The sequence below is a fragment of the Streptomyces sp. NPDC102402 genome, assembly GCF_044765765.1.
Taxonomy (GTDB): Bacteria; Actinomycetota; Actinomycetes; order Streptomycetales; family Streptomycetaceae; genus Streptomyces.
This window is the reverse complement of sequence record NZ_JBIWKR010000020.1, coordinates 1-55372: the sequence shown is the minus strand read 5'-3', so window position 1 is coordinate 55372 and position 55372 is coordinate 1. Positions and strand designations below refer to the sequence as shown.

The 55372-nt window shown below is 71.6% G+C and carries 53 protein-coding genes and 1 pseudogene (1 of these 54 cut by a window edge); 31 read left to right on the top strand and 23 right to left on the bottom strand.

Annotated features, from left to right (window positions below; genetic code table 11):
* From ACIRJR_RS33765 to ACIRJR_RS33730, 8 genes are all read left to right on the top strand, one after another.
* On the top strand, window positions 1-611 hold the 3' portion of the coding sequence (locus ACIRJR_RS33765) for a PIG-L deacetylase family protein (RefSeq protein ID WP_403787974.1). It extends 121 nt beyond the left edge of the window; only the last 611 of its 732 coding nucleotides appear in the window; its start codon lies off the left edge, out of view; it ends in the stop codon at window positions 609-611.
* A gap of 97 nt (window positions 612-708) precedes the next feature.
* A complete protein-coding gene (locus ACIRJR_RS33760; RefSeq protein WP_403787972.1) occupies window positions 709-1305 on the top strand; it encodes a helix-turn-helix domain-containing protein in 597 nt (198 codons plus the stop codon).
* 103 nt (window positions 1306-1408) lie between these two features.
* Window positions 1409-2377, top strand: coding sequence for an NADPH:quinone oxidoreductase family protein (locus tag ACIRJR_RS33755; RefSeq protein WP_403787970.1), 969 nt, complete (start codon window positions 1409-1411; stop codon window positions 2375-2377).
* A complete protein-coding gene (locus ACIRJR_RS33750; protein ID WP_403787968.1) occupies window positions 2374-3564 on the top strand; it encodes an acyl-CoA dehydrogenase family protein in 1191 nt (396 codons plus the stop codon). The genes ACIRJR_RS33755 and ACIRJR_RS33750 overlap by 4 nt, the downstream gene beginning before the upstream one ends.
* Window positions 3561-4682 carry an acyl-CoA dehydrogenase family protein gene (locus tag ACIRJR_RS33745; protein ID WP_403787966.1) on the top strand — a complete coding sequence of 374 codons (1122 nt, stop codon included), beginning with the start codon at window positions 3561-3563 and terminating at the stop codon, window positions 4680-4682. The genes ACIRJR_RS33750 and ACIRJR_RS33745 overlap by 4 nt, the downstream gene beginning before the upstream one ends.
* Before the next feature lie 229 nt (window positions 4683-4911).
* Window positions 4912-5802, top strand: a complete 891-nt coding sequence (locus tag ACIRJR_RS33740; RefSeq protein WP_403787964.1) for a phosphatidylinositol-specific phospholipase C/glycerophosphodiester phosphodiesterase family protein — start codon at window positions 4912-4914, stop codon at window positions 5800-5802.
* A gap of 155 nt (window positions 5803-5957) precedes the next feature.
* Window positions 5958-6152: a hypothetical protein gene (locus ACIRJR_RS33735; protein ID WP_403787962.1), complete on the top strand. Its 195-nt coding sequence runs from the start codon at window positions 5958-5960 to the stop codon at window positions 6150-6152.
* 161 nt (window positions 6153-6313) lie between these two features.
* The gene (locus ACIRJR_RS33730) at window positions 6314-7063 is read left to right on the top strand and encodes a hypothetical protein (RefSeq protein WP_403787960.1); all 750 of its coding nucleotides are present in this window, start codon (window positions 6314-6316) and stop codon (window positions 7061-7063) included.
* A gap of 6 nt (window positions 7064-7069) precedes the next feature.
* Here ACIRJR_RS33730 and ACIRJR_RS33725 read toward each other — a convergent pair whose 3' ends face one another.
* Together ACIRJR_RS33725 and ACIRJR_RS33720 are read right to left on the bottom strand one after the other, a co-directional pair.
* On the bottom strand, window positions 7070-7684 hold the full coding sequence (locus ACIRJR_RS33725; RefSeq protein ID WP_403787958.1) for an endonuclease: 615 nt from the start codon (window positions 7682-7684) through the stop codon (window positions 7070-7072).
* Entirely contained in the window at window positions 7681-7863 is a 183-nt protein-coding gene (locus ACIRJR_RS33720) for a DUF6480 family protein (protein WP_403787956.1), read from the bottom strand. Before ACIRJR_RS33720 ends, ACIRJR_RS33725 begins: the two co-directional genes overlap by 4 nt.
* 127 nt (window positions 7864-7990) lie before the next feature.
* On the opposite strand from ACIRJR_RS33720, the gene ACIRJR_RS33715 reads away from it, so the two are divergent.
* Window positions 7991-9229: an aromatic acid exporter family protein gene (locus ACIRJR_RS33715; RefSeq protein ID WP_403787954.1), complete on the top strand. Its 1239-nt coding sequence runs from the start codon at window positions 7991-7993 to the stop codon at window positions 9227-9229.
* A 6-nt stretch (window positions 9230-9235) separates the two neighbouring features.
* Here ACIRJR_RS33715 and ACIRJR_RS33710 read toward each other — a convergent pair whose 3' ends face one another.
* From ACIRJR_RS33710 to ACIRJR_RS33690, 5 genes are all read right to left on the bottom strand, one after another.
* Window positions 9236-9436 carry a CDGSH iron-sulfur domain-containing protein gene (locus ACIRJR_RS33710; protein ID WP_403787952.1) on the bottom strand — a complete coding sequence of 67 codons (201 nt, stop codon included), beginning with the start codon at window positions 9434-9436 and terminating at the stop codon, window positions 9236-9238.
* A complete protein-coding gene (locus ACIRJR_RS33705) occupies window positions 9420-10103 on the bottom strand; it encodes a HemK2/MTQ2 family protein methyltransferase (RefSeq protein WP_403787950.1) in 684 nt (227 codons plus the stop codon). The genes ACIRJR_RS33710 and ACIRJR_RS33705 overlap by 17 nt, the downstream gene beginning before the upstream one ends.
* A gap of 44 nt (window positions 10104-10147) precedes the next feature.
* On the bottom strand, window positions 10148-11110 hold the full coding sequence (locus tag ACIRJR_RS33700) for an iron-containing redox enzyme family protein (RefSeq protein WP_403787948.1): 963 nt from the start codon (window positions 11108-11110) through the stop codon (window positions 10148-10150).
* A 110-nt stretch (window positions 11111-11220) separates the two neighbouring features.
* Window positions 11221-12240, bottom strand: a complete 1020-nt coding sequence (locus ACIRJR_RS33695; RefSeq protein ID WP_403787946.1) for a PHP domain-containing protein — start codon at window positions 12238-12240, stop codon at window positions 11221-11223.
* A gap of 2 nt (window positions 12241-12242) precedes the next feature.
* The gene (locus ACIRJR_RS33690) at window positions 12243-12686 is read right to left on the bottom strand and encodes a hypothetical protein (RefSeq protein WP_403787944.1); all 444 of its coding nucleotides are present in this window, start codon (window positions 12684-12686) and stop codon (window positions 12243-12245) included.
* Window positions 12687-12931: 245 nt separating this feature from the next.
* Between ACIRJR_RS33690 and ACIRJR_RS33685 the strand changes: the two genes are divergently transcribed.
* Together ACIRJR_RS33685 and ACIRJR_RS33680 are read left to right on the top strand one after the other, a co-directional pair.
* Entirely contained in the window at window positions 12932-13606 is a 675-nt protein-coding gene (locus ACIRJR_RS33685; protein ID WP_403787942.1) for a lytic polysaccharide monooxygenase, read from the top strand.
* A 183-nt stretch (window positions 13607-13789) separates the two neighbouring features.
* Window positions 13790-15454, top strand: coding sequence for an MFS transporter (locus ACIRJR_RS33680; protein ID WP_403787940.1), 1665 nt, complete (start codon window positions 13790-13792; stop codon window positions 15452-15454).
* A 47-nt stretch (window positions 15455-15501) separates the two neighbouring features.
* Here the strand turns inward: ACIRJR_RS33680 and ACIRJR_RS33675 are convergent, their stop codons facing one another.
* The 3 genes from ACIRJR_RS33675 to ACIRJR_RS33665 form a co-directional block, all read right to left on the bottom strand.
* Window positions 15502-16083, bottom strand: coding sequence for an N-acetylmuramoyl-L-alanine amidase (locus tag ACIRJR_RS33675; protein ID WP_403787938.1), 582 nt, complete (start codon window positions 16081-16083; stop codon window positions 15502-15504).
* 106 nt (window positions 16084-16189) lie between these two features.
* Window positions 16190-17482 (bottom strand): SWF or SNF family helicase, encoded by a 1293-nt coding sequence (locus ACIRJR_RS33670; protein ID WP_403787936.1) that lies wholly within the window; start codon window positions 17480-17482, stop codon window positions 16190-16192.
* Complete coding sequence (locus tag ACIRJR_RS33665) at window positions 17482-20352, bottom strand: DEAD/DEAH box helicase (RefSeq protein WP_403787934.1); 2871 nt, start codon at window positions 20350-20352, stop codon at window positions 17482-17484. The genes ACIRJR_RS33670 and ACIRJR_RS33665 overlap by 1 nt, the downstream gene beginning before the upstream one ends.
* 258 nt (window positions 20353-20610) lie before the next feature.
* On the opposite strand from ACIRJR_RS33665, the gene ACIRJR_RS33660 reads away from it, so the two are divergent.
* The 3 genes from ACIRJR_RS33660 (at window position 20611) to ACIRJR_RS33650 (ending at window position 22581) form a co-directional block, all read left to right on the top strand.
* Window positions 20611-21675, top strand: coding sequence for a fatty acid desaturase family protein (locus ACIRJR_RS33660; RefSeq protein ID WP_403787932.1), 1065 nt, complete (start codon window positions 20611-20613; stop codon window positions 21673-21675).
* A gap of 184 nt (window positions 21676-21859) precedes the next feature.
* Entirely contained in the window at window positions 21860-22042 is a 183-nt protein-coding gene (locus tag ACIRJR_RS33655) for a hypothetical protein (protein WP_028442276.1), read from the top strand.
* The gene (locus ACIRJR_RS33650) at window positions 22039-22581 is read left to right on the top strand and encodes an MOSC domain-containing protein (protein ID WP_403788050.1); all 543 of its coding nucleotides are present in this window, start codon (window positions 22039-22041) and stop codon (window positions 22579-22581) included. The genes ACIRJR_RS33655 and ACIRJR_RS33650 overlap by 4 nt, the downstream gene beginning before the upstream one ends.
* A 49-nt stretch (window positions 22582-22630) precedes the next feature.
* Here the strand turns inward: ACIRJR_RS33650 and ACIRJR_RS33645 are convergent, their stop codons facing one another.
* Window positions 22631-23506: a hypothetical protein gene (locus tag ACIRJR_RS33645; RefSeq protein WP_403787930.1), complete on the bottom strand. Its 876-nt coding sequence runs from the start codon at window positions 23504-23506 to the stop codon at window positions 22631-22633.
* A 205-nt stretch (window positions 23507-23711) separates the two neighbouring features.
* Between ACIRJR_RS33645 and ACIRJR_RS33640 the strand changes: the two are divergent.
* Window positions 23712-24619, top strand: a pseudogene (locus ACIRJR_RS33640) (oxygenase MpaB family protein).
* A gap of 34 nt (window positions 24620-24653) precedes the next feature.
* On the opposite strand, the gene ACIRJR_RS33635 reads toward ACIRJR_RS33640, so the two are convergent.
* Window positions 24654-25253, bottom strand: a complete 600-nt coding sequence (locus ACIRJR_RS33635) for a class I SAM-dependent methyltransferase (RefSeq protein WP_403787928.1) — start codon at window positions 25251-25253, stop codon at window positions 24654-24656.
* 161 nt (window positions 25254-25414) lie between these two features.
* Between ACIRJR_RS33635 and ACIRJR_RS33630 the strand changes: the two genes are divergently transcribed.
* From ACIRJR_RS33630 to ACIRJR_RS33590, 9 genes are all read left to right on the top strand, one after another.
* Window positions 25415-26212, top strand: coding sequence for an MHYT domain-containing protein (locus tag ACIRJR_RS33630; RefSeq protein ID WP_403787926.1), 798 nt, complete (start codon window positions 25415-25417; stop codon window positions 26210-26212).
* A 269-nt stretch (window positions 26213-26481) separates the two neighbouring features.
* Window positions 26482-28866 (top strand): nitrate- and nitrite sensing domain-containing protein, encoded by a 2385-nt coding sequence (locus ACIRJR_RS33625; RefSeq protein ID WP_403787924.1) that lies wholly within the window; start codon window positions 26482-26484, stop codon window positions 28864-28866.
* Window positions 28863-29300: a roadblock/LC7 domain-containing protein gene (locus tag ACIRJR_RS33620; protein ID WP_403787922.1), complete on the top strand. Its 438-nt coding sequence runs from the start codon at window positions 28863-28865 to the stop codon at window positions 29298-29300. Before ACIRJR_RS33625 ends, ACIRJR_RS33620 begins: the two co-directional genes overlap by 4 nt.
* A gap of 16 nt (window positions 29301-29316) precedes the next feature.
* Window positions 29317-29808 (top strand): DUF742 domain-containing protein, encoded by a 492-nt coding sequence (locus ACIRJR_RS33615; RefSeq protein WP_403787920.1) that lies wholly within the window; start codon window positions 29317-29319, stop codon window positions 29806-29808.
* Window positions 29809-30000: 192 nt separating this feature from the next.
* Window positions 30001-30636, top strand: coding sequence for a GTP-binding protein (locus tag ACIRJR_RS33610; protein ID WP_403787918.1), 636 nt, complete (start codon window positions 30001-30003; stop codon window positions 30634-30636).
* A gap of 178 nt (window positions 30637-30814) precedes the next feature.
* On the top strand, window positions 30815-31216 hold the full coding sequence (locus ACIRJR_RS33605) for a roadblock/LC7 domain-containing protein (protein ID WP_403787916.1): 402 nt from the start codon (window positions 30815-30817) through the stop codon (window positions 31214-31216).
* 106 nt (window positions 31217-31322) lie between these two features.
* On the top strand, window positions 31323-32303 hold the full coding sequence (locus ACIRJR_RS33600; protein ID WP_403787914.1) for a DUF6397 family protein: 981 nt from the start codon (window positions 31323-31325) through the stop codon (window positions 32301-32303).
* Between the two features lie 40 nt (window positions 32304-32343).
* Window positions 32344-32832 carry a GNAT family N-acetyltransferase gene (locus ACIRJR_RS33595; protein WP_403787912.1) on the top strand — a complete coding sequence of 163 codons (489 nt, stop codon included), beginning with the start codon at window positions 32344-32346 and terminating at the stop codon, window positions 32830-32832.
* A gap of 202 nt (window positions 32833-33034) precedes the next feature.
* Complete coding sequence (locus ACIRJR_RS33590; protein ID WP_403787910.1) at window positions 33035-33676, top strand: LAETG motif-containing sortase-dependent surface protein; 642 nt, start codon at window positions 33035-33037, stop codon at window positions 33674-33676.
* Window positions 33677-33910: 234 nt separating this feature from the next.
* Here the strand turns inward: ACIRJR_RS33590 and ACIRJR_RS33585 are convergent, their stop codons facing one another.
* Window positions 33911-36004, bottom strand: a complete 2094-nt coding sequence (locus ACIRJR_RS33585) for a SpoIIE family protein phosphatase (protein ID WP_403787908.1) — start codon at window positions 36002-36004, stop codon at window positions 33911-33913.
* Between the two features lie 178 nt (window positions 36005-36182).
* On the opposite strand from ACIRJR_RS33585, the gene ACIRJR_RS33580 reads away from it, so the two are divergent.
* Window positions 36183-37241: an enoyl-CoA hydratase/isomerase family protein gene (locus tag ACIRJR_RS33580; protein ID WP_403787906.1), complete on the top strand. Its 1059-nt coding sequence runs from the start codon at window positions 36183-36185 to the stop codon at window positions 37239-37241.
* Window positions 37242-37344: 103 nt separating this feature from the next.
* Here ACIRJR_RS33580 and ACIRJR_RS33575 read toward each other — a convergent pair whose 3' ends face one another.
* The 3 genes from ACIRJR_RS33575 to rhaI form a co-directional block, all read right to left on the bottom strand.
* Window positions 37345-38826, bottom strand: coding sequence for a rhamnulokinase family protein (locus tag ACIRJR_RS33575; RefSeq protein WP_403787904.1), 1482 nt, complete (start codon window positions 38824-38826; stop codon window positions 37345-37347).
* Window positions 38827-38906: 80 nt separating this feature from the next.
* Window positions 38907-40952, bottom strand: coding sequence for a bifunctional aldolase/short-chain dehydrogenase (locus ACIRJR_RS33570; protein ID WP_403787902.1), 2046 nt, complete (start codon window positions 40950-40952; stop codon window positions 38907-38909).
* 65 nt (window positions 40953-41017) lie between these two features.
* The gene (rhaI, locus tag ACIRJR_RS33565) at window positions 41018-42184 is read right to left on the bottom strand and encodes an L-rhamnose isomerase (protein WP_403787900.1); all 1167 of its coding nucleotides are present in this window, start codon (window positions 42182-42184) and stop codon (window positions 41018-41020) included.
* Window positions 42185-42395: 211 nt separating this feature from the next.
* On the opposite strand from rhaI, the gene ACIRJR_RS33560 reads away from it, so the two are divergent.
* The gene (locus ACIRJR_RS33560; RefSeq protein WP_403787898.1) at window positions 42396-43154 is read left to right on the top strand and encodes an ArsR/SmtB family transcription factor; all 759 of its coding nucleotides are present in this window, start codon (window positions 42396-42398) and stop codon (window positions 43152-43154) included.
* A 110-nt stretch (window positions 43155-43264) separates the two neighbouring features.
* Here ACIRJR_RS33560 and ACIRJR_RS33555 read toward each other — a convergent pair whose 3' ends face one another.
* Both ACIRJR_RS33555 and ACIRJR_RS33550 read right to left on the bottom strand, forming a co-directional pair.
* A complete protein-coding gene (locus ACIRJR_RS33555; RefSeq protein WP_403787896.1) occupies window positions 43265-43492 on the bottom strand; it encodes a hypothetical protein in 228 nt (75 codons plus the stop codon).
* Between the two features lie 85 nt (window positions 43493-43577).
* Complete coding sequence (locus ACIRJR_RS33550; RefSeq protein ID WP_403787894.1) at window positions 43578-44057, bottom strand: hypothetical protein; 480 nt, start codon at window positions 44055-44057, stop codon at window positions 43578-43580.
* A gap of 131 nt (window positions 44058-44188) precedes the next feature.
* Here ACIRJR_RS33550 and ACIRJR_RS33545 point away from each other — a divergent pair, with 131 nt between their 5' ends.
* The gene (locus tag ACIRJR_RS33545; RefSeq protein WP_403787892.1) at window positions 44189-45037 is read left to right on the top strand and encodes a pentapeptide repeat-containing protein; all 849 of its coding nucleotides are present in this window, start codon (window positions 44189-44191) and stop codon (window positions 45035-45037) included.
* 205 nt (window positions 45038-45242) lie between these two features.
* Here the strand turns inward: ACIRJR_RS33545 and ACIRJR_RS33540 are convergent, their stop codons facing one another.
* Window positions 45243-45773: an SRPBCC family protein gene (locus ACIRJR_RS33540; protein ID WP_403787890.1), complete on the bottom strand. Its 531-nt coding sequence runs from the start codon at window positions 45771-45773 to the stop codon at window positions 45243-45245.
* 146 nt (window positions 45774-45919) lie between these two features.
* On the opposite strand from ACIRJR_RS33540, the gene ACIRJR_RS33535 reads away from it, so the two are divergent.
* Window positions 45920-47272: a radical SAM protein gene (locus ACIRJR_RS33535; protein WP_403787888.1), complete on the top strand. Its 1353-nt coding sequence runs from the start codon at window positions 45920-45922 to the stop codon at window positions 47270-47272.
* Between the two features lie 23 nt (window positions 47273-47295).
* Here ACIRJR_RS33535 and ACIRJR_RS33530 read toward each other — a convergent pair whose 3' ends face one another.
* Entirely contained in the window at window positions 47296-47955 is a 660-nt protein-coding gene (locus tag ACIRJR_RS33530) for an NADPH-dependent F420 reductase (protein WP_403787886.1), read from the bottom strand.
* A 202-nt stretch (window positions 47956-48157) separates the two neighbouring features.
* Between ACIRJR_RS33530 and ACIRJR_RS33525 the strand changes: the two genes are divergently transcribed.
* The 3 genes from ACIRJR_RS33525 to ACIRJR_RS33515 all read left to right on the top strand — a co-directional run bounded on the left by ACIRJR_RS33525 (window position 48158) and on the right by ACIRJR_RS33515 (window position 51040).
* Window positions 48158-48709 (top strand): glycoside hydrolase family 25 protein, encoded by a 552-nt coding sequence (locus ACIRJR_RS33525; protein ID WP_403788048.1) that lies wholly within the window; start codon window positions 48158-48160, stop codon window positions 48707-48709.
* Window positions 48710-48892: 183 nt separating this feature from the next.
* Complete coding sequence (ctaD, locus tag ACIRJR_RS33520; RefSeq protein ID WP_403787884.1) at window positions 48893-50623, top strand: cytochrome c oxidase subunit I; 1731 nt, start codon at window positions 48893-48895, stop codon at window positions 50621-50623.
* Between the two features lie 75 nt (window positions 50624-50698).
* Window positions 50699-51040 (top strand): hypothetical protein, encoded by a 342-nt coding sequence (locus ACIRJR_RS33515; RefSeq protein WP_403787882.1) that lies wholly within the window; start codon window positions 50699-50701, stop codon window positions 51038-51040.
* Window positions 51041-51084: 44 nt separating this feature from the next.
* Here the strand turns inward: ACIRJR_RS33515 and ACIRJR_RS33510 are convergent, their stop codons facing one another.
* From ACIRJR_RS33510 to ACIRJR_RS33500, 3 genes are all read right to left on the bottom strand, one after another.
* On the bottom strand, window positions 51085-51462 hold the full coding sequence (locus ACIRJR_RS33510) for a VOC family protein (RefSeq protein WP_403787880.1): 378 nt from the start codon (window positions 51460-51462) through the stop codon (window positions 51085-51087).
* Between the two features lie 23 nt (window positions 51463-51485).
* Complete coding sequence (locus ACIRJR_RS33505) at window positions 51486-53318, bottom strand: FUSC family protein (protein WP_403787877.1); 1833 nt, start codon at window positions 53316-53318, stop codon at window positions 51486-51488.
* Window positions 53319-53457: 139 nt separating this feature from the next.
* Complete coding sequence (locus ACIRJR_RS33500) at window positions 53458-55056, bottom strand: sigma-70 family RNA polymerase sigma factor (protein WP_403787874.1); 1599 nt, start codon at window positions 55054-55056, stop codon at window positions 53458-53460.
* Window positions 55057-55372 lie beyond the last annotated feature (316 nt).

Sequence of the window (55372 nt, the reverse complement as noted above, 5' to 3'; positions counted from 1 at the left end):
GGGAGGTCACCTACCTCCTGGCGAGCCGGGGCGAGGCCGGGATCGACACGATCGACCCGGGCGAGTGCGCCCCGCTGCGCGAGCGGGAGCAGCGGGCGAGCGCCGCCGCCGTCGGCGTCGCGGCCGTCGAGTTCCTCGACCACCGCGACGGCGTCATCGAGTACGGCACGGCGCTGCGTCGCGACATCGCCGCCGCCGTCCGCCGCCACCGGCCCGAACTGCTCATCACCCTCAATCACCGCGACACCTGGGGCGGCGTCGCCTGGAACACCCCCGACCACCGCGCCGTCGGCCGGGCCACGCTGGACGCGGCCGGCGACGCGGGGAACCGCTGGATCTTCCCCGAGCTGGGCGAGCAGGGCCTCGAACCCTGGGACGGGGTGCGCTGGGTCGCGGTCGCGGGCACCGACAGGCCCACCCACGCGGTCGACGCGACACCGGGGTTCGAGCGCTCCGTCCAGTCGCTGCTGGCCCACCGTACGTACATCCAGGTGCTGACGGACGAGGACCCGGAGGCATACTGCCGCACGTTCCTCAGGGGTGCCACCGAGGCGGCCGCGGAGCGCTTCGGCGGCCGCCCGGCGGTCACCTTCGAGGTCTTCCCCCGCTGAGCGGCCCTCCGTTCCGCCGGCCCGCCCCTCCCGGCGGCAGCTGTCGCGCCGTGACACCTCATTGACAAACGGCATTGCTGATTCTGCAATGGGTGCCATGGAACAGAACCAGGGCGACCCCGAGCTGGACGCCGTACTCACCGGGGTCGGCCCACGGCTGCGCCGACTGCGCAAGGACCGCGGTGTGACACTCGCCGGGCTGTCCGAGGCCACCGGAATCTCCGTCTCCACCCTCTCCCGCCTCGAATCCGGAGGCCGCCGCCCCAGCCTGGAGCTCCTGCTCCCCATCGCCCGGGCGCACGAGGTGCCGCTCGACGACCTCGTCGGTGCGCCACCGGTCGGTGACCCGCGGGTCAAGGCGAAGCCGATCGTGCACGGACCGAAGACCTCTCTGCCGCTCACCGCCCGCCCCGGAGGCCTCCAGGCGTACAAGGTCGTGCAGACGGCGTCCTGCACCGAGCCGCCCGAGCAGCGCACGCACGAGGGATACGAGTGGCTGTACGTGCTCAACGGCAGGCTCCGGCTCAAGCTCGCCGAGCACGACCTCGTCCTGGCGCCCGGTGAGGCCGCCGAGTTCGACACCAGGCTGCCGCACTGGTTCGGCCCCGCGGGCGACGAGCCGGTCGAGTTCCTCAGCCTCTTCGGCCCGCAGGGAGAGCGCATGCATGTGAGGGCCAAGCCGAAGAGGTCGTGAACGGGTTCCGGACCGGCCGGTGCCGGGTGTTCCCAGACCGGCAAGCGACCGCTTAGTATGCGCCGGAGCAGTGGTAATGCCGACAGTGTTGTGGAGGCCCCTCATGCAGGCATGGCGAGTGCACCGGAACGGCGAGCCGAGCGAGGTGATGGAGCTCGAGGAGACGGACCGGCCGGTCCCCGGGGACGGGCAGGTGCTGCTCAAGGTACGCGCGGCGAACATCAACTTCCCCGACGCGCTGCTCTGCCGCGGCCAGTACCAGGTGAGGCCCCCGCTGCCGTTCACCCCCGGTGTCGAGATCTGTGGCGAGACGGAGGACGGCCGCCGGGTTCTCGCCACTCCCTCGCTTCCTCAGGGCGGGTTCGCCGAGTACGTGGTCGCCGACGAGGCGGCCCTGCTGCCGGCCCCCGACGCCCTGGACGACGCCGAGGCCGCCGCGCTGCACATCGGCTACCAGACCGGCTGGTTCGGCCTGCACCGGCGCGCGCGTCTGCAGGCCGGTGAGGCGCTGCTGGTGCACGCGGCCGCGGGCGGCGTCGGCAGTGCCGCCGTTCAGCTCGGCAAGGCCGCCGGGGCCACGGTCATCGGCGTCGTCGGTGGTCCGGAGAAGGCCGCCATCGCCCGCGAGCTGGGCTGCGACCTGGTCATCGACCGGCGGAGCGAGGACATCGTCGCGGTGGTGAAGGAGGCCACGGCCGGACGCGGTGCGGACGTGGTCTACGACCCGGTCGGAGGCGACGCCTTCGCCAAGTCCGTCAAGTGCATCGCCTTCGAGGGCCGCGTGGTCGTCGTCGGCTTCGCGAGCGGAACCATCCCCACGCCGGGCCTCAACCACGCCCTGGTGAAGAACTACTCGATCGTCGGGCTCCACTGGGGCCTGTACAACACCAAGGACCCCGCGGCCGTCCGCGCCTGCCACGACGAGCTCGCCAAGCTCGCCGCCCAGGGCGTCGTCAAGCCGCTGATCAGCGAGCGTGCCCCGATGGCCGACGCCGCGCGAGCTGTCCAGCGCGTCGCCGACGGCACCAGCACCGGCCGCATCGTCGTCCTGCCGTCAGGAGGCACCCGATGAGCACCGCGATCGACGCGGCACAGATCCGCCGCCTCACCCAGGAGCTGCTGGCGGCCCACCCGCCGGCCACCACCGGCCGCGCGGAATTCCTCGCGGCGCGCTTCGACGCCGGCCTCGCCTGGGTGCACTACCCCGTCGGGCTCGGCGGACTCGACGCGTCCCGCAGCCTGCAGCCCGTCGTCGATGCCGGACTGGCCGCCGCCGGGGCACCGGACAACGATCCGCGCCGCATCGGCATCGGCCTCGGGATGGCCGCCCCGACGATCCTCGGCTACGGGACCGACGAGCAGAAGCAGCGCTTCCTGCGCCCGCTGTGGATCGGAGAGGAGGTGTGGTGCCAGCTCTTCAGCGAGCCCGGTGCCGGATCCGACCTCGCCGCACTGGGCACGCGCGCGGTGAGGGACGGCGACGACTGGGTGGTCGACGGGCAGAAGGTGTGGACGTCCAGCGCTCATGTCGCCCGCTGGGCGATCCTGATCGCCCGCACCGACCCGGACGTCCCCAAGCACCGCGGCATCAGCTACTTCATCTGCGACATGACCGACCCCGGCGTCGAGGTGCGGCCACTGCGCCAGATCACCGGTGAGGCCGAGTTCAACGAGGTCTTCCTCACCGGCGTGCGCATCCCGGACAACAGGCGTCTGGGGCCCGTGGGCGACGGCTGGAAGGTCGCCCAGACCACCCTGATGAACGAGCGCGTCTCGATCGGCGGAGCCCGCACCCCCCGTGAGGGAGGCATGATCGGCACCGTCGCGAGGACCTGGCGCGAGCAGCCCGCGCTGCGTACCCACGACCTGCACCAGCGCCTGCTCACCCTGTGGGTCGAGGCCGAGGTCGCCCGGCTCACCGGCGAGCGGCTTCGCCAGCAGCTCGTCGCCGGGCAGCCCGGGCCCGAAGGCTCCGGCATGAAGCTCGCGTTCGCGCGCCTCAATCAGGAGATCAGCGGGCTCGAGGTCGAACTCCTCGGTGACGAAGGCCTGTTGTACAGCGACTGGACCATGCGCCGCCCGGAGCTCGTCGACTTCACCGGGCGCGACGCCGGTTACCGCTACCTGCGGTCCAAGGGAAATTCCATCGAGGGCGGTACGAGCGAGGTGCTGCTCAACATCGTCGCCGAGCGCGTCCTCGGCCTGCCCGTCGAGCCGCGTAACGACAAGGACGTCGCCTGGAAGGATCTTGCCCGATGACCGTACAGACCGAACCCGCCCAGGCGCCCGACCTGCTGTACTCGGAGGCCGAGGACGATCTGCGCTCCGCCGTGCGGTCACTGCTCGCCGACCGCGCCGACGCGCCGACCGTGATCGCCGGGACCGAGTCCGACACGCCGTACGACCAGCGGCTGTGGGAATCGCTCGCCGCAGGGATCGGCGCGGCCGGACTGCTCGTTCCGGAGAAGCTCGGCGGCCAGGGCGCCACGCATCGCGAAGCCGCCGTGGTCCTCGAGGAGCTCGGCCGCAGCGTCGCCCCGGCGCCGTACCTGACGAGCGCCGTCGTCGCGACCGAGGTCCTCCTCGCGCTCGGTGCGCAGGACGGGCCGGTCGCCGAGCTCCTCGGCGACCTCGCGGCCGGCCGCAAGGTCGCCGTGCTCGCCCTGCCGTTCGCCACGGCCCCCGCGGACGCGGCGGGTGCGATGGCCGGCGACCTGGAGCGGACCGTGTCCGGCGTCGCGGAGGCGGTCGCCGCCGACGTGCTGCTGGTCCCCACCGCCGACGGCCTGTACGCGGTGGAGACCGGCGGGGAAGGTGTCACCGTCCAGCCGCTCGTCCCGCTCGATCTGACCCGCCCGCTCGCCACGGTCACCCTGGCCGGGGCCACCGGAACGCTGCTGGCAGAGGCCGGCCCCGCGGCCGAGGCCATCGGCAGGGGGCTGCTCTCCGGTGCCGGACTGCTCGCCTCGGAGCAGCTGGGGCTGGCGGAGTGGTGCCTGACCGAGACCGTCCGGCACACCCGCGAACGCCATCAGTTCAACCGGCCGGTGGGATCGTTCCAGTCACTCAAGCACCGGATGGCGCAGCTCTGGCTGGAAGTCGTCTCCGCGCGCGCCGCCGCCCGCAACGCCGCGGACGCACTGGCGACCGGCAGCCCCGACGCCCCGCTCGCGGTGGCCGTGGCCCAGGCCTACTGCTCCGGGGTCGCGGTGCACGCGGCGGAGGAGTGCGTACAACTGCACGGCGGGATCGGAATGACCTGGGAACACCCCGCGCACCTGTACCTGAAGCGGGCCAAGGCCGACTCGATCGCGTACGGAACCGCGGGACGCCACCGCGAGTCCGTCGCCGGGCTGGTGGAGCTTCCCGCTCCGTAGGGCGGCCCGGAGGCGGGGGTACACGCGGTCGGCGTGTGCCCCCGCCCGGTCATGTCCCGCGCGGGACATGACCGGGACATGCGGGCGGGCAGCGGAACAGCGGGCGGGGCGCAGTCGACGCGCGGACGACGACGACTCCAACTCTTGGCAGGTACCTGCCTTTTGTTGCGTACGCGCCCCCATACTCGTCGCGTCCCCCCCGCCCGCCCCACCGTTCCAGGGAGACCCCGTGGCACACCTGACCCGCCGCAGAGTCGTCACCACCGCGCTCGCCACCGCCGCCGCAGGCGTGTTCGTCCCCGCCCGGACGGCCGCCGCCGCGCCCACCAAGCCCGGCCGCCCCCATGGCCCCCACCCGCTGTCCCGGGCCCACGCGCACAACGACTACCTGCACGCCCGCCCCCTCCACGACGCGCTCGCGCACGGCTTCACCAGTGTCGAGGCGGACATCTTCCTCGTGGACGGCGAGCTGCTCGTCGCCCACGAGGCCGAGAGCCTCGACCCCGCGCGCACCCTCGTCTCGCTCTATCTCGACCCCCTGCTGGACCGGGTCCGCGCCCACCACGGTTCCGTCCACGCCGGGTACCCCGACCCGCTGCAGCTGCTCATCGACATCAAGACCGACGGCGCCGCCACCTACCTCGCGCTCGACCGCGTGCTCCGCCGCTACCGCCCCGTCCTCAGCCGCTCCGTCCACGGACGGGTCCGCACCGGCGCGGTCACACCGGTCATCTCGGGAGACCGCGCCGCCCGGGCCCCGATGGAGGCACAGACCACCCGGTACGCCTTCTACGACGGCCGGCTGGAGGACTTGGGCACCGGGGCCCCGGCATCCTTCATGCCTCTCGTCAGCGGCAACTGGAGCACGAGCTTCGGCTGGCGGGGCACCGGCCCCTTCCCCGCGGCCGAGCGGGACCGGCTGCGCACGCTCGTCGCGGCCGCCCACGCCGGCGGACAGCGGATCCGCTTCTGGGGCACGCCCGACCTCGCCGGACCGGAACGGGACGCCGTGTGGACCGAGCTGGTCGCCGCGGGCGTCGACCACCTCAACACCGACGACCTGGCAGGGCTGGAGACGTTCCTCCGCCGCCGTGAGCCGGCCGGCCGCCGGAACCGCTGACCGGCGTCGAAGCGGGCGGTCCGGACCGGACGTCACATCCGGTCACCGTGCGTCAACACTCGTTCGGCGGACACGCCAGTGCGCCGGACGGTCCCTCCGCTGCGCCAGACTGGCGGCCGAATGCCGCAATTCCGGCGCGGCGGAGGAGGTTGGCCATGGCCGTTTCGATCTCAGTGGTGCTGCTCCTGCTGGTTCTCGCAGCGATCTTCCTGCGCAACGGCGGACTCAAGATCTCCCACGCGATCGTCTGTGGCCTGCTGGGATTCCTTCTGGCGGGCACGAGCATGGCTCCCACCATCCACGAGGGGATCACCGCGACCGCGAACGTCGTCAGCGGCCTGAGGCCCTGACCCCGCGCACCGTCCGGATGCGGGAGAATGTGGACCGACAGCGGCTCAGCGCCGCACGGGACCAGGCCGGGGCGATACCGTCGTGCGAGGGCCCCTGCGCGCGCTTCGTCGACATGGCTTGGACCTGACTGTTCCACGCCACGCACCTGGAGAACGCAGCGATGTCATTCCCGCCCCCCGGCCGGCAGTCGGGCGCCGCGCACCACGAGTACTGCAACAACGCCCTGTGCTGCCGTTGCCAGCAGCGCCAGTGGACGACGAAGTCCGGCGACGAGCGCCTCTGCGGTCCGTGCGCCGCTTGCTGCCGGGACTGCGGCCGGGCACCCGCACCCCACGTGGACGGACTCGACGACGGACTCTGCGCGGAATGCCGGGGCCGGTGCGGCCGATGCCAGCGGATACTCCCCGCGGAAGGTCCCTGCACCTGCCGCGAGTGGCGCCAGCGTGCGGCGGGCGACCCGGTCGGATACATCCTTCAGGCGCTTCCGCAACCGCTGGTCCAGGCGCTCGGCCACCGCCACCCGCGGACCGTGCACGACCTGATCCATCAGGAACTCGGCCGGCGCACTCCCGACCAGCTCCTGGAGCGGCTCGAACGCCGGTGGAACGTCCGCTGGTCCCACGCCCTGCACGAGAAGGACGAGGACGGCCGGCGCCGCTGGGCACCACAGGAGATCGCCGAGGCGCTCGTGGGCCCCGGCCGCTGCGCGAACCCCCAGTGCGAGGACGGCTACCTGATCACCTCCGACACGCCGTGCGACCAGTGTCTGCGTCCCACCCACCGCTTCGTCACCTCGGTCGCGGACCGCACGGCCACCACGGACCACGCCCGCGCGACCGCGTCCCGGATCCGGCGCGCGCTCGTGGAGGGCCGCTCCACCAAACCGGGCAAACGGCGCCCGACGGGCTGATCCGGCTCAGCCCCCGACCAGCGCGCTGCGCACCAGTGCGGCGGCGAGCACAGCGGCATCCTCGCCCTTCGCCAGCCGGACCAGCCTGTCCGGCTCCGTGGGCAGCCCCAGCCGTTCCGCTCCCTGAAGGGCCTTGGCGTCGAGGTGGGGAGCCGTCTCCGGCCACACCCTCTGCACCTCGCGGAGGAAGATGTCGGCGCCGGCAGGCCCTATTCCGGGGAAGCGCCGCAACCCTGCCCGCAGCGCGGCCTTGTCGCCGTCGGCCCCCCGGCGCAGGCGGCGCAGATCACCTCCGTACGCGTCGAGCAGAAGAAGAGCCCCGTCCCCGAGCTGCGTGGCCGTCCGCTCGTCGTACCGGCGGTAGCCGCCCTCGCCCAGCGCGTCGACGCGCTCCTGCCACGTGGCGTCGGCCATACGCCGCGGCGTCCACAGCCGGTGCGAGAAGAGCGCCCGCGCCGACGCCACCGCGATCTCCGCACGGATCCGCGCGCTCAGCAGGTGGCTCAGCACGAGCAACTGGTACAAGGGGCGAGGAGTGTCCCGCAGCCGGATCCCCGCCTCGTCCGCGTAGGTGGTGCCGTGCCGCTCCAACAGGTCGTCCATGGTCCGGCGCGCGCTCACGTGAACCCGAAGACGCGGGCGATGAAGTACCCGGCGACGACGAGTGAGCCCAGCATCACCAGGGCTGCCCAGAACACGGGGTGCTCCCACATCCCTCCGTCGGCACGCTCGACGTGTGCTTCGCTTATGCAGCCCTCTGCGGGAGGTGTCTCCCCGGGCGGCGTGAGTGAGATAGCCATACGTCCACCATCCTCCCGAACGACCGAGGCCGCGAGGCCGGTGCCGATGGCCGCACGCGTACGTCCGTACGGAGTCCGACCGGTCCCCGAAGCGCTGCGGAACCATGGATCGGGGCACCGTCAAGGAATGCCTGCAGTCTCCACACCCGAGCCCGTCGTCAAACTCGTCCAGCGCACCACCGAGCCGGCCGCGGTCCAGACCCTCCGGTCGACCGCGGCGGCCGTCATCGCCTTCGTGGTGGCCCAGTGGGCCCTGCCCGACCCGCACCCCTCACCTCTGACCGCGCCCCTCACCGCCCTCCTCGTGGTCCAGGTGACGCTCTACGCCACTCTCACCACCGGTATCCGACGAGTGAACGCCGTGGTGGTCGGGGTGCTGATCTCGGGCGGATTCAGCGCCCTGGTGGGTCTGAGCTGGTGGACCCTCGGACTGACGATCTTCACATCCCTGCTGATCGGCCGCCTGGTCCGGGTCAACGAGTTCGTACCCGAGGTCGCCATCAGCGCGATGCTCGTCCTCGGCGTCTCCCAGGTCGCGGCCAGCGCCTGGCTGCGCGTGCTGGAGACACTGATCGGTGCCGGTGTCGGGCTGCTCTTCAACCTCCTGCTGGCACCGCCCGTCTGGGTCGAGTCGGCGGGCGTCTCGATCGGTGGACTCGGCGGCAGGATGGGGACGATGTTCCGGGCCCTGGGGGAGGAGATCGGCGGTAATCACCCGGTGCGGGAAGCCGCCGCGCGCCTGCACGAGGCGCGCCGCCTGGACCACGACATCGTGGAGGTCGACGCGTCCCTGCGGCAGGCCGAGGAGAGCCTGATGCTCAACCCCCGTGTCAAGCAGGGGCTGCTCTCCCGCGTCGTCCTGCGCACCGGCCTCGACACGCTGGAGATCTGCGCCGTTGTGCTGCGCGTCCTGACCCGCACCCTGACCGACCTCGCCAAGGCCCGGACCGACGAGAGGCTCTTCCCCGAGGACGTGGCCAGTGGCCTCAGGGAGTTGTTCGGGCACATGTCCGACGCGATCGAGGGGTTCGCAGTCATGATCACCACGCCGATGGCCGAGAGCGGCGAGGAGGCCGAGGAAGCTCTCGCCGACGCGCTCGCCCGCAGCCGAGCCACACGCGACCGCGTCGCGGATCTGCTGCTCGAGGACGTTCAGGAACACCCCAGGCAGTGGCAGTTGCACGGCGCGCTGCTCGCGGAGGTGGACCGGATCCTCGACGAACTGGACATCGACAAGCGCACGGAGCGTCTGGCCGAGGAACTGGACCGGCGCTCGGCCGAGGCGCACCAACGCCACCCGCGTCTGCGGGCCGTGTCGCGCCGGCTGCGCGGCGTGGCGCCGGCACGTCTGCGGCTCGGGGAGTGAGCGACGTCAGTCCTGTGAACGGCGTCGGTGGCTCGTGTCGCACCACGGGTACATCCGGCTGCGCCGGCACATGCATATGGCGACGACGAACCGGTCGGAGACAGCCACGCTGCCGTCAGCACAGGTGACTTCCACCGGTCCCTCGACCAGGAGCGGCCCTTCGTCGCCGAGAGTGACCCGGCAGGGGCGTTCAGGCGTGTTCGGCACGGATGACCACCAGTTCCTCCGCCGTCTCCCCCTCGGTCACCAGCCCCGTCTCCCGGAGCCACCGCAGTCTCGAACGCAGCACGGGCCCGAGCGGCACCAGGGCACGGTCACTCACCCGGGCGCGCAGCCCCGCGTCGGAGAGCCGCCGCAGGGTGACGTCGCTGTCGCAGAGGCCGGAGTGCACGAGCAGGAGGCGGCCGCCGGGGCGCAGCGCAGCCGGGGCGGTCTCACAGACCCGGTCGAGGATGGCCCGGCCGTCGGAACCCGCTTCCCAGGCGCGCGCCGCACCGTGTCCGGGAAGCCGGCCCACCGGCGACGGCACATACGGCGGATTACAGATGACCAGGTCGTAGGACCGGCCCGGCAGAGCCGAGAACAGATCACTGCGCCGGACGCTGATGCGCCGCCGGTGCAGCAGGGCGTTGAGCCGCGCCGTCACCACGGCCCGCCGGGCGATGTCCACGGCAGTCACCCGCGCACCCACGCGCGCCGCGTGCAGAGCGAGCGCGCCGCTCCCGGTGCCGACGTCCAGGACCTCGGTGCCCGGGCCGATGGCCTCCCGGCTCAGGGCGGCCATGAGCAGGCGGGTGTCGTGCTGGGGGGCGTACACCCCCGGGAGGGTCATCAACCGGGTGGGACGGGTGCCCTGTGCCAGGTCTGCGGACATATGCGTTTCCCTTCGGTGCCGCGCCGGCGGGTGCGGTCGGCGGTTCAGGACCGCCAGTCCGCCAGCAGCCGGTCTCCGAGCCGGTCCTCGAGGTACGAGGTGGCGCCGATGCCGAACGCGATGTCGGCCGCCAGAGCGGGTTCGTCGTCCAGCAGGCCACCGATGACGTCGCGGCGCACCACCTGCTCGTGGACCGCGTCCGCCTCGACGTGCTCGGTGTAGAAGAACTCCGCGGCCGGGCCGGCCCCGGTGCGCTTCATCGCGCGGGCCAGGCGGCGTGACGCGGGGGAGGAGGTGATCTCGACAGCGGCGAAGTGGCCCACCAGCGCACCGCGCAGCCTGCGGTGGAGCCCGAACATGGACATCAGGTTCACGAGCGCCAGCATGGGAGCGCGGCCCTCGTCCAGGTAGCCGCCGTAGGCGTTGTCGAGGCCCAGATCCGTCATGAGGCCGGCGAACAGCCGCGCGTGCACGCGGTCCGCGCGCCCGGCACCGAACTCGTCGTACTCGATCGCGGCCATGCCCGCCTTGGCGCGCCCACTGAGCCGGGGAAGCACCCAGGCATGGGGGTCCGCCTCCTTGAGGTGGTACAGGGAGCGCTGCATCGCGTAGTCGCGCAGATGGTGCAACTCGCCCTGGTCCTGCAGGAACCAGGAGACACCGGATCCGTGGACGGGTTCGACCAGGAGACCGTCCAGGATCTCGTCGAGGCCCGGGGCCACCGGGGTGTCGTGCCGCAGGGCGCCCAGGAAGCGGTCCTCCAGTGCCGCGCGGACCGCGAGGAGCGGCGGGTCCCACTCCAGCTCGGGACGTACCCCGGCGAATCCGCGGTAGTGCAGCTCGTAGCAGACGTAGAGGGCGAGCTGCAGATCATCGCCGTAGGGTTCGGCGGTCCGCGGCGCTCCCGGATCCGGCAGGGAGCCGTCGCCACGCAGGTAGCCGGTCACTCCGGCGGAGAGCTCTCCGCGCGCTCGCGGAAGGGCAGGGTCGGTGCGCTGACCTGACATGGCTTTCCTCCTGCCCCGGCAAGCTCCCGAGTCACACGGACAACCGTGATCGACTCTACGCCGGGCGGCCGTGACCGGCTCGTCCACGTCGGCGCACCCGCGAAAGAGGCCTACGGTCCCGCCTTCTCCCGCGTCCAGTCCAGGAGCCGGTCCACGGGCCATGCGTTGACGACGCGTTCCACGGGCACTGCGCACTCCTCCGCCCGCGTGCAGCCGTAGACCTGCCAGTCGAGCTGACCCGGCGCGTGGGCATCCGTGTCGATCGAGAACAGAGCCCCCGAGTCGACCGCCTGCCTGAGCAGGTCGCGCGGCGGATCGAGCCGCTCCGGGCGGCAGTTGATCTCCACCGCCGTCCCCGCCTCGGCACACGCGGCGAAGACCCGCTCGGCGTCGAACTCCGACCGGGGCCGGGGCTTCCTGCCGAGGAGCCGGCCCGTGCAGTGCCCCAGGACGTCGGCGTGCGGACTGCGAACGGCCGCGAGCATCCGCTCCGTCATCGCCGACCTGTCCATGCGGAGCTTCGAGTGCACCGAGACGACCACCACGTCGAGGCGCTCCAGCACGTCGGGGTCCTGGTCGAGCGAGCCGTCGGCCAGGATGTCGCACTCGATCCCGGTGAGCAGGCGAAAGGGCGCCCACTGCTCGTTGAGTTCGGCCACGACGGCCAGCTGATCGAGCAGGCGCCCGGTCGAAAGCCCGTTGGCCACGGTCAGCCTGGGGGAGTGGTCCGTGAGTACCGCCCACTCGTGACCCAGCTCGATCGCCGTCCGGCCCATCTCGGCGATCGGGCTGCCTCCGTCGGACCAGTCCGAGTGCATGTGGCAGTCGCCCCGGAGCGCGGCGAGGAGCGTGTCACCGCCGGAGGCCAGCGGCGCCGCCGCCTCCTCCTCCAGCGACGCGAGATAGCCGGGGGTCGCACCCCCCGCGGCCTCGCGGATCACCGTGGCCGTCCTGGGTCCGATGCCGCGTACCGTCTCCAGCGAACCGCGGGCCAGTCGCTCGGCGACCTCCCCCGCGTCCATGGAACTGATGGCGGCGGCCGCCGTGCGGAAGGCCTTCACCCGGTAGGTGGTCGCCCGGGACCGTTCCAGGAGGAACGCGATCCGCCGCAGGGCGTCTTCCGGTTCCATCCTCAGGGCCGCGCGGTGTGCTGAGGGTGCCCGTGCGTCCGGCGGGCTTCCTTCATCTCCGCTTCGAAGAGATGACGACGCCCTCCCACGAGCTCCTGGCGGACCCGTGCCTCGACCTCGACGAACGGCCGGTAGTACGTGTCGTCGTACGCCTCGACGAGCTGGAAGGTCCAGCAGCCGGGTACGACGTCGCGGCCCACGATCTCCCGCTGCAGGAGATCGGCCTGCTCCGCGTGGCCGCCCATCCTGAGCAGCTCGACCGCGCGGTCCAGCGTGAGGTCGGCACCGCCCGTCAGCTGGTGGAAGCCGTACAGCTGCCCCCGGGCACGCTCCACCTTCTCCAGCGCCTCCGTCAGCGCCCCGAGCGCCTCCACGGTCGTGTCGCCGGCCCCGGGCGGCCGTACGTGCTCGTCATCGGGCCCGTCGGGACCACGGCTCTCACTCATGCCTACGACTCTGCACACGTCACGGGCGCCGCGTCCCGCCGGAACGCCGAAAGGGTGAGTGCTGCCGCCCGGGCCACCGTCGCCGAGTCGCGGCAGGAGATGCCGCCGGGGCCGCCGTTCCTTCCGGCGGCGTCTCCTGCCGCGACTCGATGTTTGAGGCGGGAGCGGGAGGGCAAAGCCCAAGAGGCGCGGGAGCGCTCCCACGCCGGTGGATCCCCCACCTCCCCGAAACGGAGACCACACCCATGAATTGTCATGATCGCGTCAATCCAAGCTTAGGCGGCTGGGCGCTGCGCCTCTGCGGCGTCTTCGTCGCCGCCCTCCTCTGTCTCCTCCCGTGGACAGGAACCGCGAGCGCCCACGGTTCCGTCGTCGACCCGGCCTCCCGCAACTACGGCTGCTGGCTGCGCTGGGGCGACGACTTCCAGAATCCCGCCATGGAGCAGGAAGACCCCATGTGCTGGCAGGCATGGCAGGCCGATCCCAACGCCATGTGGAACTGGAACGGGCTGTACCGCAACGGCTCCGGCGGTGATTTCCCCGCCGCCGTTCCCGACGGCCAGCTCTGCAGCGGCGGCCGGACGGAGAGCGGCCGGTACAACTCCCTCGACACGGTCGGTGCGTGGAAGACCACGGACGTCACCGGCGACTTCACCGTGAAGCTGTACGACCAGGCCGGCCACGGCGCGGACTACTTCCAGGTCTACGTCAGCCGGGAGGGCTTCGACCCCGCGACCGAGGCGCTGACCTGGAGCGACCTTCAGCTGGTCGCCGAGACCGGCAGCTATGCGCCCGGCCAGGACTACGAGATCCCGGTGAGCACCTCCGGCCTCAGCGGACGTCACGTCGTCTACACGATCTGGCAGGCGTCGCACATGGACCAGACGTACTTCCTCTGCAGCGACGTGAACTTCACCTGATCCAGCTTTTCCGGCCGTGCCCCGTCCCGCCGGTCACCTCATGTCCGGCGGGACACCGGGCGATTGGCCCGGAGCCCCGTCCCCGCCGCCGGCCGGTGATCGATTGGCGGCGCCGCCAGGTCCGCCATAACGTCGACGGGTGAACGTTTTCCCTCTTCACGCTCACGTCCGGGACACGGAGTCATGACGGATCCCCGGGCGAAGTCCACGCCGGTTGCCGGAACCCCGAAGCGGGGCCACGGCAAGGGGATCGCCCTGCTCGTCATCGCCTCGTGCCAGCTGATGGTGGTTCTCGACATCACCATCGTCAACATCGCCCTGCCGCACATCCAGAACTCCCTCGGCTTCTCGACCGAGAGCCTGTCCTGGGTGATCAACGCGTACACCCTGACCTTCGGCGGGCTGCTGCTGCTCGGCGGGCGCCTGGGCGACATTCTCGGGCGCCGGCGGGTCTTCGTCTTCGGCGTTCTGCTCTTCGTCCTGGCCTCGTTGCTGGGGGGACTCTCGCAGGAGTCCTGGCAACTGCTGGCAGCGCGTGCCCTGCAGGGCGTGGGTGGCGCGATCGCCTCGCCGACCGCCCTCTCCCTCATCACGACGACCTTCGACGAAGGCCCCGAGCGCAACCGGGCGTTCGGCGTGTTCGCGGCCGTCTCGGCGGGCGGAAGCGCGATCGGGCTGCTCGCCGGCGGCGTGCTCGTGGAGTGGCTCGACTGGCGCTGGGTGTTCTTCGTCAACGTGCCCATCGGCCTGCTGATCGCCTTCGCGACGCCCCGCTACATCAAGGAATCCGAACGGCATCCCGGTCACTTCGACGTCCTGGGTGCCCTCACCTCCACCCTGGGCATGGTGCTGCTCGTCTACGGCTTCATCCGGGCGTCCGAGGACGGCTGGAGCGACGGCCTGACCATCGGTGCCTTCGCCGCCGCCGTTGCGTTCCTCGCCGCCTTCCTGGCGGTCGAGCGCGGGTCGAAGCAGCCCATCACACCGCTGCGCATGTTCCGGGACCGCAATCGTTCCGGCGCCTACGGCATGATGCTGAGCCTCGCCGCGGCCATGTTCGGGATGTTCTTCTTCCTGACCCTCTTCGTGCAGAACATTCTCGACTTCAGCCCGCTGCGGGCCGGTCTCGCCTTCCTGCCGGTGAGCGCGATCATCGCCGTCAGCGCGGGACTGGCCTCCCAGCTGCTGCCCAGATGGGGGCCCAAGCCCTTCATGGTGGCGGGTGCGGTGTTCGCCGCGGCAGGGCTCGGCTGGCTCACCCGGACGGACGTCGACAGCACCTACCTCGGCAGCATCTTCGGGCCTCTGCTGGTCTTCGGCTTCGGTATGGGCATGCAGTTCGTCTCGCTGACGCTGATGGCCGTCTCGGGTGTGGCGCCGAGAGAGGCGGGCGCCGCGTCCGGAGTCCTCAACGCCACCCAGCAGGTGGGTGGTTCGCTGGGACTTTCCATTCTGGTCACCGTGTTCGGCACGGCCAGCCGCAACGAGGCGACGGACCAGGTGCCCCGCTTCCTGTCCGAGGCGACCCCCGCCCAGCAGCTCCAGTTCCGCAGGACGGGAGAGCTCCCCGCCCCATGGGGTGACCAGGTGCTCGCCTCGGGCGTCTCCAGCGCCTTCGTGGCCGCCGCCGCCTTCTCCGTCGTGGCCGCGCTGATCGCACTCCTGGTCATCCAGGTCCGCTCCTCCGACCTGGAACGCCTGCGAGGCGGTGGGGCCATGGCGACGCCGATGGGGGACGAGGAGCCGGCGGACGGCGCAACCGGGGACGGACGTCCGGACGAGGCGCGGGGCACCGGGGCCCCGGTACGCGGACGGGAGGAAGACGAAGGCCCCCCTCCGCACGGGTAGGGCGAGGCGCCGCGGTCCGCGCCACCGCCCGCCCCGGGCGAGCCGCCTCAGGCCAGGTTGACCAGGCGGATGTAGCGCACCCAGTCCCAGTGGACCCCCGGGTCGGTGTGGTCGCTGCCCGGCACCTCGTGGTGGCCGATGATGTGCGCGCGGTCCTTGGGCAGGCCGTGCCGGTCACAGATGTCCGCCGTGAGCCGGGCCGAGCGCTCGTACATCGTGGGGGTGAAGTAGGAGGGCTGGTCGACCCAGCCCTCGTGTTCGATGCCGATGCTGCGGGTGTTGTGCTCCCAGTTCCCCGCATGCCAGGCGATGTCACGTTCCCGCACGCACTGCGCCACGAAACCGTCGCCCGAACGCACCACGTAGTGTGCGGACACCTGCTTGGCCGGATTCCGGAAGATGCCGATCGTCTGCGAGAACGTCTGCTGGGCCACGTGGATGACCACCAGATCGACCGGATGAGCCGAAGGGCGGCTCGAAGGCGTGTGGTTGGACGCCGATGCCGGGTGCCACTGCGCGCCGGGGTGGTCCGTCTCCGCCGTGGGAGCGGCCACAGCCCGGACGGACGCGGGAAGGAGCGCCGCGGCGGCGGTGACCGCGGCGCCCTGGAGAATCCGCCTGCGCTGCATCAGCACTCCTGTGCGTGGGACGTGGTCCGGTCTACGGCACAACACGCGCCGCCCCACACGTACGGTTCCGCGCGGACGCGGACCGTACGTGACGAGCGCCTGGCCCTCACCGGCCGGACAGCACCCCGGCCAGCGCCGCCGCGGGGTCCTCCTCCGCCGGGCCGGCGGGCACCCACCGGCTGCCCTCCTTGGCGTACGGCCACCACCTCCCGTCGCGCCCGTACCTCAACTGGGCACCGGAACCGACCACGGTCCAGCGGTTGCCGACGGCACGGAGGCGGGGTCCCTCCCCCTCCTCCCACGCCGCGCCGAGCTGTGCGTGCGCCCGGGCGAGCTGGTCCGGGCCGGGTTCCCACTCCTCGTCGCACACCGCGAGAGCGGTCGTCCCGCCGTGGCGCCAGGCCCGTACCGCGACGTCGAGGCCGGCCGGCCCGCGTCCGGAGCCCGCGGCGAGCCGTGAAGTGACGCGGGCGCACGGCCGGCCGTCGGCCGCCATGCGCACCGCGTCCTGCTCAGGTGTCAACTCCGCTGCCGGGGCGCGCTGTCCGTGACCGGGTGCGAGTGCCTCCGCAAGCATCGCGAACGCCCGCAGGGCGCTGTCCGCGGCCAGGAACTCCAGTGCGCCGGGATCGATCCCGGCCTCCGGACCCGTCTCCGTGTCCAGCGACGGCGACATGCCCGGCTCCGTGGGCAGAGGCGGAGGAGGCGGCAGCGGCGGCAGGACGTCCCGGGCGGCGAACACCTCGTCCGCACGCACCCCGCGCGGCGGCGCCTCCTCGGCAGGGCGCCCCGCTGCCCGTGCCCCACCCGGGTCGCGGACTGCGCGAGCGGCACTGCGTGCCTGAAGCTCGTCGAGCAGCCACCGTTCGTCCCGGCCCCGCAACAGCAGCAGCACGAAGGGATCCTGGTCGAGCAGCCGCGCCACCTGGTAGCACAGGGCGCCCGTGTGCGGACAGTGGTCCCAGGCCTCGCAGCGGCACTCCGGCTCGAGGTCGCCGATCCCGGGCAGCAGGTCGAGCCCGGCGGCAGCCGCGTCCTCCACCAGGTGCGGCGGCATCTCACGGTCGAGCAGGGCCGCGATGTGCCCGGACCTCTCGGACGCCATGTCCAGGAAGCGGTCCCAGTCCTCCTCGCTCAGCTCCTGGAGCAGCACGTCGCTGCGGTGCGCCGTCGAGTCGTTGTCCTGCACGACCGCGGTGAGCCGGCCGGGCCGGACGGACACCGCGCCGACCCTGCCCTCGCGGGCCAGCTTCCGCCCCTTCTTGAGCTGCTGACCGTCGAGCGCCGTGTCCTCCAGGGCTTTCAGCCACGCCCTGCCCCACCAGGACGACGCGAACGCGCGTCCCTGCGCGGGCGGGAGTGCGGCGAACGTACGCTCCGGCTCATATCCTTCGCTCATCACGCGCCCCCTCGCAGCTCGACCAGTTCGGCCAGTTCGGCATCGCTCAGTTCACTCAGCGCGGCCTCGCCGCTGCCGAGCACCGCGTCCGCGAGCCCTTGCTTCCGCGCCAGCATGGCGGCGATCCGGTCCTCGACGGTGCCCTCGGCGATCAGCCGGTGGACCTGTACCGGCTGGGTCTGCCCGATCCTGTACGCACGGTCGGTGGCCTGTGCCTCCACGGCAGGGTTCCACCAGCGGTCGAAGTGCACGACGTGGCCGGCCCGGGTGAGGTTGAGCCCGGTGCCCGCGGCCTTGAGCGACAGCAGGAACACCGGTGCCTCACCCGCCTGGAAGCGGTTCACCATCGCCTCCCGTTCGGCGACCGGGGTGCCACCGTGCAGGAACTGGGTGCTGATCCCGCGAGCCGCCAGGTGCTGCTCCAGCAGGCGCGCCATCTGGACGTACTGGGTGAACACCAGCACGCTCGCGCCCTCCGAGAGGATCGTGTCGAGCAGCTCGTCCAGCAGCTCCACCTTCCCCGAACGGTCCACGATCCGTGGCCGCTCCTCCTTGAGGTACTGCGCCGGGTGGTTGCAGATCTGCTTGAGCGCCGTCAGCAGTTTCATGACGAGCCCGCGCCGCGCGAAACCGTCCGCGCCCGAGATCTCGTCGAGGGTCTCGCGCACCACCGCCTCGTACAGACCGGTCTGCTCCGCCGTGAGGGAGACCGCGCGGTCGGTCTCCGTCTTCGGCGGAAGTTCCGGCGCGATACCCGGGTCGGACTTGTGGCGCCTCAGCAGGAACGGACGGACCAGCGAGGCGAGCCGTTCGGCCGCCGCGGGGTCGTTGCCGCCCTCCACCGCGCTCGCGTAACGGGTGCGGAACGTGCCGAGCCGCCCGAGAAGTCCGGGCGTCGTCCAGTCGAGGATCGCCCACAGCTCGGAGAGGCTGTTCTCGACCGGAGTCCCGGTGAGGGCGACGCGGGCCCGTGCTCCGATGGTGCGCAGCTGCCGGGCCGTCGCCGAATGCGGGTTCTTGACGTGCTGTGCCTCGTCGGCGACGACCATGCCCCATGACGCCTGCGCCAGCCGCCCCGCGTCGAGGCGCATCGTGCCGTACGTGGTGAGGACGAACTCGCCGTCGGCCAGCCCCTCCAGCGAACGCGACGGGCCGTGGAACCGGCGTACGGGTGTGCCGGGCGCGAACTTCTCGATCTCCCGCTGCCAGTTCCCCATCAGCGAGGTCGGGCACACCACCAGGGTGGGACCCGCGGCCGGTTCGACGCCCTGCCGGTGCAGATGGAGGGCGATGAGGGTGATGGTCTTGCCGAGTCCCATGTCGTCGGCGAGGCAGCAGCCCAGGCCGAGCGACGTCATGGTGTGCAGCCAGTTCAGACCGCGCAGTTGGTAGTCGCGCAGGCTCGCGTCGAGCGCCTCCGGCTGCCCGACCGTCGGCGGGCCTCCGGCCTGCGGATCGGCGATCCGTGCCCGCAACTGTTCGAGCCAGCCCGTCGCGGCCACCTCGATCCGGCGTCCGCCGATGTCGGTGGTGCCGGTCAGTACGGCGCCCAGTGCGTCGATGGGCGTGACCTTGCGGTCCCTGGTCTCGCGGGCGCGCTCGGCGTCCTCGGGATCGATGAGGACCCACTGGTCGCGCAGCCTGACCAGCGGCCGGCCCGCCTCCGCCAGTCGGTCGAGTTCCTCCCGGCTCAGCTGCCGGTCACCGAGCGCGAACCCCCAGTCGAACGCGAGCAGGGAGTCGGCCGACAGGAGGGACGGCGTGTCCGAACCGGCCCGCCCCACTGTCGTCGCTCCGTCGTCCCGAGGGCCGATCACCGCTCTCGCGGTGAGCTTCCCCGACAGTTCCCTGGGCCAGTGCACCTGGACACCCGTGGTGGCGAGCGCCTTCGCGGCGGGGCCCAGCAGCTCCGCGATCTCTTCGTCGGCCGGCTCGACCGCGTCCGGAACGGCCGCCGACAGGAGCGGGGCCAGCGGGGGCCAGGCCCGCGCGGCGCGCCGCAGCGCGAGCAGGGCGTCCATCCGGGCACGCGGACCGAACAGCGACGCGGCGGGGGACCGGTCGGCCCACACATCCGCCGCGTCGGCGACCAGGGCGGGATCCCGGACGCTGTGGATCTGGAGGACCGCGCGGAAGGAGGGTGCGCGGCCGGACCCGTCCGCACTCTCCGCTTCGGTGAGTCCCGTGACCTCGACGCGCAGGGACAGCCTCACGCCGGCGTCGTGACCGGCCGCCACATCGGCTGCCCAGGACCGCAGTCCGGGATGGTGCTGTGGGGCGGGCGCGGCGAACGCCGCCGAGCCGGTGACGAATTCGGCCGCCGGTGTGCGGGGCAGCCCGTCCACCACGGCGTCGATGAACGATCGCAGCAACGGCTCGGGACCGGGCAGCATCACCGGGCCGTCCGTCCCGTCGAGCGGTACCGCGTGGGCCTCGGGAGGCATGGACGCGGCCAGGGCCTGGATCCGCTCGAGATCGTCCGCGGTCAGCGGGCCGGCCCGCCAGGCGTCGCGGTCACTGGGGCTCAGCCCCGGCAGGAGCAGCCCGCGCGCGGCGAGTTGGAGCGCGAGCACTCCCGCGGCGCCCCAGAAAGCCGCGGACGGGGAAGCGTGCGCGCCCGTGCGCGCCCGCGTCAGGACCGGCAGCGCGTCGCGCACCGGCACCAGCGACGCCGGGACCTTGCGAGTGCGGGTGTCGGTTCCGGCGACCGCCAGCTCCGCCGGACTCCCCGCATCGCGGGGAGGGGTGCTACCGTCCGCATTCCAGAACGCGATCCGGCCCGTACGGGGCGGATCCGCGGGGAGGAAGACTGCGGAGCAGCGGGACATTTCAGAGATCTCGTCGAGCGTTTCCGCAGGGAGCCTGTGCACAGCGATGTCAGATTCCTCAAATTTGACTAGTGAGCCCGGGGTCGCCGAGGGTACTCCATCCACGGCCCGTCCCGGGAGAAATGCCCAGTGATCCACCTCACTCGTTTCTGCCTTCTGAAGCCTGGGGTACAGCCCCCACCACCACCGGACACGGGGGATTTCCCCCGCACGGCCGGGGTGATGGCGCCATGGCTCCCGCAGGCCCGCCCTCCGTACGTTTGACGAGGTCAGCGCAGATGCCCAGAAACCGGAGACGTCATGCCCCAGGCGGTAGCAGCCCCCGTTGCGCAGAACACCCGCGACGGATCGGAGGGGCCGGCGGAACCCCCGGCCCCCGGAAGTGACTTCGCGCCGCTCCTGAAGACCGTCAAGGGGCAGGGACTCCTCGATCGGCGCACCGGCTGGTACGCGGCGGGGATCGCCGCCAACCTGACCGCCCTCGGAGCCGTGGTCACCGGCATGGTGCTCCTCGGAGACACCTGGTGGAACCTGTTCCTCGCCCTGCCTCTGGCGATCCTGTGGACCCGCACGGCCTTCTTCGGGCACGACGCGGGACACGCCCAGATAACCGGCGACCGCAGAGCCGGCCGGGCCGTCGGCCTCGTGCACGCCAATCTGCTCCTCGGCATGAACGAGGCATGGTGGAACGACAAGCACGTACGCCACCACGCCAACCCGAACCACATAGACAAGGACCCGGACGTCGGGGTCGGCGCCCTGGTGTGGACACAGAAGCAGGCGGCTCAGCGCGAGGGATTCGCCCGCTGGCTCACCCGTAACCAGGCACGCCTCTTCTTCCCGATGCTGCTCCTCGAGGGCATCGCGCTCAAGATCTACGGCTTCCAGTTCCTGCGCCGCCAGCCCGTCCGCGAACGCGCGCTCTCCGGCCTCCTGCTGGCCGGGCACCTCGCGCTGTACGCCACGCTGCTGCTGACCGTCATGTCCCCGGGCAAGGCAGTCGTCTTCGCCCTCGTGCACCACGCGCTGTTCGGTCTCCACCTCGGGATGGCCTTCGCCCCGAACCACAAGGGCATGGAGATGCCCGACCCGGACGGCGACCGCTGGGGACACCTGCAGCGTCAGGTCCTCACCTCGCGCAACGTGCGCGGCGCGGTGCTCACCGACTGGTTCCTCGGCGGGCTGAACTACCAGATCGAGCACCATCTCTTCCCGAGCATGCCGCGTCCCCACCTGCGGCTGGCGCAGCCGCTGGTCAAGGCGCACTGCGCGTCGATCGGGATGCCGTACGCGGAGACGGGGATCATCGAGTCCTACCGGCAGGCGCTCCAGCACATGCACGAGGTCGGCGAACCGCTCCGCTAGGACCTTCCGGCCCGGACCGGGCTCGCGGGCCGTGCGTCCGGGCCCTGTGTCAGGGCCCTGCGTCCGGCCGGTCCGGCCTGATCCGGAGGCACGGCCGCAGGATGCCGGCGGAGAGCTGGAACCGACAGAGGCGCGCAGGCGTTCTCTCACCAGGAGCGGCTCCGGCCGCGGAGGAGGATGGATCATGTCGAACGGCGCAAAGATCGCCATCGGAGGAGTCGTCGCGGCAGTCGTCCTGATTCCGTTCATCGGATTCTGGTGGTCACTGCTGGTCCTCATCGGCGTACCCACGGTGGGATACCTCATGCTCGACCCCTCGCAGAGGCGCAGGCTCCGCAGGATCAGCCGCAAGGAGATCGGGCGCTGAACAGCATCGTCACAGCGGTGAGCAGTAACGGCGAGTACGCCTTCACCAAGCCGAACAGGGGCAGCGTGACGCTCCTGGAGGGGCTCGGCGTGGAGGGCGACGTCCACGCAGGTGTCACGGTCCGGCACCGCTCACGGGTCGCCCAGGACCCGACGCAGCCCAATCTGCGTCAGGTCCACCTCATCCATGAGGAGCTGTTCGCCGAGCTGAGGCGGGCCGGATTCGAGGTCGGCCCGGGTGATCTCGGGGAGAACGTCACCACGAGCGGGATCGATCTCCTCGGCCTCCCGTCGGGGACGCTGCTCCGCCTCGGGGACGACGCCGTCGTCGAGGTGACCGGCCTGCGGAACCCGTGTCTGCAGATCGACCTCTTCCGTGAGGGCCTGCTCAAGCACCTCGTCGGCCGCGCGGACGACGGCACCGTCGTCCGCAGGGCCGGGATCATGGGAGTCGTCAGGGCGGGCGGAGCCGTACGGCCCGGTGACCCGGTCAGGGCCGAGCTGCCCGCCGGACCGCACCGTCCACTGGAGCGCGTGTAGCACGTACGGGCGGTCCGGCCGATCCCTGCGGCCCGAACGCGGCGCCGGGTCAGGAAGGCCGGACGGCCAGTTCGTCGAGCGACTTCAGCAACCCCGGCAGCTCCGGACCGCGGCCGACGGTCATGACCTCGCCCGGCTCCTCGTCCAGGAGGACGAAGGCGATGTCGTCGGTCCTGGCCACGAGGGACCAGCCCGGTCCGTCCGCGCGCAGCGTACGAGCCCCGCCAGGTGCGAAGGCCGAACGGATCCGGCCCGGCGGGGGCGGAGAGGCGACGTAGGCCCGGGCCGCCTCGAGCGCCCTGCGCACGCCGGGGTGCCGGCCGGATCCGTCGGACTTCGCGGCACTCCCGCCGTCGACATCCGGCCCGGTCTCGCCGGCCCGCGAACCACCGTCGGGCGCCCGGTCCCCGGAGGTCCCGAACGCCGTCTCGTCGTCGATCTGCCCGCGCCACGCCGTCCACTGGAGCGCGATCTCGTCCGCGCCGAGCCGCCGCTGCGGAGCTCCCCAGACCTCGGTGTCCGGCGGCGTCAGCGGCGCCGGGCCCTCGCCCTCCGGATCCGGCGACGGGTCGTGGGGCTCGGGCACGCCGGGTGCGCGGACCGCCAGCGCGAGCGGCCATCCCGGCAGCGCGCACACCACCGAGCGGTCGTCGGGGGAGAGGTCGTACTCCATCCCGCAGTCCCACGAGGCGATGGCGACAGCCACGAGCGAGACGTCCTCGACGACGACCGTCCAGCGGGCGCCCCCGCTGTCCTGGCCGAGGACGAGGCCGTACCCCTCCGCGTACGGCTCGAGGCCGAGCGCGGCACACGCTGCCACGTAGTCGTCGCCGAGCACGCTGGGGAACTGCGCGGGGGTCAGCAGCACCGCGGTCAGCACAAACAGCGAGTCGTCGTCCGCGACCGTGTCGTCCGTCCCAGCCACAGCACCCATCCTCATCCCAGATCGCTTGGTCCGTCGGCGCACCTTAACTACTCGGTAACCCTGTCGTCGAGGGTCTGACGAGCGGTAACGGCCACGTGACCCGGGACGCGACCGGCCGGCCGGGGGCGCCGCGGCGGCCCTCGCGCGGTGGTGCCGGCCTCACGGGCGCACGTAAGGTCGTGAGGCCGGCCGACGAGGGGACTGCATGGTGAAGCGGTACGAACGGCTCAGGGAGATCCAGCACCTGGACCCCGAGCGGGACTTCCTGGAGATCTACCGGCTCACCGTGACGTACGAATTCCCCTGGGACGTCACCCGCGCTCTCGAACTCGCCCTGTACCGCACGTACGCCGTGCCCGGCATCGGCCGTCTTCTCGCGACCACCGGGGAACTGACGGAACGTCCGCAGAAGAGGTACGACGACACCGCACTTCTCCTCGACGCCGTCGTCGAGCACGGCTTCGACAGCGAGGAAGGCCGTACCGCCGTCCGCCGGATCAACCGGATGCACCGCAGCTACGACATCAGCAACGACGACATGCGGTACGTGCTGTGCACGTTCGTCGTCACCCCCAAGCGCTGGCTCGACACGTACGGCTGGCGCAAGCTGTCCGGACACGAGCTGCGCGCCTTCGCCGCGTACTACCGCACGCTCGGTGCCCGCATGGGCATCCAGGGCCTGCCGCGGACGTACGAGGAGTTCGAGCGCGTCCTGGACTCCTACGAGGACGAGCACTTCGGCTGGGACGAGGGCGCGCGCTCCGTCTCCGACGCCACGCTCGCCCTGATGGGCTCTCCTGGTATCCGCGCGTGCTCGCCCCCGCCGTACGCCAGGCCACGCTCGCCCTGCTCGACGATCCGCTGCTGCGGGCGTTCCGGTACGAGCGGCCCGGCCCCGTCGTCCGCGGGCTCACCCGCGGCGCGCTGCGCCTGAGGGCCCGCGCCGTGCGGCTCCTGCCCCCGCGCTCCACCGCCCGCTACGCGCGGCAGAACCCCGAGATCAAGGGCTACCCGGACGGTTACGAGGTGGGCCGCCTCGGCACGCACCCCACCCCGGGCGTGCGTGGCTGCCCCGTGCCCCACGACCGGCACCCGGACGCGTCGGCGGACTGAGCCCTGAGACGTCCGCCGAGGAGACGGCGGCCGCTCAGCCGGTGCGCACGGCCAGGGCCAGGTACCGGCTGTCCTCGTCGGTGTAGGCAACGAGCCGCCACCCCGTGTCCGCCAGCAGCGGTGCGAGACGGGGCTCGGCCCGGAGATCGTCGTCCGAGAGGGCCCGGCCGTGCCGTGCTGCCAGAGCGGCCCGTCCGATGGGGTGGAACAGGGCGAGCCTGCCACCCGGGCGCACCACGCGCGCCAGCTCCGAGAGACCCCGTGCCGGGTGCGGGAGATGTGAGACCAGACCGGCGGCGAAGACGGCGTCCAGGGCTCCGTCGCGCAGCGGCAGCCGCGCGACGTCCGCCAGCAACAGCGAGCCGCTCGCCCCCCTTTCCGCTCGCAGCGCCGCGTCCAGCATGGCCGGGGTCAGGTCGGCCCCCAGCACCGTGCCCCCGGGTCCGACCGCCGCGCGAAGGGCCGGAAGGGCCCGCCCGGTACCGCAGCCCGCGTCGAGCACGGCGCCCCCGGGACGCAGACCGAGCTCGCGGGCCGCCGCGGCATAGGCGGGGCCGTCATCGGGGAAGCGGCTGTCCCAGTCGGCCGCCCGCGGGGTGAAGAAGTCCTGGACGTGCGTGTGGTCGTCGGCCATGAGGACATGATCGCGCAGTCCGCACCCGAGCGAAACGATGCGGAGCTGTGCACACGTTCGAACTCTGCCCGATCGTTCGGGAACATCTCTCTGTCATATCCCAGCACCTTTCGAAATGCGCCCCTGGTGTGCGTCCAGGAGCGGGCTAGCGTCCCGGACCCATGGGACACCTGGACCACGCCACCTTCGGCTGGCTGACACCCGTGCTGTCGTACGCGATGGCGTCGATCGGCGCCGCACTCGGACTGCGCTGCACCGTGCGCGCACTCGCAACCCGCGGGCGTTCACGCCGGAACTGGCTCCTCACGGCCGCATCCGCTCTCGGCACGGGAATCTGGACGATGCACTTCGTCGCCATGCTCGGATTCGGTGTCACCGGCACGGACATCCGTTACGACGTGCCGCTCACCCTGCTCAGCCTGCTCGTCGCCATGCTGGTGGTGGGGGCGGGGGTCTTCACCGTCGGCTACGGCCGTGAGCGGTCGAGAGCCCTGCTCATCGGCGGCCTGACCACCGGGCTCGGCGTCGCCAGCATGCACTACCTGGGCATGGCCGCACTGCGCCTCCACGGCACCGTCTCCTACGATCCGCTGCGTGTGGCGATCTCGGTCGGCATCGCCGTCGTCGCCGCCACAGCGGCACTCTGGGCCGCACTCAACATCAGGTCACCCGGGGCCGTGGCCCTCGCGTCGCTCGTCATGGGCGCCGCGGTGAGCAGCATGCACTACAGCGGCATGCTGGCGGTCGGGGTCCGGGTCGCGCCATCGGGATCCGCACTTCCCGGCGCGACGGTGATGCAGTTCATCTTTCCCCTCGCCGTCGGCCTCGGTTCGTACCTCTTCCTCACCTCGGCGTTCGTCGCCCTCTCGCCGGCCGCCCGGGAACACACGGCCGGAGCTCCCTCCGCGGCCCTCGACGACTCCCCTGCCGAGCGGACCGCGAGAGCGGCCGCCCCCTGACCGCCGCCGGACCCGCGGTCCCTGCCGCACAGCACTCGGGGCACAGAGCTCCCCACCCGGAACGAGGAGGCCATGCGCACACCCGCACCACGACCCCGGCACACCCCGGCGGGCCGGTGACACCGCCGCGCGGACGACGCGCTCACGCCGGACCGCCCGCGGACGAACGGCCCCGCCGCTCGGCAGGGCCGCCGTCGCCCGGAGGGCCCCCTCAGGGACGCGGGTCCCTGCGCCCCCGGACCGTACGGGCGAAGATCATCTCGCTGCTGATGGTGCCGGTCGTCTCCCTTCTCGCCCTCTGGGGATTCGCCACCGTCACCACGGCCCAGGACATGGCACTCCTGCGCGAGGTCCAGCGCGTGGACGGCATGGTGCGTGCCCCGGTCGCCTCGGCCACCGGCGCCCTGCAGAACGAACGGACGGCGGCGCTCCGCCAGCTGGCCGCCCCCGGCGCCGACCACGCCGCCGCGCTGAAGGAGCGGGCCGCGCGGACGGACGCCGCGCTGGAAGCCCTGAGCCTGGGCGACGAGCACACTGTGGCCGACGCGGGCGTGCTTCCCACGGGACCTGCCGCACGGCTCGCCGCGTTCCTGGGCCGCACGGAGCAGTTGCCCACCCTGCGGGCTCGCCTCCTGGACACGTCGGGGAAGGCCTCCGGCGGTTCCCCGGCCACGGAGACCGAGACGCGCACCGCCTATGCGCGGTACACCGAGACCATCACCGCGGCCTTCGCGGTCTCCGGGGCCCTGACCGGTACGCAGGACGCCGAGACCGGCTCCGGGACGCGTGTCCTGCTCGAACTCGCCCGGAGCGGGGAGATGCTGGCCCGTGAGGAGGCACTGCTGGCGTCGGCCGCGCTCGCCGGGAGACTCGACGGGGAACAACTGCGCCTGTTCACCGGAGCCGTGGCGACCCGCCGGACCCTGGCCGAGGCGGCCGGGGCCGATCTGCCCGCCGCCGGGCGGCCGGCATGGCGGTCCCTGGAGAGGAGCGGTGCCCTGCGAAGGCTCACGGCGGCCGAGGACGCGGTGCTGGCCGGCCCGCCCGGCCGCCGTGCGGCGAAGGCGGTGCCCGACGGCTGGGGGAGGGACGTGACCGCGGTGCGCACCGGACTGCGCGCCGTCGGGACGGCGGCCGGCGAGCGGGCCACCGACGGGCCCGGCCCCTTCGCGCACGCCTTGTACAGCCCGGCCGGGGCGGCCGTCCTCCTCGGGTTCCTCGCTGTCGTCGCCTCCTTGATGATCTCCGTACGGATCGGCCGCGCGCTCGTCGTCGAACTCGTCGGACTGCGCGACAGCGCGCTGGACGTCGCGTGGCGCAAACTGCCTCACGCCATGCAGCGGCTGCGTGCCGGCGAGGAGATCGACGTGCGGGACGAAGCCCCGGCCGGGCGCACGTCACCCGACGAGATCGGACAGGTCGCCGAAGCCCTGGACACCGTGCACCGCGCGGCCCTCGACGCCGCGGTCGAGCGCGCCGAACTCGCCAGCGGCATCTCCGGGGTCTTCGTCAACCTCGCCCGCCGCAGCCAGGTCCTCGTCCACCGCCAGCTCGCGCTCCTCGACGGCATGGAGCGCCGGACCGACGACCCGGGCGAACTCGGTGACCTGTTCCGCCTCGACCACCTCACCACCCGCATGCGCCGGCACGCCGAGAGCCTGATCATCCTCTCCGGTGCCGCTCCCGGCCGCGCCTGGCGGAGGCCCGTACCCCTGACCGACGTCGTGCGCGCGGCGGTCTCGGAGATCGAGGACTACGCGCGCGTGGAGGTACGGGCGCTGCCGGACGCCGGAGTGAAGGGCACCGGGGTGGCCGACCTCACGCATCTGCTGGCCGAACTCGTCGAGAACGCGGCCCAGTTCTCGCCACCCCACACCAAGGTCCGGATCAGCGGCGAGCTCGTGGGCAACGGGTACGCCCTGGAGATCGAGGACCGTGGGCTCGGCATGGGCAAGGAACTGCTCGACGAGGCCAACCGGCGCATCGAGCAGTCCGAGACCCTCGACCTCTTCGACAGCGACCGGCTCGGCCTCTTCGTCGTCAGCAGGCTCTCCGCCCGTCACCACATCAAGGTGCAGCTGCGCACCTCCGCGTACGGAGGGACGACCGCGGTGGTGCTGCTGCCCACCGCACTGCTCCAGAGCGGGCACCCGGCGGGCTCACCGGCCCGTCCGGCGGACGCCGAGGACAGGCCGACCACCGTCGCCGGCAACGGCGCGCACCGGGGGACCGGTGCCGCGCCCCGGCCCACGCAACCGCGCCCCGACGCATTCCCCGCGCCGGTCGCCGTACCAGCACTCGAACCGAGCGCGGAGTCCGCCGGGCGTACGGAACCACGCCCCGGCGCCGCACCGGTGACCACCCTCCACCGGCGCTCCCGTTCCGCCGGCGACGACGGAGAACTGCCGCGCCGCGTCCGGCAGGCCAGCCTCGTCCCCCAACTGCGCACGCGACCAGCGCCGGAGGAGCCGTACACCGACGGGCCGGCACCCGCGGTCGGACGTACCCCGGAGCAAGCACGCGACCGGATGACCGCCTACCGGGACGGATGGGTCCGCGGCGGCGGGGACGGCCCGGGGAAAGACCCCCGGGCCCGTTCCGCTCCCGGATCCGCGTCCCCGTTCCGCCGGCACACCGAAGGAGACCAGACATGATCGTGAACGAGAGGCCCGGAAGGGCGTCCCGGCGCTCCGGCGAGCTCGACTGGCTGCTGGACGACCTGGCCGCCCGGATCGCCGGCATCCGCCACGCCGTCGTCCTGAGCAACGACGGTCTCGCCGTCGGAGCGTCGCATGCGCTGACCCGCGAGGACGCGGAACACCTCGCGGCCGTCGCATCGGGCTTCAACAGCCTCGCGAAGGGCACGGGACGGCACTTCGGGGCCGGGGCCGTGCGGCAGACGATGGTCGAGATGGACGACGGCTTCCTGTTCGTCGTGGCCGCGGGGGACGGTTCCTGCCTCACCGTGCTGAGCAACGCGTTCGCGGACGTCGGCCTTGTGGCCTACGAGATGGCGCGCCTGGTGAAGCGGGTCGGCGAGCACCTCGACACCCCGGTGAGGCTCGCCGGACCACCGGCGACGGGCTGAGGACGGACACGTGCGGATGAGCGAGAGCGGAGTGCCGCCGGGGCGCACGGACGGTGCATCGCCGGCCGCCGGACACGTCGGACCGCCGGGCGGCGACGGCCCGTCCCCGGCCGAGCACGGGGTCCCACCCGGCAGCCAGTGGTACGACGCCGAGGCGGGCCCCCTGGTCCGCCCCTACGCGGTCACCGGGGGCCGGACACAGCCGGGTCCCAGCGGGGTGCGGTTCGACCTGATAGCCCTCGTGGCGGCCGACGACGGCGCTGAGGCACGTGAGGGCGGAGCGCTGCTGGGCCCCGAGCACCGTGCCCTGCTCGTCCTGTGCCGTGACGAGATCCAGTCGGTCGCGGAACTGTCCGCGGACGCCGACCTGCCGGTCGGAGTGGTGCGGGTGCTTCTCGGTGACCTGCTCGAAGCCGGCTGCGTCCGGGTCAGCCGGCCCGTCCCGCCCGCGTGCCTGCCCGACGAGCGCATCCTGCGCGAGGTGATCGACGGACTCCGGGCGCTCTGAGAGCTCCGGTACGGGGCGTGCGGGCCGGTATCGGTCGTGCGCGCCGCCCACTCACAAAGGATTGCGGCTTCAACCGGGCAGCGAACGGACGCGTCCGGACACATAGGTCAAAATCCGTTCACTCCCTTCGGCGACTGGCTCTGCTTGCCATGCTGTCGCCCCTACTGACGGCACTCGCGAGAGAAGTGATCGATGTCCTCCGAGCATGTGGACAGCACGGGTGAGGAAGAGGCCGGGGAATCCGGGGCACTCGCCCTGAAGATATTGGTCGCCGGCGGCTTCGGCGTCGGGAAGACGACACTCGTCGGCGCGGTGAGCGAGATCCGGCCCCTGCGGACCGAAGAACTGCTCAGTGAGGCCGGACAGTCCGTGGACGACACCGGCGGGGTGGATCAGAAGACCACGACCACGGTCGCCATGGACTTCGGGCGCATCACCATCCGTTCGGGCCTTTCGCTCTATCTGTTCGGCACGCCGGGCCAGGACCGGTTCTGGTTCCTGTGGGACGAGCTCTCGCAGGGCGCGCTCGGAGCCGTCGTCCTGGCCGACACCCGGCGTCTCGAGGACTGCTTCCCGGCCGTCGACTACTTCGAGCACCGCCGCATCCCGTTCGTCGTCGCCGTCAACTGCTTCTCGGGCGCACGGACCTACGCCGAGGACGACGTCTCGCGGGCACTGGATCTGGACGGGGGTACGCCCGTGGTCCTGTGCGACGCGCGTGACCGCGCCTCCGGGAAGGAGGTCCTGATCCGCATGGTCGAGTACGCCGGAAGGATGCACACCGCCCGGCTCCTCGACTCGGTCGGCCAGGCGTCAGGATCCGGATGAGCCAGGAGCCCGGCATGGTCATCCGGATCTCCGGCCCCGCGCCGGACGCCCGTCCTGGGAGCGGGCGGGCCGTGGCGCGAAGCAGCGCCTCCGGCGTGGGGAGGCGCTTGCCCGTGGAGGAGCCGTGCGCAAGGCTTGCGCGGAACGCGGGGAACGGATGAACGGGGAGGAAGAGCACATGGCGCTGGACCGGGGACTCGACTGGCTCCTTGACGATCTCACCAGCCGGGTGGAACACATCACGCACGCCCTGGTGCTGTCGAACGACGGGCTGGTGACCGGAGCGAGCACCAGTCTGGCCCGGGAGGACGCGGAGCACCTGGCGGCCGTCTCGTCCGGACTGCAGAGCCTGGCCCGGGGGTCGGGGCGTCACTTCGGGGCGGGCAGAGCACGTCAGACCATGGTGGAGTTCGACGAGGCACTGCTCTTCGTGACGGCGGCGGGGGACGGCAGCTGTCTGTGCGTCCTGAGCACCGCCGAGGCCGATGTGGGGCAGGTCGCCTACGAGATGACCCTGCTGGTCAACAGAGTGGGCGAGCACCTAGGCGTGAGCGCACGGCAGAGCGTCGAAGGCTTCTGACCTGCATCTTCAGTGGGTTCTCGGGAGTTGTCCACAGGCTCCCCGAGAGTTTCCTCCCCCGGATACCGTGATCACACAGAGTGTTGGACTCACGGGGGAGGAAAGCATGGCCGTCGAGGAAGTCATGTCCGTCACGGAAGAGACCGGCACCGGTGCCGTCGCTGCGCCGACGCCGGTGTGCGTGTCCGCGGGGCGCGCGGCTCAGGAACTGTGCCTGAAGCGCGGTGAATTCGATCTGGCCGTCCACCTGGGCCTGATCGGGGCGGAGCCGGCACGGGGAGGGGCGAGGCCCCGGATCCGCAGGCAGGAGATCGACCGGCTGCGCGCTCGCCCGGGATTCCCGGAATCGCTCCGGGACCAGGTGAGTACAGCGGGCACGGCGGAAGGTGCCACGCTGCTCGGAGTCAGCCCCGTGCGCTTCACGGGCCTGGCGCGCATCGGGTGCGTCTCACCGGTCGCGTTCTATCTGAACCGCTACCGGGCGGTGGTCTGGCTCTACCTGGTGGACGAACTCCTCGCCTTCGCCGCGCGGGAGCCCGATCTGATCGCGGGAAGGAGCCCGGCGGGCATGCGGACCATGCTGCAGGCGGGCACCGACTGGCGTGCGCGCAACTGGCGTGCACGCAGGATCGACCGGCTGCTGAGCCGTGCGGCCGACCCGTGGGCGTGCGCGGCCCTGCATGCCTCGGCTCTGGACCCGGTGCAGCTCGCGGAGGTCGTGGAGGATCCGTACGAGCGCGCCTACCTGGCCCGGATGCAGCCCGATGCCGCAGCCGGGGGCCAGGGATCGGTCGCAGGGAGGGAAGCCATGGCGAGGCTGCTGCTGGCCGACGATCCGGACGAGATCCTTTGGCGTCGCGTGAATCTGACGCTGGAGCTCGATCGGGCGCGCGCGATCCGCCCCGCCCCACGGCCCGGATGCGGCCCCACCCTCCACCAAGGGCCCGACGGACCGGCCGTCAGGCGAACGGGGCCCGCCTCCCTGTGGGACGGCCGGGCGCCGGGCCGCACCCGTGAACACCCCGGTGCACGGCGAGGGCTGCTGTCCAGGATCGGGCTGCACCGGCCCGCGCGCAAAGATCACTGAAGGGATTGCACGGTGCCGCCCGACCCGGCATCTTGAGCCCATGATGATCAGAGAAGCCACCACCGAGGACTGGCCCGCCATCTGGCCGTTCTTCCACACCGTCGTCGCCGCGGGCGAGACCTTCACCTACCCCGTGGACCTCGGCGAGGACGTGGCCCGGAGCTGGTGGCTCCTCCCGGACCCCGACCGTACGGTCGTCGCGGTGGACGAGGCCGGGACGGTCCTGGGCACGGCCAAGATGAACAGGAACCACATGGGCAACGGCTCGCACGTCGCCAGTGCCAGTTACATGGTCGCCCCCGAGCACTCCGGCAGGGGCGTCGGCCGGGCGCTGTGCGCGTACACCGTGAACTGGGCGCGTGAGGCCGGCTACCGGGCCATGCAGTTCAATGCCGTCGTGGAGACGAACACCCACGCCGTGCGGCTGTACCGGACCCTCGGCTTCGACATCATCGGGACCCTGCCCGAGGGGTTCAAGCACCCCACCGAGGGCTACGTGGGTCTGCACATCATGCACAAGGCTCTGTGAACGCACCTCACAAGCGCCCGGAAGTTCTGTGAGGACAGTGGCTTCCGGCCATCCTGACGTGTCCGGCATGTCACAAGTAGCGGCGATCTGGGAACGGTTGGTGCATCGCTGAGCTGTGGGGCGGGTGCGCCTCCTGAGGCAGGGGGCAGTACTGTGCGCCCCACCGCCCTTCCGGCGGTGAACTCATATGGAGGAAGAATCCATGACCATACCCAGGAGATCGTGGCGTGGCGCGGGAGCATTCGCGGCCGCTGCGGTAGTCGGTCTGGCAGGCGGGGTCATCTCCGCCGGTCCGGCCGCAGCTCACACCCCCACCTGGGCCGTGACCTGCTCCGAAGTGACGCTCAACCTGACGGCCTACTCGGGCAGCGCCACCAACGAGGTGACGGTCTCCGTAGTGGGCGGCGACGAGCTGCTCGCCACGACCAAGTTCGGCCGCGACTTCCGCACCGAGACGCCGCTCCAGCTCCCGAAGCACGACAAGGAGCTGACCGTTCGCCTCGTCGTCAAGGCCGGGGACGACGACAAGTACAGCGTCGAGGACGAGAAGACGGCTCCCGTCTGCGAAGGTGACACCCCGTCGCCCACGCCGACCGAGGAGACGCCCTCCGAGGCCCCGAGCACCGAGCCGCCGACCTCGGCCCCCGAGCCGAGTGAGACGCCGAGCGAGACCGCCACGGAGGCCGCGCCCGCGCCGGCCGAGCCGAGCAGCAGCGCCCCGGACCTCGCCGAGACCGGCTCGTCGTCCGCCACGCCCGTCATCGGCGGAGCCGCTCTCGCGGTCCTCCTCGCCGGCGGCGGCATCCTGTGGTCCGTCCGCAAGCTCCGCAGCACGCAGCACTGACGCGTTCGAGACACTCCGGCTCGGTGGTGAGTGCACGCCGGCGAGCCGGACGGGGGCGTATCGCAACAACTCCGTTGCGGTACGCCCCCGTGGCGTTCCCCCGCAGCCGCAGCCGCAGCCGCAGCCGCAGCCGCAGCCGCAGCCGCAGCCGCAGCCGCAGCCGCAGCCGCGGCCGCAGGCCGACATTCGTCGTAGCCTTCGTGCGCCCTTCGCGACGGTACGCCGTCTCCCGGATCAGGCGCCGGGGCCGATTTCGCACCAGACCGCCTTGCCTTCCCCCCGGGGCTCGATGCCCCAGCGTCCGGCCACCGCGTCGAGCAGCAGCAGCCCTCGCCCGGAGGTCGACGTCTCGCCCGGGGTGCGCCGCCGCGGCCAGACGCTCGAGCGGTCCTGCACCGACAGCCTGATGCGCCGCACCGGCTCCGGCAGCACCTCCAGCGTCAGTACCGCCCCGCCCTCCGTATGCAGCAGCACATTGACCAGCAGCTCGCCGGTGACCAGCTCCGCATCGTCCGCCAGACCGGCCAGGTCCCAGTCCGTCAGCGCCTGACGCACGATCGACCGGGCCTCCGAGAGCCCCTGCGGATCAGCCTGGTGGATGTACTGGTGGAGCCGTGGCGCACGCGGCGACCCGCGGTCCGGGCTGCGCCGCAGCACGAGCAGCGCCACGTCGTCGCCCGAACCCCACCGCTCCCACAGCCGGTCCGACAGATGATCGGCCAGCGCCTCGGCACCGTCGGGTCCGCCGCTCACCTCATTGATCAGGGCCGCGACACCCGCGTCCACATCGGCACCCGGTTCCTCGACCAGACCGTCGGTGTACAGGACGAGCGTCTCACCGGGCACGAGGTCGAGGCGGGTCTCCGGGTACTCCTCGTCATGGAAATCCGTGGAGATGCCCAGCGGCATGCCCCCACGCACCTGCGGGACACCGACCCGCCCGTCGGTATGTCTGATCAGCGGTCCGAAGTGTCCCGCGCGAGCCACCCGCACCGCCCCCGTGGCGAGGTCCACCTGGGCGTACGTGGACGTCGCGAACCGGTCGGTGTCCAGCTCGGCGAGGAAGCGGGAGGCCCGGGCCAGCACGGTCGCCGGTGGGTGCCCCTCGGCGGCATACGCGCGCAGGGCGATACGGAGCTGACCCATGATCGCCGCGGCGTGCGTGTCGTGCCCCTGCACGTCCCCCACCACGACGCCGATCCGGTCCCTGGGCAGGGTGATCACGTCGTACCAGTCGCCGCCGACCTCGCGCCCGCTCCACGCGGCGTGGTAGCGGACCGCGATCTCGCCCCCCTCGATCTCCTGGATCCGCCGGGGGAGCATGGCCGACTGCAGCCCGGTGGCGAATTCACGTTCCTCGTCGAAGAGGATCGCCCGTTGCAGGGACTGGGCCACGATGGCGGCCAGCCCCAGGCACAGGATCCGCTCGTCGGCACTGAACACCGTGCGTTCGCGGTAGAAGAGCGCGAGCCCGCCCAGCGACCGCGCCTGAGCTATCAGCGGCAGGTAGGCGACGGCACGGAAGTTCAGCCGTCCGATGTGCGGTTCGAGCACGGGATAGCGCCGGACCAGTGAATCGAGCGAACTGATGAAGCGGGGACGCCCGCTGAGGATCGTGTCCCCGAGAGGGAGCGCCGCGTCGAGCTGCCCGGAACCGAGGCCTTCGAGGACCTCCACCGACTCCCCGCTCAGCGCGATGATCCTCAGCGCGGAGTTCTCCACCAGGCCGAGCGCCAGCCCGTCCGCGCCGACGCCGACCAGGCCACCCGGACCGGTGAGGGCGGCGGTGACATCGTCCACGGTCACGGCGCGTGACATCGCGGCGGTGGTGCGTTCGACGATGCTGGTCTGCCGCCGCAGCCGCTTTTCCAGATCCAGCACGAAGGCCGAATGGGTGACCTCGGCCGTCGCATCCCTCACCACACCGATGACCCGGTGCGCCCGGCCGTCGTCGGACCGCAGGATCCGCGCCTGGACGTGGGTCCACTGGCGGGCCCCGTCCTCCAGCGGCACCTGGAAGTGGACGCTGTAGGAGTTGCTCCCGCCGGAGATCGCCTCGTCGACGGTGGCGCTCAGGCGCGCCCGGTCCGACGCCTCCAGCCGTTCGACCACGGTCGACGGCGACGCGTCGAAGCTCTCGGGATCCAGGCCGAACACCATCAGCCCGGCCTCGTCGATGTCCACGGTCCGGGCGTCCAGATCCCACTCGAAGCTGCCCGTACGGTTCATGGCGAGGCGCTCCGCGGTCCCGGTCCCGGCGTCATGGTGCTGCCCGGGCCGGCGCCACGAGGTCGCTTCGTCGTCTGCTCGCCGTGAAGAGTCGGTCATGCCTGCTCCGGAGGTTGTCCGGCGGGGCTGCTGGACGTCGCGGCCCGTCGGTCTCAATTGTCGAGCCCGCGATGCGGGAGTGCCACAGCGCTGTCGCGGCGGACCCGGCGCCAGGGCCCCGCGACGGCCGTCGCAGAATGGCGGGCAGAGATCGTCCACGGCTGACCGGAGCGCCCACATGAACGACGACGAGCCCGTCCTGCTGCACACCCAGGGCCGTGTCCTGCACATCACCCTCAACCGGCCCCGCGCACTGAACGCGCTCACGCACACCATGGTGCGCGGCATCGGCGACGCGCTCGCCCTGGCCGCCGCCGACGACACGGTCGCAGCCGTGGTGATCGGCGGAGCGGGGGACCGGGGCCTCTGCGCGGGCGGGGACATCCGCTCGATCTACGAGGACGCCCGCGCGGGCCGCAGGGCATCCGTCGACTTCTGGCGGGACGAGTACCGGCTCAACGCCAGGATCGCGAGGTTCCCGAAACCGTACGTGGCGCTCATGGACGGGATCGTGATGGGCGGTGGGGTGGGCGTATCCGCCCACGGTGACGTACGCGTCGTCACCGAGCGCTCACGTGTCGCGATGCCCGAGACCGGAATCGGCTTCGTACCCGACGTGGGGGGCACCTGTCTCCTGGCCGCGGCACCGGGTGAACTCGGCACGCACCTCGCCCTCACCGGCCGGGCGGTCGGCGCGGCTGACGCCGTCCTGTGCGGACTCGCCGACCACTTCGTCCCGTCGGACCGCCTCGACGACCTCGCCGCCGACCTCTCACGGAGCGCGGAACCCGGCGGGGTGACGGACCTCGTGCGGCGGTACGCGACCGAAGCCCCCGAAGGGGAACTCACCGCGGACCGCGCGTGGATCGACGACTGCTACGCGGCCGGCACCGTCGAGGAGATCATCGACAGGCTGGTGGGCAGCGGACTCCCCGCCGCCAAGGAGACCGCGACCGAGCTCCTCGCCGCTTCACCCACCGCGCTCAAGGTCACCCTGGCAGCGGTGCGGCGTGCCAAGGGGCTCAGCGGCCTCGAAGCCGTGCTCGACCAGGAGTTCCGCGTCTCCTGCCGGGCCTTCACGGGCCACGACCTGGTGGAGGGGGTACGCGCCCGGATCATCGACAAGGACCGTACCCCCCGATGGAGCCCCGCCGAGCTCGGTGATGTCAGTGACGCCGACGTGGCCCGCCACTTCGAGCCGCTCGGCGACCAGGAACTGGGGCTGGCAGCAGTCTGACCGCGCCGCCCCCGCGCCGGGGCTCCGGGCGAGCGGGGCCCGACGACGCCGCCCGGGCCCCTGGCTCCGGCTCATCCGCGTACGGCGGGGCCAGGGGGCCGGCTCATTCGCGTACGGCCAGCCGGTCAGCTGCCCGGTCCCAGGCTCCGGGGTCACCCTGCGGGGTGTAGTGGCGCAGCGGCTGGGTGCGCGCCACGAGCGCGCGCATCTCGGTCAGCCCGCCCACCAGACCGTGGGCCCGCGCCTGCAGCAGCACATTCCCGAGGGCCGTGGCCTCGGCCGGTCCCGCGGTGACCGGCAGGCCGGTCGCGTCCGCCGTCCACTGGCACAGCAACTCGTTGCGCGAACCGCCGCCGACCAGGTGGATCCGTGTCAGTTCTCGTCCGGCCAGGCCGGCCGCCTCGCGCAGCGTCCTGCGATGGGCCAGCGCCAGGCTCTCCAGGACACACCGCACGTATCCCCCCGGGCCTGCCGGTGGGGCCTGCCCCGTCCGGGTGAGGGCGGCGTCGATACGCGACGGCATGTCTCCCGGCGGCAGGAACACCGGATCGTCCGGGTCGATCACGGCGGCGAACGGCCGGGCACGTGCCGCGTCCGCCAGGAGACCCGCGAGCGCCGTCGGCCTACCGTCGCGTTCCCAGGTGCGGCGGCACTCCTCCAGCAGCCACATCCCCATGATGTTGCGGAGATAGCGCACCGTGCCGTCCACTCCGCGCTCATTGGTGAAGTTCGCGGCCCTCGACTCCTCGGTCAGCACCGGTGCGTCCAGTTCGAGACCGGCCAGCGACCAGGTGCCACAGGAAACGTACGCGAACCCCGGTTCGGCGGCGGGAACCGCGGCCACGGCCGAGGCGGTGTCGTGCGAGGCGACGGCGGTCACGGGTGTGTCCGCGGGCAGACCGGTGAACCCGGCCACCTGCGCGAGCAGCGTTCCCGCGTGCTCGCCGGGTTCGCGCAGGGCGGGGAACAGCGAACGCTCCAGCCCCATTCGCGCGATCAACGTGTCGGACCAGCGGCCCGAACGCGCGTCGAACAGACCGGTCGTCGACGCGTTGGTCACTTCCGTTCCCATCGTCCCCGTCAGCCAGTACACCAGCAGATCGGGCATCATCAGCAGCGTCCTGGCCGCCGCCCACTGAGCCGTCGAACGGTGGGCGGCGAGCTGGAAGACCGTGTTGAACGGCAGATGCTGCAGCCCGCCCACGTCGTACAGCTCCTGTGCCCCGAAGCGGCCGAGGACCTCGTCGGCAGCCGCGGCGTTGCGCTCGTCGCGGTAGTGGAACGGGAGGCCGAGGAGCGACCCGTCGGAGTCCAGGAGACCGTAGTCCACGGCCCAGGTGTCGATACCCACCGAGGCGACGGTCCCACTGCGCGCAGCGGCACGCAGCCCCTCCAGCATGCCCTGGTACAGGGCGAGCACGTCCCACCGGAGACCGTCGGGGAGACGGACCGGCGTGTTGGCGAAGCGGTGCGTCTCGGTCAGCGCCAGCCGGTCCGGGCCGACCCTGCCGGTGATGACGCGGCCGCTGGTGGCGCCCAGGTCCACCGCGGCGAACACCGCGTCGTGTCGTGAAGTCGCAGACATGGAAATCTCATCCGATCCGGACGGAGCCGCGCCCCGGTGTTCCCGTAAGAGCATCCGGGACGCGACGGGGTGGCACGTGGTCAGCGCAGGAACGCCGCCGCCACACCGGCGTCGACGGGAATGTGGAGCCCGGTGGTGTGGGTCAGGTCCCCACCCGTCAGGGCGAACACGGCGTTGGCGACGTGCTCCGGGAGCACCTCGCGCTTGAGGATCGTGCGCTGGGCGTAGAACTCGCCGAGCTTCTCCTCCTCGATGCCGTACGTCGCCGCGCGCTGGGCTCCCCAACCCGCCGCGAAGATCCCGGAGCCCCGCACCACCCCGTCCGGATTGACCCCGTTGACCCGGATGCCGTGCTCGCCGAGCTCGGCCGCGAGCAGGCGCACCTGGTGGGCCTGGTCGGCCTTGGTGGCCGAGTACGCGATGTTGTTCGGGCCCGCGAACACCGCGTTCTTGGACGCGATGTAGACGATGTCGCCACCGAGATCCTGGGCGCGCATCACCCGTGCCGCCTCGCGGGACACCAGGAACGAGCCACGCGCCATGATGTCGTGCTGCAGGTCCCAGTCCCGGGCCGTGGTCTCCAGCAGAGGCTTGGAGATGGAGATCCCCGCGTTGTTCACCACCAGATCGACACCGCCGAACGCGAGCGCGGCGGCCTGGAAGGCATCGGTGATCTGCTCCTCCGACGTGACGTCGACGGTCACCGCGACGGCCCTGTCCGGGCCGCCGAGCTCCTCGGCGACAGCCGCCGCGTTGACGGCGTTCAGGTCGGCGACGACGACACAGGCACCTTCCGCGACGAGCCGGTGCGCGATGGCCTTCCCGATGCCCGACCCGGCTCCGGTGACGAGTGCGACCCGTGCGGCCAGAGCCTTCGGCTTCGGCATCCGGCGGAGCTTGGCCTCCTCCAGTTCCCAGTACTCGATGCGGAACTTCTCCGACTCCTCGATCGGGGCATAGGCGGAGACGGCTTCGGCGCCGCGCATCACGTTGATGGCGTTGAGGTAGAACTCCCCGGCCACCCGGGCGGTCTGTTTGTCCTTGCCGAACGAGAACATGCCTACACCGGGCACCAGCACGATCGCCGGGTCCGCGCCGCGCATCGCCGGCGAGTCGGGGGCCGCGTGGCGCTCGTAGTACGCGCGGTACGCCTCCCGGTACTCGCGGTGGAGCACCTCCAGCCGGGCCACGGCCTCCTCCAGCGGCGCGTCGGCCGGCAGGTCGAGGACCAGTGGGCTGACCTTCGTACGGAGGAAGTGGTCGGGGCAGGACGTGCCGAGCGCTGCGAGACGGGGGTGCTCGGCACGCGACAGGAAGTCCAGCACGGGCGTCGCGTCGGTGAAGTGCCCCACCTGGGGCCGGTCCGTGGACGCCAGTCCGCGGATCACCGGAGCGAGGGCCGCCGCCCGCTCCCGGCGTGCCGCCTCCTCCAGTGCCTCCCGGCCGGGGAGCACGGGGCCGAAGGGCTCCTCCCGGCCGTGCTCCACGAGGAACGTCTCAGCGGTGCGGATCATCCAGAGGGCGTTGCGCTCGCACTCCTCGGAGGTGTCGCCCCAGGCCGTGATGCCGTGACCGCCCAGGACCACGCCGACGGCCTGCGGATTGGCCTCCTTGACCGCCGCGATGTCGAGGCCCAGCTGGAAGCCGGGCCGGCGCCATCCCACCCAGGCCACCTTGTCGCCGAAGCACTGGGCGGTCAGCTTCTCGCCGTCGGCCGCGCAGGCCAGAGCGATCCCTGAGTCCGGGTGCAGGTGATCGACGTGGGCGGCCTCGACCAGTGCGTGCATCGCGGTGTCGATCGAGGGAGCCGCGCCTCCCTTGCCGTGCAGGCAGTAGTCGAACGCAGGGACCATCTCGTCCTCGCGGTCCACCCCCGGGTACACGTCCTTGAGCGCTCGCACCCGGTCCAGCCGGAGCACGGCGAGACCGGCCTCGGTCAGCGTGCCGAGGTCACCGCCCGAGCCCTTCACCCAGAGCAGTTCGGCCTCGCCACCGGTGACCGGGTCGGTCTCCGTCGCCTTGGCCGAGGCGTTGCCACCGGCGTAGTTGGTGTTGCGCGGGTCGGATCCGATCCGGTGGGCGCGCTCCAGGAGCGCGGCGACCTCGGCGTGCGTCGCGGACGTCATGAGAGTTCCTTCAGGGAGAGGGGAAGAGCGATTGCGGCTGGACGAGGTGGGCGGGGGAGCGCGGCTCAGGCGCCCCAGCCCGCCTGCTCCCCGCCGACGCGGTCGGCGGCGATGCGCTCCTGGTTGCCGGAGGCGAGGTAGGCCGCGAAGGGATCGCGTCCCAGACCGAGCTCCTCACGGACGTCGGCGAGCAGCGGCCGCACGTCGGTGTTGAACGCGTCCATCAGCACTCCGTTGGCGGCGAGGACGTCACCGGAGCGCTGCGCCTCGGCCAGCGCCTCGGTGTCGATCAGCAGCGCCTTCGCGGTGGCCTCCTGGACGTTGGTGACCGAACGGATGACGGCCGGGATCTTCGCCTCGATGTTGTGGCACTGGTCGAGCATGAAGTTGACGTTGGTCTCGGCCTTCAAACCGCCGTTCTTGACCACCTCATGCATGATCCGGAACAGCTGGAACGGGTCGGCCGCTCCCGCCATCAGGTCGTCGTCCGCGTAGAAACGGGAGTTGAAGTCGAAGGCGCCGAGCTTCCCCTCGCGCAGCAGGAAGGCCACGATGAACTCGATGTTGGTGCCCGGCGCGTGGTGGCCGGTGTCGACGACGACCTGGGCCTTCGGCCCGAGCTTGAGGCAGTGGGCGTACGACGTGCCCCAGTCCGGGACGTCGGTGGTGTAGAAGGCGGGCTCGAAGAGCTTGTACTCCAGCAGCATCCGCTGCTCCTCGCCTAGCCGCCCGTAGACCTCGGCCAGCGCCTCGGCCAGCCGGTCCTGACGACCCGAGATGTCGTCCTGGCCGGGGTAGTTGGTGCCGTCCGAGAACCACAGTTTGAGGTCCGGCGAGCCGGTGGCGTCCATGATGTCGACACATTCGAGCAGATGGTCGGTGGCCCTGCGGCGGACCTTCGGATCCGGGTGGGTGACCGAGCCCAGCTTGAAGTCGTCGTCCTGGAAGACGTTGGAGTTGATCGCGCCGATCCGCAGCCCCAGTCCCTCGGCGTGCCGGGTCAGTGACGCGTAGTCCTCCACCTTGTCCCAGGGGATGTGCAGAGACACCTTCGGGGCGACTCCGGTGTACGCGTGCACCTGCGCGGCGTCCGCCAGTTTCTCGAACGGGTCGCGCGGGACGCCGGGCTGGGCGAAGACCTTGAAACGGGTCCCGGAGTTGCCGTATCCCCAAGAGGGCGTCTCGATGACCTGAGACTTCAGAGCTGCCTTGACGGCCGACACATCAGACATGAACACCTCGTAAGCAGAGTCATCCGGCGACCTGTCAGGATCGAGGATGTGAATCGTTTCATCTGGAACGTACGCTAAGTTTGGGCACTGTTGCTAGTCAAGGAGCTGCTCAGGTTTCTCGCGATTTGAATCAATTCACCGCGTGTATCCGGGGTCTCCGGCCAGCTTTCCCGCGTTGACACGTGACCGAAAGGTCACATATTTTGGGTGTATGGACGCAGTGTTCAAGGCTCTGGCCGATCCGACGCGGCGCTCTCTGCTCGACGAGCTTTTCCGCGACGACGGGCAGACACTGGGTGCGCTGGAGGGCCGCTTCGAGATCACGCGGTTCGCGGTGATGAAGCACCTCAAGCTGCTGGAGGCAGCCGGCCTGGTCGTCACACGACGGCGAGGGCGGGAGAAGCTGCACTTCCTCAACCCGGTGCCCATCCGACTCGTCCACGACCGTTGGGTGAGCAAGTACGCGGAGCCCTGGGCCGCCGGGCTCAGTGCCCTCAAGAGCGGACTGGAGGATCCCATGGAGAAGGTCTTCGAGATCTACATCCGTACCACTCCCGAGCGCCTCTGGGAGGCGATCACCGATCCCGGGATCAGGAGCAAGTACAACTTCGGCGCCGGCGTCACCTCGGACTGGACCCGGGGTTCACGCTTCGAGATGGGTGTGCCCGGAGCTCCCGGCGCCCTGGGCGAGGGGCAGAACCTCGAGGTGGACCCGCCGCGCAAGCTCGTCCAGAGCATGGTCGCGCTCTGGAGCGACGAGGTGAGGAGCGAGGGCCCGACCCGCGTCACCTGGGAGATCGAACCCATCGGTGACTCGTGCCGACTGACCGTCACCCACGACGAGCTGCGCGAGGGGGCCAACGACGAGCTGTACGGCGGCTGGCCGATGATCCTCTCCGGCCTGAAGACCTGGCTGGAGACGGGGGAGCTCCTCACCACCCCCGGATCGCTCCTCCACGGCGGCCGGTAGCGGCCAAGGCCGCGGTGGCCGCCGCGGTGGCCGCCTCGCGGGAGCGCCCGGCCCTCACCGCACGTCCCTCACGGGAGCCGGGCGGCCCACCGCGGCCCGAGTCCTTCCCGTCAGCGACCCGAACCCGTCATGCTCGGCCGCAACTGCCGCACGAGTGTGAAGAGCCTGTCCTCGTTGCCCATGAGCCCCGCGTTCCGCAGAGCCTCGTCGGCCTCCTCGATGGGGGAGGTGAGCAACGGCATGTACTGCGGAGCGTCGTCCGGGTCGTCGATCACGGCACGCGTGGCCGCCAGTAGACGGATGTACGCCTGCGCCGCGGCGATTTCGGCCTGGTGCATCTCAGCATCTCCCGGTCAGAGGTGTCGGACCGTCAAGCATCCCTCATGAGTCCGACAACACCGGTCCGGCCGCTCCGGGGAGTGCTCAGGGGCGGGCGTCCGGAGGCGGTTCGACCTCGAGGAAGCGCCGACGGCGTGGTCCGCGGTACGACAGGACCGTCCAGCCCAGGCGCCGCAGCACCGTGGCACAGCCGGCGAGCGCCTCCTCCTCGTCGCTCGTCGCCCCGCTGCCCGGCGGCCCCGCCCACTCGACCCGCGCCGAGCCGGGGGTCTCGCCCTGGCTCACGCGATAGCCCGTGGCGGTCCGCTCGCCGGACGGGCCGACAGCGGACGCGGGTGTCCCGGCGGCCTCCAGTGCCAGCGCCACGGCCCGCAGGGGCCTTCGCAGCTCCCACACGGCCGGCACACCTTCGGGATCCGTGTGCTCCGCACGGGTCACCCGCCTGATCTGAAGCATTCCCTCGAAGGCCGTCCGCACCTCCGCTCCGCGCCGGCCCGCGGCGTCGGGGGCCGGGGGGCCGTCACCGGTCGCCGGCTCGAACCCCGTCTCCCGCGCAGCGCCCATGTCCTGCCCCCTTCACCGGTACCGAACTCCGTCGCCCAGTGTGCCCCCGCGCACCGACAACGGACGCACGTCCGGTCCACGAGCACCCGTAGGCTTGAGGCCGACGCCGCGACACCGGAGGTACCAGGCACATGCCCGACGACGACGCTACGGCCGAACGAGCCGTCAGCGAACAGGGCGCACTGCGCGCCGACTGCGCGAACTGCTTCGGGCTCTGCTGCGTCGCGCTGACGCTGACCGCGTCGGCGGACTTCGCGATCGACAAGGACGCCGGAACCCCCTGCCCCAACCTCGCGGAGGACTTCCGCTGCGGTATACACACCCGGCTGCGCTCCGAAGGCTTCTCCGGCTGCACCGTGTACGACTGCTTCGGCGCGGGGCAGAAGGTGTCCCAGGAGACCTACTCGGGCCGGGACTGGCGTGCGGAACCGGACACCGCCCAGCAGATGTTCCAGGTCTTCCCGGTGATGCGGCAGCTTCACGAACTGCTCTGGTACCTGGCCGAGGCCCTCACCCTGCCGGCGGCGGCCCCTCTGCACGCCGAGCTCCGCGACGCCCTCGAAACGACCGAACGCCTCACCCACGCGCCCGCCGAGGAGCTGGCCGAGCTGGACGTCGCCGCCCACCGGGAGCGGACCGCCGCCCTGTTCCTGCGCGCCGGCGAACTCGAACGGGCCACGGTTCCCCGGACCGAGCAGCGTGGCCGACGGGGTGCGGACCTCATCGGAGCCCGGCTCAACGGCGCCGACCTGCGCGGCGCCGAACTCCGAGGGGCGTATCTCATCGCGGCCGACCTGAGCGGAGCGGACCTGCGCCGCGCGGAGCTCATCGGCGCCGACTTCCGTGACGCCGACCTGTCCGACGCCGATCTCACGGGCGCACTCTTCCTCACGCAGGCCCAGCTGAACGCAGCCAAGGGAAGCAGCGGCACCCGGCTGCCGGATGCGCTGACCCGGCCCCCGCACTGGGTGGCGAACTGACCCGGTTCCGGACGGCACACGTTCGCCCACGCACTCCTCGTACGGCCGTGACGGCTCCGCCCCGTACGCCGACCGCGCGTACCTCCGTGGGCCGTCCGGCAGCCGCATGACGGCCTGTCACCGGGCTTCGGTACGCGGGCGCCCGGCACCGGCGGGCGCCCCGTTTCCGTCGCCGCGCGTGGAGCGTCCGTACGCCCGGCAGGAGCTACGCCTGAGGGACGTCGGTCCGCTCCGGACCGCCCTGCTCCATCGCGGCCTTGAGGCGCTCCAGGGTCGTGCGGATGTTCCCGCGCTGGAACTCCGCGAAGGTGTGCCCGCGCGTCGCGACCCGGTCGAAGGCGTTGGCGAGGAAGTCGGGCCACGCCCGCCGGTTGTCCGTCCAGGTCTCGGTGACACGGGTACCGCCGTCCACCGGCTCGAAGCGGTACTCCCACAGCGCGATGGCACCCGGCAGCCGCGGGCGCCGCGCACCGATCGCGTGCACTCGGAAGGCGAACCGCTCGCCCGGGTCGGCGGCCGTCACCGTGCACCTCGTCGTCCAGCGGAAGGAGCCGCGCTTGTTCCGGCCCTCGAAGACCATCCCGACATGAGCGCGCCGAAGCTCTCCGAGCACCCTCGCGCCCCGGTTCTCCGGACTCCAGCGCCCCATCGCCGTGGGGTCGCTCACCTGGGCGTAGACGGTCGACGGTGCCGCCCGGATCAGGATGGTGTCCGATACGGACATGGTGCGGGGCATGAGAGGTACTCCTTCGTCCTCCGGGCCGGCCGGCATCTCGGGGAAGCCGGACGGATCATGTGCGAACGGTCTGCGGTACTGGTTCGTTGGGACAGTGTGGCGTACACGCAACAACGCCCAGGACACCGGACCCGAGGAGCCCGTACATGCCAAGCCCCAGCGAACCCGGCCTCACCCGTACCGCCGCCGCGACCGGCGAGCGGACACGACTGGTCGAGCGGCTCATGGAGCAGTTCCCCCATGTTCCGGCAGAAGCCGTCCTCAAGGAGGACCTGCTGCGCGGAGGGATGGCGTTCGACGACTCCGCGCTCAGTGACAACGAGCACGGGGACGTCAAACCCAAGTCGTACTTCATCTTCTCCTTCGACCACGGCACGCTGCCCGAACTGGGAGCCGCTGCGCTGCGCCGCCCGCCCGAGGAGGTCGTGCTCACCGGCGGCCCCTACGGCCTCCGCCGCACGGTGGTGTCGGTGAGAGTGAACCCCGCCTCCCCGTACCGTGTGGCGGCCGGGGACGACGGAGTCCTCGGGCTCTATCTCGACGGCGTCCGCATCTCCGACGTGGGGCTGCCCCCGATGCCGGACTACTACCGGCACACGCTGGCCAACGGAAAGTCCGTCATGGAGGTGGCACCCACCATCCAGTGGGGCTACCTGATCTATCTCACGGTCTTCCGTGTCTGCCAGTACTTCGGCGCCAAGGAGGAGTGCCAGTACTGCGACATCAACCACAACTGGCGCCAGCACAAGGCGGCCGGCCGGCCCTACACGGGGGTGAAGGACGTCGAGGAGGTCCTGGAGGCCCTCGCGATCATCGACCGCCACGACACCGCGAGGACGACCACCGCCTACACGCTCACCGGCGGCGCCATCACCTCCCGCCTCCAGGGGCGCGACGAGGCCGACTTCTACGGGCAGTACGCCAAGGCCATCGAGGAACGCTTCCCCGGCCGCTGGACCGGCAAGGTCGTCGCCCAGGCACTTCCGAAGGCCGACGTCCAGCGCTTCCACGACTACGGCGTGCAGATCTACCACCCCAACTACGAGGTGTGGGACCGCCGCCTGTTCGAGCTGTACTGCCCGGGCAAGGAGCGCTACGTCGGCCGCGACGAGTGGCACCGGCGCATCCTGGACTCCGCGGAGGTCTTCGGTGCCCGCAACGTGATCCCCAACTTCGTCGCCGGGGTGGAGATGGCCGAGCCCTTCGGGTTCGCCTCCGTGGACGAGGCCATCGCGTCGACCACCGAAGGCCTGCGCTTCTTCATGTCGCACGGCATCACCCCGCGCTTCACCACCTGGTGCCCCGAGCCCACCACGCCCCTCGGGAAGACCAACCCCGACGGGGCGCCGCTGGAGTACCACATCAAACTGCTCGACGCCTACCGCTCGACCATGGAGGAGTACGGCCTGTCCTCACCGCCCGGATACGGTCCGGCTGGCCCAGGACAGGCCGTGTTCTCGGTCAGTTCGTTCATGGACAGCCTCCCTGCCGACAAGTGAGCCTGCCCCGGGCGCCGGGTGCGTCAGGCGCGCCACTCGGCGCCGCGCTCCGGGCCGGCGTCGGCCAGCGCCTTCGCGATGGTGCCGGCGTCGCCCCGGTTCCCGTACACCGGCGTGCCCGGCTGCTGACGCCAGGACTCGTCGAGGCCGCCGGCGTCGACGGTGTCGAAGCCCAGCTCGTCGATCAGCTCCCGGACGGCCTGCTTGGCGGCCGGGTCGTCGCCGGCGACCGGAAGGGCCTGGCGGCCGGGGGCACCGTGGGGGAGACCCCTGTCGAGGATGTCCTGGGCGAACGTACCGTTGAACGCCTTGATCACTGGATGGCCGATCTGCTGCTCGGTCCAACGGCTCTCCGGCAGCCCCTCCTCGATGGCGGGGATACGTCCGTCGCGCTGCTGCGGGTAGTAGTTCCCCGTATCGATGACGGCGACGTCGTCGGCCGCTCCATCGAGGATGCCGGAGGGCAGGTCCGGGACGGCCTTGAGGGGGACGGTCACCACGACGACACGTGCTCCCCGAGCCGCCTCCGCGGACGTCACCGGCGTGGCACCCGTCTCCTCGGCCAGTGCCGTGAGCGTCTCGGGCCCGCGGGAGTTCGCGACGGACACGTCGTGCCCCAGCGCCGTGAGCCGCCGCGCGAGGTTGCCGCCGATGTTGCCGGCCCCGATGATGCCGATCTTCATGATTTCAAACCTTTCTGATGCCGGGATCTTGGGGTGAAAGGGTCTCGCCGGTTCATCAACCCCGGGGAAAGTGACCCTATTCCGGGCCCGCCGAATCGGTTCGGCGGCGGGGCGGCGGATGAGAGCGTTCCTGAAGGGCACGTATGGGGCGACAAGCGGAACCCGAAGCGGAACCCCGTTGCCCAACTCGGAGGCGGTGCCCGTGCTGCACGGAATCGATGTCAGCGGCTATCAGACGGAATTCGACACGGACGGTCTGGACTTCGTCTTCGTCAAGGCGACCGAGGGTCGTTCCTATGTAAATCCGAAGATGAAGGGTCAGGTGAAACGAGCCAGGGACGCCGACTGCGTCGTCGGTTTCTACCACTTCCTCTGGCCCGGACACGCGAAGGACCAGGCCGAGTACTTTGTCGAGAGGACACCCGAGAACGAGGGCGATCTCCTCGCCGTCGACTGGGAGCAGACGGGCGAAGGCACGCGCGCCGACAGCGCGGACAAGGACCGTTTCATCCGCGAGGTGAAGAGGATGAGGCCGCACCACCGCGTCCTGCTCTACTGCAACCGCTCGTTCTGGATCAACCACGACACGAGTTCGTACGCCGGCGACGGGCTGTGGATCGCCGACTACGGCAAGGCGGCAGCGCCACGGATCGACGCGGACTGGCGCATCCACCAGTACACCGACGACCCCCTCGACAAGAACGTGGCCGACTTCCCCTCGCGGCAGGCGATGAGGGCCTGGGCCACGCCCTGAGGGAGGGCACGCAGCCGAGGACGACGCATGGTCGTCAACACGGACGCCGTGGCCATCGGCCAATGGAGTGTCCTTTGCCAGCCACTGGTGCAGTGCGCACGGAGACGACCTGCGGTTCCGCCCCGGGGAGTCCATTCTGGTCGCCGAGTCCGCAGATCGGCCGTCGACCGAAGGAGTGCCGCAGTGACGACGAGGGGTCCCTCAGTATCGGCGGAAGCCGATGCCGCCTACCAGGACGAACTGCCTGTACGGCGTCGGCAGCCGGGGAACGTGGTCATCAGGTGGCTGACCACCACCGACCACAAGACCATCGGCACGTTGTATCTGATGACCTCGTTCGCCTTCTTCATCATCGGTGGTGTCCTGGCGCTCGTCATGCGCGCCGAACTGGCCCGCCCGGGTGACCAGATCATTTCGAACGAGCAGTACAACCAGGCGTTCACGATGCACGGCACGATCATGCTGCTGATGTTCGCGACGCCGCTGTTCGCGGGATTCGCGAACTGGATCATGCCGCTGCAGATCGGCGCCCCCGACGTGGCGTTCCCGCGGCTGAACATGCTGGCCTACTGGCTGTACCTCTTCGGGTCGCTGATCGCGGTGGCCGGCTTCCTCACCCCGCAGGGCGCGGCCGACTTCGGGTGGTTCGCCTACTCCCCGCTCACCGACGCGGTCCGCTCACCGGGTATCGGTGCCGATCTGTGGATCATGGGTCTGGCCTTCTCCGGTTTCGGGACGATCCTCGGCTCGGTCAACTTCATCACCACGATCATCTGCATGCGCGCCCCCGGCATGACGATGTTCCGCATGCCGATCTTCACCTGGAACGTCCTGCTGACCGGTGTCCTGGTCCTGCTCGCGTTCCCGGTCCTGGCCGCCGCGTTGCTGGCATTGGAGGCGGACCGGAAATTCGGTGCACACGTCTTCGACGCCGCCAACGGCGGCGCACTGCTCTGGCAGCACCTCTTCTGGTTCTTCGGCCACCCCGAGGTGTACATCATCGCCCTGCCGTTCTTCGGCATCGTCACGGAGATCCTCCCCGTCTTCAGCAGGAAGCCGATTTTCGGTTATGTCGGTCTGATCAGCGCGACGATCGCCATTGCCGGTCTCTCGGTGACGGTGTGGGCGCACCACATGTATGTCACCGGTGGCGTGCTGCTGCCGTTCTTCTCCTTCATGACCTTCCTCATCGCGGTCCCGACCGGTGTGAAGTTCTTCAACTGGATCGGCACGATGTGGAAGGGCTCGCTGTCCTTCGAGACACCGATGCTCTGGTCCATCGGATTCCTCGTCACCTTCCTCTTCGGCGGGCTCACCGGTGTGCTCCTGGCCTCGCCGCCGCTGGACTTCCACGTCTCCGACTCGTACTTCGTCGTCGCGCACTTCCACTACGTCGTCTTCGGCACCGTGGTCTTCGCGATGTTCGCCGGATTCCACTTCTGGTGGCCGAAGTTCACCGGCAAGATGCTGGACGAGCGGCTCGGGAAGGTGACCTTCTGGACGCTGTTCATCGGCTTCCACGGCACCTTCCTCGTGCAGCACTGGCTGGGTGCGGAGGGCATGCCGCGGCGTTACGCGGACTACCTCGCGGCCGACGGCTTCACCGCCCTGAACACGATCTCGACGATCTCCTCGTTCGTGCTCGGACTGTCGATGCTTCCCTTCCTGTACAACGTCTGGAAGACCGCCAAGTACGGCAGGAAGATCGAGGTCGACGACCCCTGGGGCTACGGCCGCTCGCTCGAATGGGCGACGTCCTGCCCGCCCCCGCGTCACAATTTCCTGACGCTTCCGCGGATCCGCTCCGAATCCCCGGCGTTCGACCTGCACTACCCCTCGATCCGCGCTCTCGAAGACGCGGTGAACCAGCCTCAGGCATCCGTCACGGTGGCGCCCGGGGACAAGCAGGCTTAGGCGTGTTTCGAAAGTCCCGCCTGCCTGGCGACGCCTGGCACGCACCGGACGACGGCTACAGGAGAGGAGGACCGCGTGAAGCCGGACGAGGAGAGTGCCCGAGGTGTGGCCCAGGTTGAGGGCTACCTGCTCTGGAACGCCGAGGTCGAGCAGGCCCGTAGGCGGGCACGCCGGTTCACCGACGCACTGCCCTGGCTCACCACCGCCCAGCGGGACGACGTCGAGCGCGTCTACGTGGCGGACCGGGTCGAGCTCTGCCGGGAGACGCTCACGAGGATCGCCGGCCGTGCCGTGGAACTGCGGGGCGAGTACACCGCACGTTACGAACGCCTGAGGATCCGCTGTGTGGCTATGTCCGTACTGACCGTCGGCACGGTGGGCGGCATGTGCGCCGCACTCACCCTGATCGGCCGCTGACCTGCGTGCGGGGCGCCCGGGCCCGCGCCCGGGCGCCCCGCACGTCAGTGGCGTACCAGGCAGAAGGGGTGCCCTGCCGGATCCGCGTACACACGCCATCCCCGCGCGTCGGGCCCCCGGTCCAGCACGGTCGCCCCGAGCGCGAGCACCTGCTCATGCGCGTGCTCCAGCTCGGGGACACCGAAGTCGAGGTGGAACTGCTGCGGGCGGTCAGGGTCCGGCCACCTCGGAGGGCTGTAGGGCTCGACCCGCTGGAAGCAGAGCACGAGTCCCGCTGGAGAGTGCACCGTCGCCCAGTCGTCGCCGAGCGCCCACCGTCCGTCGGGCCGGTCGGCCTCCCCGCCGAGGACGGCCGCGTAGAACCTGGCCAGTTCCGCCGGATCGGGACAGTCCAGCACCACACACTGCAGCTCAGCGATCATGGTCGCATCCTAGAAGCCCACGCTCACCGGACGGGAACCGCCCACGCCCTGTCGAGATCCGCGAGCTGTGCGGCGAGCAGATTGGCGTGCGGCGGCGGCAGTTCGGCCGCACGGTGGTCCAGCTGCACGGCGCACGCGGTCGTGGTGTCGATGAGCCGCTCCACCGCCCCCGCGACACTCTCGGATCCGGCGGAGTGCCGAGCCACCGGCGGGAGTTCGGCAGCCGAGAGGTCGATCGCCGTACGCGCCGCCGCCAGCGACCGATAGGCGTCACGGCGGAGCACTCCCCTCCCCGCACGGTCCTCCGGAGCACTCAGGACATGCCCCAGGTAGCGGTGCGCCGCGTCCACCGTCGTATCGAGAGCCGCCCGCACGGTGTGGCCCCGCCGCCCCGGCAGCGGGAGGTGCCCCACGAGCAGCACCGCCCCGCAGGCGAGGAGGGACTCCACCACCCGGCCCCACGCAGCGGGGGGTTCGCCGCCCAGCAGGACCAGGGACAGCACGAGGACGGTGACCACCAAGGTCTGCACCGCGAAGTGGCGGGTGGCGACCGGAAGGAGCGCGCCGCACAGGGCCACGGCCGCGACCAGGGGGAAAGGCCCGGACACCAGCAGGGCCAGGACGCCGAAGACCGCGGCGCCCGCGACCGTTCCCACGGCACGGCACACCACCCGCGAGGCCAGCGGCCCGAGGTCCGGCTTCACGAGGAAGACCGTGGTGGCCGGCAGCCAGTACCAGTGCTCGTGGTGGAGCCACTGAGCCACGACCGTACTCGTCGCACAGCACAACGCGACCCGCAGGCCGTACTCGCGCCCCGCGGCGCTCCACGCCCGGCCGAGGACGGAGGCCCGCGAGCGTTGCCCGCGCCGGCCCGGCTCCGGGTCGGCGCCACCGTCGAAGGCCGACGCGGCACGCAGCAGAGCATCGTCCAGGGCCCTCAGCCCGGGATCCGTACGGGCCGGGGCGGGCAGTGGCCCGCACGTCTCCCCCGTCCGCACCGCGGCCGCCAGCCTGCGGGGGCCCTCCACGATCCTGGCGGGCAGCGGATCCCCGGCCCAGGCCAGCGCCGTCGCGGCTTCGGCCAGCGGGAACGCCGCCGCGTACTGACCATGCAGCCTGCGCTCGGCCGCGGAGCTCGCGTAGCGGCGCAGCCGCGGCCCGGACAGCGCGTCCTGCGCCTGGTCGAGCGCGGAGCTCAGCGCCGCGCGCCCGGCCAGGGCCCGGGGGCCGCCGGTGGCCTCCAGAAGCCGTGCCACGGCCTCGTACACGGCGGCGACCGCCTCCCGCTCGCCGTCGAGCCTGTACGGCCCGCTGCCGAGCCCGCCCGGAGAGGGCAGGAGCAGCCGGAGCAGGAGGAGCCATCCCGCACCGCCCAGGAACAGCAGCGCGCGCAGCGGGCCGGGCTCGGGCAGCGGCATGCCGGCCCCGATCACGACCGCGACCAGCATCTGTGTGCCGCAGGCCGACGCCACGGGCCCCGTGGAACTGAGCGCGCCGGCCACCAGACCCAGCAGCCCGAACACGACCGGCAGGACGACCATGGACCGGCCGCCGCCCACGGCGGCCGCCGTCATCGTGCCGAACAACAGGCCCGCGGAGCCCGCCAGGGCGGGAAGCCCAAGTCGGGCGACCGAGGCGCGGCGGCTGCCGGGCCGGTCGTTGATACCCGCCAGCATCGCTCCGAGCGCGGCCGGGACCCCCGCGGTCGGCCGCTCGGCGAGGACCGACACGAGCAAGGGTGCGGCGGCGAGCGCCCCGCGCAGGACCGCGCTCCAGGGGACGGGCCCGCGCTGGGACCGCAGCACGTGGGCGAGCCACGGGGGAAGCCGATGGGTGAGCGGAGAGCGTGTGGTCACCGTGCTCCTGTCCGAGGGGAAGGTGTCGTGTCGCCTGCGGACACCTTCGGCCTGGGCTCGGCCCCAGCCTAGATCCCTTACGTGGAGGGGGTGCTACCTGCTCGTTTCCGCAGCATGACGGTGTTCCGGAGCGCGGCTGTCAGAGGGCGGTGGCGAAGTTCTGCGTCCATACGGGGCCACCCGACGAGTCCTCCCTGCCGATCCCGATCTCCTTGAAGGCGCAGTTGAGGATGTTCGCCCGGTGGCCGTCACTGTTCATCCAGGCGTCCATCACCGCCTCGGCGGTCTGCTGGCCCTTCGCGATGTTCTCGCCGTACGTGCTCCACCGGTACCCGACGGCGGTGATGCGCGCGCCGGGGTCCGTGCCGTCCGGGGAGGTGTGGGAGAAGTAGTCCCGCGCCACCATGTCCGCGGAATGACGCGACGCGGCCTTCGTCAGCAGGCTGTCGCCGCTCACCGCGGAGCAGCCTTCCCGTGAACGCTCGCTGTTGACCAGGGCGATGACTTCCTCGGCCACCGACGGGGCGGATGAGGCCTTGGGCGCCGGAGCCGGCGCCGGCGCCGAGGACGGTGTGCGCGGCTTCGGCGCCCGCTCGGGTGCGGAGGGGGCGCTCCGGCTTCTGGAGGCGGACGGAGACGCGCTCGCCGAGGGTTTCGGCGAGGCGGAGGAGGGCGACGGGGATGCGGAGGAGGGGGACGCCGACGGGGTGGACGGCGTGGGCACCGGTGCCGACGGACCCGTGAGAGGGGTCACGGCGGTCGCCGGGTCTTCGCCGCCGTCGTCCGTGTACAGGTGCACGGCACCTCCGCCGCCTCCCAGTACCGCGACGGCTGCCAGTCCGGCGACGACCGTGGTGCGGCGACGGCGTCTCGCACCCTCGCGCCGCCGTTCGGCACGTCCGGCGCCGGACACCGCGGCGGCGGTCGCGGGCAGGAACGCCGTCGGAAGGAGGTCCTCCGCAGGTCCGGCGGCAGACGCCGCGACCGGGACCAGAGCCAACCCCACCAGCAGGCCCTCCGCCGGAACCAGGCCCGAACGGTGCCCCGCGCACACCGTGCACTGGCGCGCATGCCGCGCCAGGCGCTTGCGCCAGAGCGCGGACGGCACCCCGTCCCACCGGGCCGCCAGGTCCTCCAGCAGGACGCAGCGGGGCTCCGCCGCCAGGGCGCGCACCACCACCCGGGCCGCTTCGAGCCGCTCCTTCATCCGCTGGACACGCACCGCGGTGTGCTGAGGGGACAGGTCGAGGGCGGTCGCCACCTCGGCCCGGGACAGCTCCCCGGCCGTCTCCAGCCACCACAGCGACACCAGCTCGCGGTCCTCCTCGTCCAGCCAGCGAGTGGCCTCGGCCGCCTCCCGGCGCTGGCCGGTCAGGCCGAGCCGTGCGATCGTCAGCTCGACGAAGTCGGCGGCGGGATCGACGACGTCGTACGCGCCCTCCATCCCGTCCGCGGATATCTCCCCGGTCCTGCGCGTGCGCCAGTGGCCGCGGATCTCGTTCATGGTGATGGCCACGAACCAGGACCGGAAGCTCCTCGGCGTACGCAGCGAGGGCAGGCCGCGGAGCATGCGCAGCACACTGTCCTGGACGACGTCGTCGACGTCGGCATGCCCGTTCAGCGCCCGGCCGACGATGTTGTAGACCAGCGGCAGATAGGACGCGACGAGCTGGTCCTGCGCTTTCGTGTCGCCCTTCTGCGCGGCCTTGATCAACGCTGTCTCGCGTGCCTCGCCCATGCTCTGCTCACTCTTCCGGGATCCTGTTCCGTCACTTCCCACACTCGGGAGACGCTGTGCGGCGGGGACGATAACAGGAATCCGGTCAGGTGCTCGAGATCCGCTCCCGGATCCGCACACGCGGACGGGGGGGGGGGGGGGGGGGGGGGGGGGGGGGCGCCGGGGCGGGGGGGGGGGGGGGGGGGGGGGGGGGGGGCGGGGGGCGGCGGGGGGGGGGGGGGGGGGGCGGGGGGGGGGGGGGGGGGGTGGGGGGGGGGGGGGGGGGGGGGGGGGGCGTGCCGCCGCGGGTTCCGGCTCGGGCTCGGCGATGACCGCT

What these genes read in the sequence shown, in the direction of transcription:
- ACIRJR_RS33570 (WP_403787902.1), bottom strand. Translation starts at nt 40,952, where the DNA reads ATGACGTCCGCGACGCACGCCGAGGTCGCCGCGCTCCTGGAGCGCGCC.
- ACIRJR_RS33635 (WP_403787928.1), bottom strand. Translation starts at nt 25,253, where the DNA reads ATGGCCGACGACCACACGCACGTCCAGGACTTCTTCACCCCGCGGGCG.
- ACIRJR_RS33745 (WP_403787966.1), top strand. Translation starts at nt 3,561, where the DNA reads ATGACCGTACAGACCGAACCCGCCCAGGCGCCCGACCTGCTGTACTCG.
- ACIRJR_RS33715 (WP_403787954.1), top strand. Translation starts at nt 7,991, where the DNA reads ATGCCTGCAGTCTCCACACCCGAGCCCGTCGTCAAACTCGTCCAGCGC.
- ACIRJR_RS33535 (WP_403787888.1), top strand. Translation starts at nt 45,920, where the DNA reads ATGCCAAGCCCCAGCGAACCCGGCCTCACCCGTACCGCCGCCGCGACC.
- ACIRJR_RS33655 (WP_028442276.1), top strand. Translation starts at nt 21,860, where the DNA reads ATGTCGAACGGCGCAAAGATCGCCATCGGAGGAGTCGTCGCGGCAGTC.
- ACIRJR_RS33605 (WP_403787916.1), top strand. Translation starts at nt 30,815, where the DNA reads ATGGCGCTGGACCGGGGACTCGACTGGCTCCTTGACGATCTCACCAGC.
- ACIRJR_RS33630 (WP_403787926.1), top strand. Translation starts at nt 25,415, where the DNA reads ATGGGACACCTGGACCACGCCACCTTCGGCTGGCTGACACCCGTGCTG.
- ACIRJR_RS33555 (WP_403787896.1), bottom strand. Translation starts at nt 43,492, where the DNA reads ATGCACCAGGCCGAAATCGCCGCGGCGCAGGCGTACATCCGTCTACTG.
- ACIRJR_RS33675 (WP_403787938.1), bottom strand. Translation starts at nt 16,083, where the DNA reads ATGCAGCGCAGGCGGATTCTCCAGGGCGCCGCGGTCACCGCCGCCGCG.
- ACIRJR_RS33700 (WP_403787948.1), bottom strand. Translation starts at nt 11,110, where the DNA reads ATGTCAGGTCAGCGCACCGACCCTGCCCTTCCGCGAGCGCGCGGAGAG.
- ACIRJR_RS33575 (WP_403787904.1), bottom strand. Translation starts at nt 38,826, where the DNA reads ATGTCTGCGACTTCACGACACGACGCGGTGTTCGCCGCGGTGGACCTG.
- ACIRJR_RS33735 (WP_403787962.1), top strand. Translation starts at nt 5,958, where the DNA reads ATGGCCGTTTCGATCTCAGTGGTGCTGCTCCTGCTGGTTCTCGCAGCG.
- ACIRJR_RS33550 (WP_403787894.1), bottom strand. Translation starts at nt 44,057, where the DNA reads ATGGGCGCTGCGCGGGAGACGGGGTTCGAGCCGGCGACCGGTGACGGC.
- ACIRJR_RS33755 (WP_403787970.1), top strand. Translation starts at nt 1,409, where the DNA reads ATGCAGGCATGGCGAGTGCACCGGAACGGCGAGCCGAGCGAGGTGATG.
- ACIRJR_RS33620 (WP_403787922.1), top strand. Translation starts at nt 28,863, where the DNA reads ATGATCGTGAACGAGAGGCCCGGAAGGGCGTCCCGGCGCTCCGGCGAG.
- ACIRJR_RS33680 (WP_403787940.1), top strand. Translation starts at nt 13,790, where the DNA reads ATGACGGATCCCCGGGCGAAGTCCACGCCGGTTGCCGGAACCCCGAAG.
- ACIRJR_RS33530 (WP_403787886.1), bottom strand. Translation starts at nt 47,955, where the DNA reads ATGAAGATCGGCATCATCGGGGCCGGCAACATCGGCGGCAACCTCGCG.
- ACIRJR_RS33705 (WP_403787950.1), bottom strand. Translation starts at nt 10,103, where the DNA reads ATGTCCGCAGACCTGGCACAGGGCACCCGTCCCACCCGGTTGATGACC.
- ACIRJR_RS33690 (WP_403787944.1), bottom strand. Translation starts at nt 12,686, where the DNA reads ATGAGTGAGAGCCGTGGTCCCGACGGGCCCGATGACGAGCACGTACGG.
- ACIRJR_RS33670 (WP_403787936.1), bottom strand. Translation starts at nt 17,482, where the DNA reads ATGAGCGAAGGATATGAGCCGGAGCGTACGTTCGCCGCACTCCCGCCC.
- ACIRJR_RS33500 (WP_403787874.1), bottom strand. Translation starts at nt 55,056, where the DNA reads ATGGGCGAGGCACGCGAGACAGCGTTGATCAAGGCCGCGCAGAAGGGC.
- ACIRJR_RS33720 (WP_403787956.1), bottom strand. Translation starts at nt 7,863, where the DNA reads ATGGCTATCTCACTCACGCCGCCCGGGGAGACACCTCCCGCAGAGGGC.
- ACIRJR_RS33685 (WP_403787942.1), top strand. Translation starts at nt 12,932, where the DNA reads ATGAATTGTCATGATCGCGTCAATCCAAGCTTAGGCGGCTGGGCGCTG.
- ACIRJR_RS33545 (WP_403787892.1), top strand. Translation starts at nt 44,189, where the DNA reads ATGCCCGACGACGACGCTACGGCCGAACGAGCCGTCAGCGAACAGGGC.
- ACIRJR_RS33590 (WP_403787910.1), top strand. Translation starts at nt 33,035, where the DNA reads ATGACCATACCCAGGAGATCGTGGCGTGGCGCGGGAGCATTCGCGGCC.
- ACIRJR_RS33610 (WP_403787918.1), top strand. Translation starts at nt 30,001, where the DNA reads ATGTCCTCCGAGCATGTGGACAGCACGGGTGAGGAAGAGGCCGGGGAA.
- ACIRJR_RS33595 (WP_403787912.1), top strand. Translation starts at nt 32,344, where the DNA reads ATGATGATCAGAGAAGCCACCACCGAGGACTGGCCCGCCATCTGGCCG.
- ACIRJR_RS33600 (WP_403787914.1), top strand. Translation starts at nt 31,323, where the DNA reads ATGGCCGTCGAGGAAGTCATGTCCGTCACGGAAGAGACCGGCACCGGT.
- ACIRJR_RS33510 (WP_403787880.1), bottom strand. Translation starts at nt 51,462, where the DNA reads ATGATCGCTGAGCTGCAGTGTGTGGTGCTGGACTGTCCCGATCCGGCG.
- ACIRJR_RS33560 (WP_403787898.1), top strand. Translation starts at nt 42,396, where the DNA reads ATGGACGCAGTGTTCAAGGCTCTGGCCGATCCGACGCGGCGCTCTCTG.
- ACIRJR_RS33615 (WP_403787920.1), top strand. Translation starts at nt 29,317, where the DNA reads ATGAGCGAGAGCGGAGTGCCGCCGGGGCGCACGGACGGTGCATCGCCG.
- ACIRJR_RS33540 (WP_403787890.1), bottom strand. Translation starts at nt 45,773, where the DNA reads ATGCCCCGCACCATGTCCGTATCGGACACCATCCTGATCCGGGCGGCA.
- rhaI (WP_403787900.1), bottom strand. Translation starts at nt 42,184, where the DNA reads ATGTCTGATGTGTCGGCCGTCAAGGCAGCTCTGAAGTCTCAGGTCATC.
- ACIRJR_RS33660 (WP_403787932.1), top strand. Translation starts at nt 20,611, where the DNA reads ATGCCCCAGGCGGTAGCAGCCCCCGTTGCGCAGAACACCCGCGACGGA.
- ACIRJR_RS33625 (WP_403787924.1), top strand. Translation starts at nt 26,482, where the DNA reads ATGGTGCCGGTCGTCTCCCTTCTCGCCCTCTGGGGATTCGCCACCGTC.
- ACIRJR_RS33730 (WP_403787960.1), top strand. Translation starts at nt 6,314, where the DNA reads ATGTCATTCCCGCCCCCCGGCCGGCAGTCGGGCGCCGCGCACCACGAG.
- ACIRJR_RS33695 (WP_403787946.1), bottom strand. Translation starts at nt 12,240, where the DNA reads ATGGAACCGGAAGACGCCCTGCGGCGGATCGCGTTCCTCCTGGAACGG.
- ACIRJR_RS33585 (WP_403787908.1), bottom strand. Translation starts at nt 36,004, where the DNA reads ATGACCGACTCTTCACGGCGAGCAGACGACGAAGCGACCTCGTGGCGC.
- ACIRJR_RS33580 (WP_403787906.1), top strand. Translation starts at nt 36,183, where the DNA reads ATGAACGACGACGAGCCCGTCCTGCTGCACACCCAGGGCCGTGTCCTG.
- ACIRJR_RS33760 (WP_403787972.1), top strand. Translation starts at nt 709, where the DNA reads ATGGAACAGAACCAGGGCGACCCCGAGCTGGACGCCGTACTCACCGGG.
- ACIRJR_RS33750 (WP_403787968.1), top strand. Translation starts at nt 2,374, where the DNA reads ATGAGCACCGCGATCGACGCGGCACAGATCCGCCGCCTCACCCAGGAG.